At 55.1% G+C, this 55,028-nt stretch carries 65 protein-coding genes and 1 tRNA gene (1 of these 66 running past the window's edge); 51 read left to right on the top strand and 15 right to left on the bottom strand.

The window, feature by feature from the left end; all coding sequences use genetic code 11:
- The 3 genes in view from HEQ34_RS05020 to fliE are tightly spaced (at most 3 nt apart) and all read right to left on the bottom strand, a layout consistent with a single transcriptional unit that may run on beyond the window.
- A protein-coding gene (locus HEQ34_RS05020) for a FliG C-terminal domain-containing protein (RefSeq protein WP_296198239.1) crosses the window boundary here: on the bottom strand, positions 1–237 show its start. It extends 801 nt beyond the left edge of the window; 237 of the gene's 1,038 nt are visible here — the first part of the coding sequence; the start codon lies at positions 235–237; its stop codon lies off the left edge, out of view.
- On the bottom strand, positions 230–1,885 hold the full coding sequence (gene fliF / locus HEQ34_RS05015) for a flagellar basal-body MS-ring/collar protein FliF (protein WP_296198237.1): 1,656 nt from the start codon (positions 1,883–1,885) through the stop codon (positions 230–232). The genes HEQ34_RS05020 and fliF overlap by 8 nt, the downstream gene beginning before the upstream one ends.
- 3 nt (positions 1,886–1,888) lie before the next feature.
- The gene (gene fliE, locus HEQ34_RS05010) at positions 1,889–2,224 is read right to left on the bottom strand and encodes a flagellar hook-basal body complex protein FliE (RefSeq protein WP_296198234.1); all 336 of its coding nucleotides are present in this window, start codon (positions 2,222–2,224) and stop codon (positions 1,889–1,891) included.
- 226 nt (positions 2,225–2,450) lie between these two features.
- Here fliE and HEQ34_RS05005 point away from each other — a divergent pair, with 226 nt between their 5' ends.
- The 4 genes from HEQ34_RS05005 (at position 2,451) to HEQ34_RS04990 (ending at position 6,497) form a co-directional block, all read left to right on the top strand.
- The gene (locus HEQ34_RS05005; protein WP_296198231.1) at positions 2,451–3,263 is read left to right on the top strand and encodes a flagellin; all 813 of its coding nucleotides are present in this window, start codon (positions 2,451–2,453) and stop codon (positions 3,261–3,263) included.
- Between the two features lie 152 nt (positions 3,264–3,415).
- Positions 3,416–3,491: transfer RNA gene (locus HEQ34_RS05000), tRNA-Thr, on the top strand.
- Positions 3,492–3,758: 267 nt separating this feature from the next.
- Positions 3,759–5,213: a hypothetical protein gene (locus HEQ34_RS04995; RefSeq protein ID WP_296198229.1), complete on the top strand. Its 1,455-nt coding sequence runs from the start codon at positions 3,759–3,761 to the stop codon at positions 5,211–5,213.
- Between the two features lie 108 nt (positions 5,214–5,321).
- The gene (locus HEQ34_RS04990; RefSeq protein ID WP_296198226.1) at positions 5,322–6,497 is read left to right on the top strand and encodes a hypothetical protein; all 1,176 of its coding nucleotides are present in this window, start codon (positions 5,322–5,324) and stop codon (positions 6,495–6,497) included.
- Positions 6,498–6,511: 14 nt separating this feature from the next.
- On the opposite strand, the gene HEQ34_RS04985 is transcribed toward HEQ34_RS04990, so the two are convergent.
- On the bottom strand, positions 6,512–6,838 hold the full coding sequence (locus HEQ34_RS04985) for a DUF6481 family protein (RefSeq protein WP_296198225.1): 327 nt from the start codon (positions 6,836–6,838) through the stop codon (positions 6,512–6,514).
- Between the two features lie 157 nt (positions 6,839–6,995).
- Positions 6,996–8,303, bottom strand: coding sequence for a nucleoside transporter C-terminal domain-containing protein (locus HEQ34_RS04980; protein ID WP_296198223.1), 1,308 nt, complete (start codon positions 8,301–8,303; stop codon positions 6,996–6,998).
- A 108-nt stretch (positions 8,304–8,411) separates the two neighbouring features.
- Here HEQ34_RS04980 and HEQ34_RS04975 point away from each other — a divergent pair, with 108 nt between their 5' ends.
- The 3 genes from HEQ34_RS04975 to HEQ34_RS04965 are packed head-to-tail and all read left to right on the top strand — an operon-like array spanning position 8,412 to position 10,538.
- Positions 8,412–9,659 carry a pilus assembly protein TadG-related protein gene (locus tag HEQ34_RS04975; RefSeq protein WP_296198220.1) on the top strand — a complete coding sequence of 416 codons (1,248 nt, stop codon included), beginning with the start codon at positions 8,412–8,414 and terminating at the stop codon, positions 9,657–9,659.
- Positions 9,660–9,663: 4 nt separating this feature from the next.
- Positions 9,664–10,137, top strand: a complete 474-nt coding sequence (locus HEQ34_RS04970; protein ID WP_296198217.1) for a TadE/TadG family type IV pilus assembly protein — start codon at positions 9,664–9,666, stop codon at positions 10,135–10,137.
- Positions 10,137–10,538, top strand: a complete 402-nt coding sequence (locus HEQ34_RS04965) for a TadE/TadG family type IV pilus assembly protein (RefSeq protein WP_296198214.1) — start codon at positions 10,137–10,139, stop codon at positions 10,536–10,538. The genes HEQ34_RS04970 and HEQ34_RS04965 overlap by 1 nt, the downstream gene beginning before the upstream one ends.
- Positions 10,539–11,232: 694 nt before the next feature.
- Here HEQ34_RS04965 and HEQ34_RS04960 read toward each other — a convergent pair.
- The 6 genes from HEQ34_RS04960 to gltX are packed head-to-tail and all read right to left on the bottom strand — an operon-like array spanning position 11,233 to position 17,400.
- Positions 11,233–12,222: a HupE/UreJ family protein gene (locus HEQ34_RS04960; RefSeq protein ID WP_296198210.1), complete on the bottom strand. Its 990-nt coding sequence runs from the start codon at positions 12,220–12,222 to the stop codon at positions 11,233–11,235.
- Complete coding sequence (locus HEQ34_RS04955) at positions 12,219–13,031, bottom strand: peptidylprolyl isomerase (RefSeq protein WP_296198207.1); 813 nt, start codon at positions 13,029–13,031, stop codon at positions 12,219–12,221. Before HEQ34_RS04955 ends, HEQ34_RS04960 begins: the two co-directional genes overlap by 4 nt.
- Positions 13,028–14,185, bottom strand: a complete 1,158-nt coding sequence (gene galK / locus HEQ34_RS04950; protein WP_296198205.1) for a galactokinase — start codon at positions 14,183–14,185, stop codon at positions 13,028–13,030. The genes HEQ34_RS04955 and galK overlap by 4 nt, the downstream gene beginning before the upstream one ends.
- On the bottom strand, positions 14,182–15,216 hold the full coding sequence (locus tag HEQ34_RS04945) for a UDP-glucose--hexose-1-phosphate uridylyltransferase (RefSeq protein WP_296198203.1): 1,035 nt from the start codon (positions 15,214–15,216) through the stop codon (positions 14,182–14,184). Before HEQ34_RS04945 ends, galK begins: the two co-directional genes overlap by 4 nt.
- Positions 15,203–15,892, bottom strand: coding sequence for a uracil-DNA glycosylase (gene ung, locus HEQ34_RS04940; protein ID WP_296198200.1), 690 nt, complete (start codon positions 15,890–15,892; stop codon positions 15,203–15,205). The genes HEQ34_RS04945 and ung overlap by 14 nt, the downstream gene beginning before the upstream one ends.
- On the bottom strand, positions 15,889–17,400 hold the full coding sequence (gltX, locus tag HEQ34_RS04935) for a glutamate--tRNA ligase (RefSeq protein ID WP_296198194.1): 1,512 nt from the start codon (positions 17,398–17,400) through the stop codon (positions 15,889–15,891). Before gltX ends, ung begins: the two co-directional genes overlap by 4 nt.
- 145 nt (positions 17,401–17,545) lie before the next feature.
- On the opposite strand from gltX, the gene HEQ34_RS04930 reads away from it, so the two are divergent.
- The 36 genes from HEQ34_RS04930 to rplQ all read left to right on the top strand — a co-directional run bounded on the left by HEQ34_RS04930 (position 17,546) and on the right by rplQ (position 41,281).
- Positions 17,546–18,577: a type III polyketide synthase gene (locus HEQ34_RS04930; protein ID WP_296198191.1), complete on the top strand. Its 1,032-nt coding sequence runs from the start codon at positions 17,546–17,548 to the stop codon at positions 18,575–18,577.
- 16 nt (positions 18,578–18,593) lie between these two features.
- Complete coding sequence (locus HEQ34_RS04925) at positions 18,594–19,115, top strand: isoprenylcysteine carboxylmethyltransferase family protein (RefSeq protein WP_296198187.1); 522 nt, start codon at positions 18,594–18,596, stop codon at positions 19,113–19,115.
- Between the two features lie 182 nt (positions 19,116–19,297).
- Positions 19,298–19,669, top strand: a complete 372-nt coding sequence (gene rpsL / locus HEQ34_RS04920; RefSeq protein ID WP_295442718.1) for a 30S ribosomal protein S12 — start codon at positions 19,298–19,300, stop codon at positions 19,667–19,669.
- Positions 19,670–19,852: 183 nt separating this feature from the next.
- Complete coding sequence (gene rpsG / locus HEQ34_RS04915) at positions 19,853–20,323, top strand: 30S ribosomal protein S7 (RefSeq protein WP_125229576.1); 471 nt, start codon at positions 19,853–19,855, stop codon at positions 20,321–20,323.
- A gap of 228 nt (positions 20,324–20,551) precedes the next feature.
- Complete coding sequence (gene fusA, locus HEQ34_RS04910; protein ID WP_296198184.1) at positions 20,552–22,624, top strand: elongation factor G; 2,073 nt, start codon at positions 20,552–20,554, stop codon at positions 22,622–22,624.
- Between the two features lie 91 nt (positions 22,625–22,715).
- Positions 22,716–23,906, top strand: a complete 1,191-nt coding sequence (gene tuf, locus HEQ34_RS04905) for an elongation factor Tu (protein ID WP_296198181.1) — start codon at positions 22,716–22,718, stop codon at positions 23,904–23,906.
- A 147-nt stretch (positions 23,907–24,053) separates the two neighbouring features.
- The gene (rpsJ, locus tag HEQ34_RS04900; RefSeq protein ID WP_022672862.1) at positions 24,054–24,365 is read left to right on the top strand and encodes a 30S ribosomal protein S10; all 312 of its coding nucleotides are present in this window, start codon (positions 24,054–24,056) and stop codon (positions 24,363–24,365) included.
- 323 nt (positions 24,366–24,688) lie between these two features.
- On the top strand, positions 24,689–25,546 hold the full coding sequence (gene rplC, locus HEQ34_RS04895) for a 50S ribosomal protein L3 (protein WP_296198179.1): 858 nt from the start codon (positions 24,689–24,691) through the stop codon (positions 25,544–25,546).
- A gap of 3 nt (positions 25,547–25,549) precedes the next feature.
- Positions 25,550–26,191, top strand: a complete 642-nt coding sequence (rplD, locus tag HEQ34_RS04890; RefSeq protein WP_296198176.1) for a 50S ribosomal protein L4 — start codon at positions 25,550–25,552, stop codon at positions 26,189–26,191.
- The gene (locus HEQ34_RS04885; protein ID WP_296198173.1) at positions 26,191–26,499 is read left to right on the top strand and encodes a 50S ribosomal protein L23; all 309 of its coding nucleotides are present in this window, start codon (positions 26,191–26,193) and stop codon (positions 26,497–26,499) included. The genes rplD and HEQ34_RS04885 overlap by 1 nt, the downstream gene beginning before the upstream one ends.
- A gap of 10 nt (positions 26,500–26,509) precedes the next feature.
- Positions 26,510–27,346 carry a 50S ribosomal protein L2 gene (gene rplB / locus HEQ34_RS04880; protein WP_296198170.1) on the top strand — a complete coding sequence of 279 codons (837 nt, stop codon included), beginning with the start codon at positions 26,510–26,512 and terminating at the stop codon, positions 27,344–27,346.
- 3 nt (positions 27,347–27,349) lie between these two features.
- Positions 27,350–27,625 carry a 30S ribosomal protein S19 gene (rpsS, locus tag HEQ34_RS04875; RefSeq protein ID WP_295442689.1) on the top strand — a complete coding sequence of 92 codons (276 nt, stop codon included), beginning with the start codon at positions 27,350–27,352 and terminating at the stop codon, positions 27,623–27,625.
- Positions 27,625–28,005: a 50S ribosomal protein L22 gene (gene rplV / locus HEQ34_RS04870; RefSeq protein ID WP_295442686.1), complete on the top strand. Its 381-nt coding sequence runs from the start codon at positions 27,625–27,627 to the stop codon at positions 28,003–28,005. The genes rpsS and rplV overlap by 1 nt, the downstream gene beginning before the upstream one ends.
- 3 nt (positions 28,006–28,008) lie before the next feature.
- Entirely contained in the window at positions 28,009–28,713 is a 705-nt protein-coding gene (gene rpsC / locus HEQ34_RS04865) for a 30S ribosomal protein S3 (RefSeq protein ID WP_125229585.1), read from the top strand.
- A gap of 16 nt (positions 28,714–28,729) precedes the next feature.
- On the top strand, positions 28,730–29,164 hold the full coding sequence (rplP, locus tag HEQ34_RS04860; RefSeq protein WP_158902175.1) for a 50S ribosomal protein L16: 435 nt from the start codon (positions 28,730–28,732) through the stop codon (positions 29,162–29,164).
- A gap of 1 nt (position 29,165) precedes the next feature.
- Positions 29,166–29,375: a 50S ribosomal protein L29 gene (gene rpmC / locus HEQ34_RS04855; RefSeq protein ID WP_296198155.1), complete on the top strand. Its 210-nt coding sequence runs from the start codon at positions 29,166–29,168 to the stop codon at positions 29,373–29,375.
- A gap of 10 nt (positions 29,376–29,385) precedes the next feature.
- Positions 29,386–29,652, top strand: coding sequence for a 30S ribosomal protein S17 (gene rpsQ, locus HEQ34_RS04850; RefSeq protein ID WP_296198152.1), 267 nt, complete (start codon positions 29,386–29,388; stop codon positions 29,650–29,652).
- A gap of 4 nt (positions 29,653–29,656) precedes the next feature.
- Complete coding sequence (gene rplN / locus HEQ34_RS04845) at positions 29,657–30,025, top strand: 50S ribosomal protein L14 (RefSeq protein ID WP_125229589.1); 369 nt, start codon at positions 29,657–29,659, stop codon at positions 30,023–30,025.
- A gap of 2 nt (positions 30,026–30,027) precedes the next feature.
- Complete coding sequence (gene rplX / locus HEQ34_RS04840) at positions 30,028–30,348, top strand: 50S ribosomal protein L24 (RefSeq protein WP_296198147.1); 321 nt, start codon at positions 30,028–30,030, stop codon at positions 30,346–30,348.
- Positions 30,341–30,925 carry a 50S ribosomal protein L5 gene (gene rplE, locus HEQ34_RS04835; RefSeq protein ID WP_296198144.1) on the top strand — a complete coding sequence of 195 codons (585 nt, stop codon included), beginning with the start codon at positions 30,341–30,343 and terminating at the stop codon, positions 30,923–30,925. Before rplX ends, rplE begins: the two co-directional genes overlap by 8 nt.
- Positions 30,925–31,230 (top strand): 30S ribosomal protein S14, encoded by a 306-nt coding sequence (gene rpsN, locus HEQ34_RS04830; RefSeq protein ID WP_183941957.1) that lies wholly within the window; start codon positions 30,925–30,927, stop codon positions 31,228–31,230. Before rplE ends, rpsN begins: the two co-directional genes overlap by 1 nt.
- A gap of 11 nt (positions 31,231–31,241) precedes the next feature.
- Positions 31,242–31,637: a 30S ribosomal protein S8 gene (gene rpsH, locus HEQ34_RS04825; RefSeq protein WP_125229593.1), complete on the top strand. Its 396-nt coding sequence runs from the start codon at positions 31,242–31,244 to the stop codon at positions 31,635–31,637.
- Positions 31,637–32,170: a 50S ribosomal protein L6 gene (gene rplF, locus HEQ34_RS04820; protein WP_296198138.1), complete on the top strand. Its 534-nt coding sequence runs from the start codon at positions 31,637–31,639 to the stop codon at positions 32,168–32,170. The genes rpsH and rplF overlap by 1 nt, the downstream gene beginning before the upstream one ends.
- Entirely contained in the window at positions 32,170–32,523 is a 354-nt protein-coding gene (gene rplR, locus HEQ34_RS04815; RefSeq protein WP_183941954.1) for a 50S ribosomal protein L18, read from the top strand. Before rplF ends, rplR begins: the two co-directional genes overlap by 1 nt.
- A 2-nt stretch (positions 32,524–32,525) precedes the next feature.
- Positions 32,526–33,233: a 30S ribosomal protein S5 gene (rpsE, locus tag HEQ34_RS04810; RefSeq protein ID WP_296198585.1), complete on the top strand. Its 708-nt coding sequence runs from the start codon at positions 32,526–32,528 to the stop codon at positions 33,231–33,233.
- A 5-nt stretch (positions 33,234–33,238) separates the two neighbouring features.
- The gene (rpmD, locus tag HEQ34_RS04805; protein WP_125229596.1) at positions 33,239–33,415 is read left to right on the top strand and encodes a 50S ribosomal protein L30; all 177 of its coding nucleotides are present in this window, start codon (positions 33,239–33,241) and stop codon (positions 33,413–33,415) included.
- Between the two features lie 39 nt (positions 33,416–33,454).
- Positions 33,455–33,991 (top strand): 50S ribosomal protein L15, encoded by a 537-nt coding sequence (rplO, locus tag HEQ34_RS04800; RefSeq protein WP_296198135.1) that lies wholly within the window; start codon positions 33,455–33,457, stop codon positions 33,989–33,991.
- Positions 33,992–34,163: 172 nt separating this feature from the next.
- Positions 34,164–35,540, top strand: a complete 1,377-nt coding sequence (secY, locus tag HEQ34_RS04795) for a preprotein translocase subunit SecY (protein WP_296198132.1) — start codon at positions 34,164–34,166, stop codon at positions 35,538–35,540.
- A 36-nt stretch (positions 35,541–35,576) separates the two neighbouring features.
- Positions 35,577–36,221: an adenylate kinase gene (locus tag HEQ34_RS04790; protein ID WP_296198130.1), complete on the top strand. Its 645-nt coding sequence runs from the start codon at positions 35,577–35,579 to the stop codon at positions 36,219–36,221.
- Positions 36,222–36,341: 120 nt separating this feature from the next.
- On the top strand, positions 36,342–37,040 hold the full coding sequence (locus HEQ34_RS04785; protein WP_296198128.1) for a hypothetical protein: 699 nt from the start codon (positions 36,342–36,344) through the stop codon (positions 37,038–37,040).
- On the top strand, positions 37,041–37,517 hold the full coding sequence (locus HEQ34_RS04780; RefSeq protein WP_296198126.1) for a RimK/LysX family protein: 477 nt from the start codon (positions 37,041–37,043) through the stop codon (positions 37,515–37,517).
- Complete coding sequence (gene rimK, locus HEQ34_RS04775; RefSeq protein WP_296198123.1) at positions 37,514–38,419, top strand: 30S ribosomal protein S6--L-glutamate ligase; 906 nt, start codon at positions 37,514–37,516, stop codon at positions 38,417–38,419. The genes HEQ34_RS04780 and rimK overlap by 4 nt, the downstream gene beginning before the upstream one ends.
- A gap of 176 nt (positions 38,420–38,595) precedes the next feature.
- Positions 38,596–38,964 carry a 30S ribosomal protein S13 gene (rpsM, locus tag HEQ34_RS04770; protein ID WP_125229603.1) on the top strand — a complete coding sequence of 123 codons (369 nt, stop codon included), beginning with the start codon at positions 38,596–38,598 and terminating at the stop codon, positions 38,962–38,964.
- Positions 38,965–39,038: 74 nt separating this feature from the next.
- Entirely contained in the window at positions 39,039–39,428 is a 390-nt protein-coding gene (gene rpsK / locus HEQ34_RS04765; RefSeq protein WP_125229604.1) for a 30S ribosomal protein S11, read from the top strand.
- A 100-nt stretch (positions 39,429–39,528) separates the two neighbouring features.
- On the top strand, positions 39,529–40,590 hold the full coding sequence (locus tag HEQ34_RS04760) for a DNA-directed RNA polymerase subunit alpha (RefSeq protein ID WP_296198116.1): 1,062 nt from the start codon (positions 39,529–39,531) through the stop codon (positions 40,588–40,590).
- Positions 40,591–40,867: 277 nt separating this feature from the next.
- Complete coding sequence (gene rplQ / locus HEQ34_RS04755; RefSeq protein WP_296198113.1) at positions 40,868–41,281, top strand: 50S ribosomal protein L17; 414 nt, start codon at positions 40,868–40,870, stop codon at positions 41,279–41,281.
- A 64-nt stretch (positions 41,282–41,345) separates the two neighbouring features.
- Here rplQ and HEQ34_RS04750 read toward each other — a convergent pair whose 3' ends face one another.
- On the bottom strand, positions 41,346–41,906 hold the full coding sequence (locus tag HEQ34_RS04750; RefSeq protein WP_296198110.1) for a hypothetical protein: 561 nt from the start codon (positions 41,904–41,906) through the stop codon (positions 41,346–41,348).
- Between the two features lie 237 nt (positions 41,907–42,143).
- Here HEQ34_RS04750 and HEQ34_RS04745 point away from each other — a divergent pair, with 237 nt between their 5' ends.
- From HEQ34_RS04745 to rarD, 4 genes are all read left to right on the top strand, one after another.
- Complete coding sequence (locus HEQ34_RS04745; protein ID WP_296198108.1) at positions 42,144–44,267, top strand: prolyl oligopeptidase family serine peptidase; 2,124 nt, start codon at positions 42,144–42,146, stop codon at positions 44,265–44,267.
- 125 nt (positions 44,268–44,392) lie between these two features.
- Positions 44,393–44,962, top strand: a complete 570-nt coding sequence (locus tag HEQ34_RS04740) for a hypothetical protein (protein WP_296198106.1) — start codon at positions 44,393–44,395, stop codon at positions 44,960–44,962.
- A gap of 246 nt (positions 44,963–45,208) precedes the next feature.
- Positions 45,209–45,430, top strand: coding sequence for a hypothetical protein (locus HEQ34_RS04735; protein WP_296198102.1), 222 nt, complete (start codon positions 45,209–45,211; stop codon positions 45,428–45,430).
- Positions 45,431–45,459: 29 nt separating this feature from the next.
- Entirely contained in the window at positions 45,460–46,356 is an 897-nt protein-coding gene (rarD, locus tag HEQ34_RS04730) for an EamA family transporter RarD (protein ID WP_296198099.1), read from the top strand.
- Here the strand turns inward: rarD and pyrC are convergent.
- Complete coding sequence (gene pyrC, locus HEQ34_RS04725; protein ID WP_296198097.1) at positions 46,353–47,396, bottom strand: dihydroorotase; 1,044 nt, start codon at positions 47,394–47,396, stop codon at positions 46,353–46,355. The two genes, rarD and pyrC, sit on opposite strands and share 4 nt — an antisense overlap.
- A gap of 38 nt (positions 47,397–47,434) precedes the next feature.
- On the opposite strand from pyrC, the gene HEQ34_RS04720 reads away from it, so the two are divergent.
- Positions 47,435–48,157 (top strand): folate-binding protein, encoded by a 723-nt coding sequence (locus tag HEQ34_RS04720; protein WP_296198096.1) that lies wholly within the window; start codon positions 47,435–47,437, stop codon positions 48,155–48,157.
- Positions 48,158–48,167: 10 nt separating this feature from the next.
- Here the strand turns inward: HEQ34_RS04720 and HEQ34_RS04715 are convergent, their stop codons facing one another.
- On the bottom strand, positions 48,168–48,533 hold the full coding sequence (locus HEQ34_RS04715; RefSeq protein WP_296198094.1) for a septal ring lytic transglycosylase RlpA family protein: 366 nt from the start codon (positions 48,531–48,533) through the stop codon (positions 48,168–48,170).
- 109 nt (positions 48,534–48,642) lie between these two features.
- Positions 48,643–51,219, bottom strand: coding sequence for a DNA topoisomerase (ATP-hydrolyzing) subunit B (gene gyrB / locus HEQ34_RS04710; protein ID WP_296198092.1), 2,577 nt, complete (start codon positions 51,217–51,219; stop codon positions 48,643–48,645).
- A 193-nt stretch (positions 51,220–51,412) separates the two neighbouring features.
- Here gyrB and HEQ34_RS04705 point away from each other — a divergent pair, with 193 nt between their 5' ends.
- The 3 genes from HEQ34_RS04705 to HEQ34_RS04695 all read left to right on the top strand — a co-directional run bounded on the left by HEQ34_RS04705 (position 51,413) and on the right by HEQ34_RS04695 (position 53,933).
- Positions 51,413–52,969 carry a class I adenylate-forming enzyme family protein gene (locus HEQ34_RS04705; protein ID WP_296198089.1) on the top strand — a complete coding sequence of 519 codons (1,557 nt, stop codon included), beginning with the start codon at positions 51,413–51,415 and terminating at the stop codon, positions 52,967–52,969.
- Positions 52,959–53,450, top strand: a complete 492-nt coding sequence (locus tag HEQ34_RS04700) for a DUF2721 domain-containing protein (protein ID WP_296198086.1) — start codon at positions 52,959–52,961, stop codon at positions 53,448–53,450. The genes HEQ34_RS04705 and HEQ34_RS04700 overlap by 11 nt, the downstream gene beginning before the upstream one ends.
- Before the next feature lie 225 nt (positions 53,451–53,675).
- Entirely contained in the window at positions 53,676–53,933 is a 258-nt protein-coding gene (locus HEQ34_RS04695; RefSeq protein ID WP_296198083.1) for a hypothetical protein, read from the top strand.
- The last annotated feature ends 1,095 nt before the right edge of the window (positions 53,934–55,028 follow it).

Below are 55,028 nucleotides of genomic sequence, written 5' to 3'. Positions count from 1 at the left end.
CAGGTCACGGTTGTTGCTGACAAAAACCTCTAATGCGCTTTCCACATCGGTTTCGGTCGCACATGATGCTTCAAACATTCCCTTGGCCAAGGATTTGACTTCCGCAGGGTCCAAATGCTGCAAGACCGCGGAACTGTCGCCGTCTTCCAGCAACATCAACAATATTGCCGCAGATAGCCCGCCATCAAGCGGTGTTGCTGGCTCTGGCGGCGTCATTTCATCGAGATCTTCATCCATTGGATGGTTTCCCCAACATTTGACGGACGACGAGCGCGGCGCGTTGCGGGTCCTGGCGCACGAAAGCGCGTACAAGCTTTGCGCGCGCTTCATAACTTGGCGCCGATTCAATCATATCGATGGTTACGGTTCCATTGGCGGGCCGTGAGGCCTGCTGCCTGGCCGCCGCCTGCATCAATTTTTGCTCGGTTTCTGCCAGTTCCTTCGACGCTATCATGCGGGCTTTGACCGCTTTCACCAGCGGACGGCCAATGATGAAAAAGGCAAGCAATGCGCCCAGCACCGCGCCGACTTGCTGCACCAATGGGAAGAACCATGGCTCATCCCAGAAATTGACGACGACTTCGGCTTCTTCGACGAAGGGACGCGCGGAAATGGCGACGACATCGCCGCGTTCGGCCTTAAAGCCGACGGCACCCTTTACCAGATTTTCCAGTGCCGCAATCTCTGCAGGCGTGCGCTTCTGCGCACCTTTGCCATCGCGCAGGGCGACCGCGACCGACAGGCGGCGTAACGCGCCTTGCGGGTTATGTGTGACCGCAATCTCCCGGCCAACATCAAAACTACGGTTGTAGGTTTCCTCGCTTTGGCCGGGACTGGTGCCGGCGGCATTGGCTTCTGGAGGTTGATTGACGACCGCATTTGCAGGCGGCGGTTGGTTGGCCATCGCGCCGGGTATACCGCCTGCTTCTTCTGCTGCGCCGCTAACGGACTTATTGCCTTCTTCGCTACGCAACGCACGGTCATTTTCGGGGTAGGTTTCGCGGGTGGACTGGCTTTCGCTGGCATCGACATCGGCATGTACTTCAACCGAGAAATTGCCGGGGCCCGCAATGGGCGTCAGCAACGCGATGACCGCCTCACGATAGCGTTCTTCCATCTGCATTTGCAGTTGGAACATCCGGTCGTCGGCACTGGTCTGATCAGATGAAAGCAACGCACCGCTTTGGTCTATGATCGACACATCCTCGGCGGACATGTTGGGAACGGACGATGCGACTAGATGGCGGATAGCGCGCACTTGTGCCGCCGACAGGCTTCGTCCTTGCTGAAGCGTCAGCATGACCGACGCGGCGGGTTCTTTGCTTTCGCGCACAAATACGCTTGCCTCTGGCGTTGCCAGATGGACGCGGGCGGTTTTTACCGCATCAATCGCTTCGATCGTGCGGGCAAGGTCGGCTTCGCGCGCACCGCGCAACGTCTCACCTTCGACCGCGCGGCTTGACCCCATGGGCAATGAAGCCATCATGGCGTCGCCAGTAGGCTGCGCTTTGGGCAGCCCTTGGCCGGCAAGTAACATTCGCGCCTCGTGCAATTTGCCTGCGTCTACGGATATGGCGCCCGTGCCGGGGTCAAGGCTGTAGCTGATACCCGATGACTGCAACGCATCGGCAACGGCTGCCTTGTCCGCTTCGGCAAGGCCTTGGAACAAGGGCGCTTGTGCAGGCGTGCTCAGCGCGAAATAGGTCAGCGCCGCCAGCCCCAACGCACCTGTCAAGGCCAGCGTAGGAAGTGCCTTGCGCACGGCTGGCTGAAGCGTCATTCCGCGCAGGCCGTCAAACCCGAAATTAGCGCCCGGCGTGACATTGCGCGCCAATTGGCCATTGTTGATGGACGCGTCGGGGGCGAGTATTTGTTGATCGGCCATGCGTTATACCGGCATGTTCATGATGTCGCGATAGGCGGACAGCAGCTTGTTGCGGACCTGAAGCGTTGCTTCAAAACCAATTGAGGCCTTTTGCCGTTCGACCATGACCGAGACGATGTCATTGGTCTCGCCTCGTTCATAGGATGCCGACAACGCACTGGCCTTGCCCTGCTGCGCGTTCACGACTTGCAACGCGTCCGTCATTGTTTGTGCAAAGGGCGTCGTTGATGCCACCGCTTCGGCCGGTACATCACGACCAGCCGCACGCCGCAACGCGTCATTCTGGTTCAAGATGGACGAGCGCATCTGTAAAAGTCGGCTCTGGTCGATGGTCGACATGCATTTGGGTCCGCAGGCGGAATTGCCTTTGCGTAGATGTTTGCAAATGATGTGCCAATTTGCCGAAAGGCGCAGTCTTCTTAGGCATAAGGCCTAGTCTGAAGCTGCTCTCGCCAAATTTCCGACGCCGGTAATTAAATCGATGGGTCGGCACGCCGTTTCTTGATGCCGAGGCTGCTCACCCCTGTCGGGCTGCCCACCACGAGGAATAGCAAAAGGATTTATTATGACAGTCATCAATACCAATGTCAGCGCGCTGCGCGCCCAAAATGCTTCACGTATGGCGAACAATACACTTAGCACCGCGATGGAGCGTCTTTCGTCGGGTAAGCGGATCAATAGCGCTAAAGATGATGCCGCTGGCCTTGCGGTCGCCACCCGTATGGACGCAAAAGTGCGCGGTCTGAACCAAGCTGTCCGTAACGCCAATGACGGCATTTCGCTGGCGCAGACGGCCGAAGGCGCCATGGGCGAAATTTCCAATATTCTAGTCCGCATGCGTGAACTGGCCGTGCAATCTGCGAACGGCACTGCGGTTGAGTCAGACCGCGACGCAATCGTCGCCGAATCCGACGCCCTGATTGCCCAGATCAACGACATTGCAGGCCGGACCGATTTCAACGGAACGGTGTTGCTGGATGACGACGAAACGTTCAGCATCCAGACTGGGGTTGAAACCGGTGAAACTGTCGATATCGAAATCGTGGCGATGGATGACGCTGGCCTTGTTATCGACGGAATCGACCTTTCAACGGACACTGGCGCAAGCACCGCGCTGGACTTGCTCGATACGGCCATTGACCTTGTTGCTGCGCAACGCGCCAACATCGGTGCCGTGCAAAACCGCCTTGAGGCCACCGTCAACAATCTGACATCGACAGCCATGAATTTGACGGAAGCAAAATCGCGCATCGAAGACGCAGACTTCTCGGCAGAATCGACGAAACTCGCGTCGTCACAGATCCTTGCTCAGGCCTCGACCGCGATGCTGGCGCAAGCAAACCAAAGCCAGCAGGGCGTTTTGAACCTGCTGCGTTAAGATGAAGGCGTAACAACGCACGCTCCGAAAGCCCCGCCGGAGCATGCAATACCCCGATGGCCCACAATTTGGCCGTCGGGGTATTCTGCATAAAGGCCACTTGAACTCACCAGCGCTCTTGGCTATGCGAAGCTACGGCCCAAACGCCAGTTGCCGCCTTAGCTCAGTTGGTAGAGCATCGCATTCGTAATGCGGGGGTCGTAGGTTCGAATCCTATAGGCGGCACCATATTTTTCATAAATGACACCGCGAAATTTGGGGCGACCTCGCCCGGCAGATAACGCCCTAATCGGTGTGCCATATTTTCAGACACGCGGCGCGTTATCAAATCTCATCCAACATGCATTCGGGGAAATGTGAACCAGATTTGACAATTGTGCATTTGCCTTACGTTGCGCCGTTGTGCGAGACACAGGCGCATCAGATCTCGCTTGCTGCCGAACGAATGTCGTGGACGCTTTATATATTGAGCACTGATGTTGGTTTTGAAAGGACATGATGGCAACGCGTAACCCAATATGGTCTTTGAACCTCGTGATATTAATGGCTTTGCTTTCCGCAGGCTGCGCCCCGGTGCACATGAAAGGTGCAATGACGGGGATCGGTCGGCCGGTCGAAGCGGACGGCTTTGCTTCCGTTCGCCACAATCCGCTTTCGGCTGCCGCGCATTACGAAGTTGCTATGGGTTTCCTGAGTGGGCCGTCTGTGACGCGGGGTGATCTGGAAATGGCGTTGAGCGGTTTTCAGACAGCCGCGAGATTGGCGCCAGATCTGTGGGAACCGCTCGCGGGGGCATCTGTAACATCCTACCAGCTTGGCAATATCCGAGAGGCCATGGGTCTTATGGCCCAAGCCGTTGAACGGCGCGGTGCAGCGGGGCCAATGGCTGTTCCCTTGGCGCTGCTGGCATATCGCGCGGGCGAACCAGAATTTGCGCGTGTGGCCTTGGCCCAGGCGGACCGAGCGTCGGACTTAGATACCGCAGGGCTCGGATTTCTGGATGCGGCGTTTGCAGGAACAAGCTGGCGCCCTGTACCATCACAAGCTTCGTCCGCTAGCCGCACCGAATTACCGGCCACTGCCCCATCATCAATCAGCACAGCACCCGATGCCGTGGTTGGCGCAGGTGAAGGCGTGGTGATCGAAGCGTATCTGATCCGTGAAAACCGCACATCAACGGGAAATAGGGGCCTTAATCTGCTTGATGGGCTTTCTGTCCAGTTCGGCGGAACTTTGCTCAATTATAATTATGATCTGGCAGGGGCTGATGCGAGCACGCAGACAGGGAACCTGACGGTCACCGCCCCTGCAATCAATTATTCGCTCAACCTCGCGTCGAGCAGCAGTTCACGCGTCACGCTTGAGGCAAGTCCAGTCGTCCTCGCCCGCGAAGGCCGCAAATCCAAATTCTCCGAAGGTGCATCGGTCTTGATCGTTCCCCTCTCGGACAGGAGCCAGCCGATTGAACGCGATGTCGGTGTGACGTTGGAAGTAACGCCGCAGCGGATTGGTCCAACTGACGTAGATCTAGACGTGGTTTTGGAAATGTCGAACATTACCGGACAGTCTGCCGTGAATGTCGGGCGGGGTGCAAGTATACTTGAGACCGACAAAACCCTCGTCGAAGTGTCCGTGAAGCTACCTTATGGTAAGGCGATAGTGGTCGGATCGGGAGATTCCCTGAATCGGCGCAGCACCAACAACCGTTCGGTAACGCCGATGGCTCTTCCGGGGCTTTCACGTCGCGGCACGTCGGTCGATCGTCGCGAAGTTCTGGTCGTGCTCACGGTCCGGCCACCCAATGGTCAGGGCCTTTCAACGCGCAGCCCCGCCGAATGGAGCCAAATGCTTTTTGGAGCAGCTTTGCTTTCGCCTACGCAATATGGACGACGCCCGTCAGAAGCACCCGCGCCGGTTATGAGCCTGTTATTGCCTGCGAAATTAGGATGAATTTAGCATCGGCGCCGCGGCAAAAACCGGCATCATGCAACGCCATAATCAGTCAATTGCGACACCGAATGACAATATTGCGGACAGCCGTTTTAGAGGATTTTTTTGATGAAAATGTATAAAATATGTAAGGCAGCCTCTGTTGCATTGCTGATGGGAACGTCCGGAGTATTGTTTGCGCAGGATATTGACGCGAACGCGAGCGCCTATGCCGATTATGAGCCCGATGTCGACAGCATGAATGCGTCTTATCAAAGCTATTTTGCGGTGAAAGATCCCAAAGGCGCCGATGACACCGTCTACAATATGTCATTTAGCAGCGGCGGAGATGTCTACAAAAACGTGGACTCAATGCCAAACCCGATCACCTATACGGACACGACCGCCGCGCAGAAAATCGGCTATGCAAGCAATCTGTGCGCCACGCAGGTTGCGTATAATACGCTCAAGGCAAAAGGGGTTGCGCTCACTTCTGACCAAGAGGCCAAATATGAGCGGGTCCGCGATAAATTCTGCCTTTTGGTGAGCAGAGCAGCAAAGCTGCAGCAACGGATTGAAAAGTTCAATGACATCAAAGACAATGGGATAACGTTATTTCAACGCTATGCGCGTGCTACGCCCAGCTATGACGGGTATGATCGAACCATACAAATGGGAATGCAGTTGCAGTTTTTTCCCTTCATATCGAACATCTGTGGATCGCCCGATGGCGATCAGACGACAACGATAACGACAGAGCTGGATTATTGTAAATCGAACATGAAGTCCGTTGCCTCGGGGCTTTCCTCCAAAGGGCTCGATAAAAGCAAGCTTGAAGAGCGCTTTGTATATGCGTCCTGGCTGCAATGGTCCGATGATGGCCGCCAACCGCTCAACGTCGTCAAACGTCTCCGGGAAATGAAGGGCTCCGACACCGGGTCCTGCGGAAAAATTATTCCCATCAAAATCATCTATGGCGGACATGTGACGGCGACGCTCTACCTTGGTGTTGACAGTATCGACGGGGATACGATCAACCTTAAAGCCTGCGCGGTTTTCCATTACAGCGGTGACGACAAAACGGTTGGCCTAGGGACCGTTTCGTTCACAGCGCCCTTCGGTTATCTTGGACAGCTTGAGGCCATGCGCGACAAAGCCAAGGATAATGTCTCTGCCAAGGTAGTGAGCAAGATCGACGCACGCGTTAGCAATCTTCTGGGCGACAAAAGCAAAATGCAGAGCATGCTCTATACCATCGACAAAATGAAAACATTGATGGAGACGATCAAGCAGCAAGCCGCATGATTTTATAGCGCCCGCTATTTCTTGCCTTTGCGGCCTTTTCTCGCTGCATATTTGGCATCGCGTTCAAGCTTGCGTTCTTCGTCGGTTTTTGTCGGGGCGGCGGGCTCTACCGACATTTGCGCACGTTCCAGCTTCTCGGCCTTTTCCAATTCGCGGGCCGCTATTTTCTCTGCACGTGCTTTTGCTTGCGCCTGTTCGCGCGCTTCGGCGGCGGCGCGGCGTGCGGCAAGCGTCGCTTCGTCGAGCTTTGGCTTTGCGCGCAGCTTATTAACCGCGTCCAGCTTTGCCTTGTTGGCTAAGGCTGCACGTTCTTGAAACGACGGCTCTTTATATGAAGACATATTCTTATATTATCCATTGGGTGTGATGGTAAAGCGGCGGACGCCAGCGATGACCTTGGATAACGCCTTAAAGGCAAAGACGCCCGACAGCAAATTGCAATCCGATTAAAATTATATGCACGACCGCCAACCAAGCGCCATGAGTTTATGATACGCATCAGGCCAAGGTGACAAGGCCAATGACTGCGCCCGTCATCGCAGAGGCCATATTGCCGGCGACCCAGCTTTTCATACCCAGAGCGGAGACCTCTGCGCGCCGTGTGGGGGCGAGCGTGGCGATGGTCGATACCAACAGGCCGACGCTGGCAAGGTTTGCAACCCCGCATAAGGCATAAGTGATGATCAGCTTGCTGCGCGCGTCAAAACTGTCGGCGGGCAAGGCGGCGAGATCAAGATAGGCAACATATTCGTTGAGGATGGTCTTGGTGCCCATCAATGCCCCTGCCGCTGGTGCTTGGTCCCAAGGGATGCCAATGCTCCACATCAACGGCGCGAACAGCCAGCCAAAAATACGTTTGAGGGTGAGCGGCTGTGCATCCACTTGGGGCAGCAAGGCCAGCAACTGGTCGGTCAAATTGACCAAGGCAAATACGACGATGATGATGGCGATGACGGCCAGCACCAATTGGATGCCCTCCATCGTACCTTTGATGACCGCGTCCATGCTGCTTTCATATTTCAGGTCAGCGTCGGCATCTTCTGCGCTCATGCTGCCATCGCCAGGGACCATCAGCCGCGCGATGAGGACAGCGGCGGGTAAGGAAATGAGCGAGGCGACAATCATATGGCCAACGGCGTCCGGCACGGTTTTGGACAAGGTGGTGGCATATAGGACAAGGATAGCGCCGGAGATGGTGGCCATGATCAACACCATGATCATGAACAATTCGGCCCGGCTCATCCGTTCAAACCACGCCCGCAGGACAAGGGGGGATTCGACAACGCCCAGAAACATTGTCGCGCCGCCGCCCAGCCCGACGACGCCGCTGACGCCCAGGGTCTTGCGCAATGCCCAGGACAGGCCACGGACCGCAGCGCGCAAGATGCCCCAATGCCATAACAAGGCCGAGAGCGCGGAAAAGACGATGATGAGCGGCAATATCTGAAATGCGACGATTATGGGCTGTTCCACGCCGGGCTTGAGCACAAACGGGATTGGCGCGCCGCCGGTATAGCCGAACATGTAACTTGATCCGACCAATGTCGCCTTTTCCACTGCCGCGACCGCATTGTTGGCATAGCCGACCAGGGTCCAGATAAACGGCACCCGTGTCACCGCCAGCGCGAGCGCAATTTGCAAGACAAGCGCGCCGAAAATCCAGCGCCAAGACGGCCGTGCGGCGCGATCTTCGGAGCATGCCCATGCGAGCGTCAGGATCAAAAAGATGCCGATCAATCCCTGTCCCTGCTGCAAAATCACCATGTCCGCCCTTATGCTGCCCGTCAGTCGCTTCGCTTTACGCAATGCGCCCTTAAGCTTTTGCTTACCGAATTCTCACAGCAGTTGTTAACTAAATTACGCGATAAAGACTGGCGTAAATGCAGGGATTTTTCGACATCATGGGACATGAACATGCGTAAGTTAGACGGCTTCATGCGCAATCTACGCACCAATGAACGGGGTAATGTATTGATCCTTATGGGTCTTTCCATGCCGTTGCTTGTCGGTCTCGCAGGCCTTGGAACCGACACCATCCAATGGACTTTAATGAAGCTGCAATTGCAGCGAAGTGCCGATTCGGCTGCGTTGAACGGCGCTTATGCCAAGGCACAGGCCAAGAGCGTAAGCGATAATGCCAATAATGATCTGGCCAAAACGCTTGATGCATTTACCGGGGTTGGTGTTACAGTTGAGAACGCGCCGACAGCAGGAAAATTTGCCGGAGACCCTCGCGCGGTCAAGGTTGTTTTGACCTATAGTAAAGCGCTTCCCTTTTCGAGTTTGTTTTTGTCAGATCCGCCATTGATTAAAGTGGAGGCAATTGCTGCGGTGCTGAACAATGGCGACTATTGCGTCATTTCACTTGAGGATACGAACGCAAATGGCGTGACATTTTCGGGCAACTCGACCGTCGATTTGGGTTGCGGTGTCGCGAGTAATTCCACAGGCAGTAGCGCCGTAACCGCAGAAGGTTCGACTTTTGTGCGGGCGTCGCCGGTTGCTGCGGTGGGGAATGTGCCCGCCAGTGCGAACTACGCCAATGGGACGCAGCTTGTCCCTTATTCCATCCCGCAACGAAACCCGTTTGCTGCGCTTGGAGATCCAACGGCAGAGGCGCCGGCCGTGTGTAGCGGCAATTCGCTGACCGTAGGCAACAAACAAAATATAACGATCAACCCCGGCTGTTTCACTGGTATCAACGTGCGCGGCAAGCTGACCATGAATCCGGGCACCTATTATATCAAAAGTGGGGATTTTGAAACCAATGCCCAATCCGAAATCACCGCCATCGGCGTCACAATCATTTTGACCGGAACCGGGACAGACATTGGACAGGTTAAAATGAACGGTGGCGCGGATATTGAAATGGCGGCTCCGGCAAGCGGCAAATATAAGGGCGTCCTCTTTTTCAAAGATCCCAGCGCGCCTGCATCCTATAATGACGTGTTCAACGGCGGGGCATCGGGGTCGTTTCTAGGCGCAATTTACATGCCCTCACAAACCGTGACATTGAACGGAAACTCCACATTTGCGACCGATTGCCTGCAGATCGTATCGCGTAAAGTGGTCATGACAGGCAATACCAAGATTACCAACGACTGTCCCGTCGGGACGGCGGCGGATACCTTTGAAGGCACGCAGGTAAGGTTGGTCGGGTGATTTGATGGCGCATATCATCAAAGTTTTGAACGCCGCCCGGCAGGATAGCCGCGGGACAAGCACTATTGAGCTGGCGCTGATTTTTCCGGTTGGCTTGCTGCTTTTATTGGGTGCGATCGATTCTGCGATGGGATTCGCCGAAAAGCTGCGGGTAGAGGCTGCCGCCGCCAGAGCCGTGGAGCAGATCACCGCTTTTTCCCGCGTGAAGACAGACTATACCGCAAGTCGTGCCGAGGCTGCGGCGGCCGCAAATGTTGCCGTGTCCGACGTGACCGTGACCTATTGGCTTGAGTGCAACAATGCCGTCCAAAGCACGTTTACGGCAACCTGCACAACGGCTGGCTCTCAGATCGCCCGATTTGTCAAAGTACGCATTCGCGGCAAATTTTCGCCCGCTGTGAATTATGGCAATTTTCTCACCACGGACGCCAATGGCTTTGTTCGGGTTGAGGGCGATGCTTCTGTAAGGATTCAGTGATGCTGTTGTCCAAATATCGCAAAAATGACTCCGGCGCATCTGCAACCGAATTTGCCTTGGCGGTGCCGCTTGTTGTGTTGTTGTTTTATGGAATGGCGCAATTCGGGCTCATCTTGCTGGCCAATGCCGGGCTTCGGCACGCCATCGACACAGGCGCGCGCGCGACAACGGTCTATATCGGCGCAACACCGATGACCGATGCGCAAATCCGGACGATTGTTTCCAGCAGCCTATACGGCATAACAAATGGCACAGTTTCAACGCCGGCGGTGAGCAGGGGGACCAGTAACGGCGTCAGCTATGTCGACATAAGCATTTCTTACGCCGTGCCGATTGATCTTATTTTTTACCAATACGGACCGATCATGCTTCAAGAGAGGCGGCGGGCCTATCTCCCATAAGCAAAAGCATCTTTTGACCCCGATATCCATAATGGCCATTGATCCCGGTTCGAAAACCAAACAAAAAACCGCAGCGGCGGCCATGGTCCCTAACGAAAGCACCATCCCGACGTTGACCCACAATTTTCTGGCATAGGATAGGCCCTCGGTCGATGCATCATGGCCCATTATGCCGCCTTTTGCCGTGTCGGTGACAGCATCCACTGCCACAGAATTGGTCAGCGTAAAGCGCGCGCCGAGTAGCTCCGCGCTGATGGCTGCTTGCGTGCGTTCTCGCGTGAATTTGCAGCCATAGATTTGCCCACCGGCCCACATGATTTCCGCTTCCATCACGCCGACATTGGGAAGGTTGACCTCTATGATTTCGCCCACGCCTAATTCGGATTTGGTTTCGATAAGCAAGCCTGTATCCAAGATGTCGTGGACCAAAACTGCATCTGACGCGGTGCCGTGTTCCCCGCCTTCAACTTCGAGAAAAAGTTTGTGGCGTTGCCGCTTTCGATTGTCGTTGGATGTTTCGATTTTTGCTTTTCTCGGCGGCAAAGGCATATTGTAATTCCCTGCGCCTTTGAGGGGTCGCAAGCGCGTTGACAATTTTCCGCAGTGCCAAATATCTATCAGGCACAGAATATGGTAAAAACACTGTGGTTTGAAAATTCCTTCATGGTCCTAACCCAATGTATTTTTTGGGCGCTCAAGCCGGTAGGACGCGTTGCAGCAACCACATAAAGGCGATGGAGCCAATGGCATAAGCGCTTATCATCTGGGCGCGGGCGGCGTAAAGCGCATGCACGCGGCGCAGTCCCCATAAGACCAATAACGCCACGGCGACGATGACAAGCTGACCCGCCTCAACGCCCAGATTGAACGTCAGCAATGCCATGGGCACTTCGCCCTGCGGCAATCCGATTTCGGCCAATGCCCCTGCAAAGCCAAAGCCATGGAGCAAGCCAAACAGAAAGGCGACGACCCATGGAAAACGCTCTGACAAGCGCAGTTCACCGGGTTTGCGCTTCAGTATTTCCACGGCGAGGAAAACAATAGACAACGCAATGGCGGCCTCAACTGGCGGGCCGGGGACGCTGATAAGTTCAAGTGTAGTTGCCACTAAGGTCAGCGAATGCGCTATCGTGAAAGCCGTCACCGTTGCCGCCACGCGCCATGCACCGTTGAGCAAAAGCACAAGGCACAGCACAAACAATAAATGGTCATATCCCATCAATATATGTTCGACACCTGTTACAAAATAGGTGCGCGCAACCTGCCATCGGTCTGCCTTTTGCAGGATTACAGCGGATGGGTTGCCGGGCGTCAGCCGCGCGGCCTGCGTGATCCCATAAGCGGATTGATAGCGCAGCAAGGCGTCGGCTGGGGTGTTCTCCATACCGCTTAAGCGGACAGAGCGGCCAGCCAAACTTGCGCTGCAATCAATGTCCCAGCGCGCCAGCAAAGCAGCGGCATCAACGCTGCGAACAGGTTCGGTCGCTACGCAATCGCGCGGGAATATCGGCACGACGCGCGCGGCAAGGCCGGGCCGGATGGGCGCTTTCCATGTAATTTTATATTGGTGGCTAACGGCTTCACGCTCACGGATTTCCAGATAGCCCGGTTGCAAGTCATCGGCGCGGGCAACCGACGTGAAGCCAGACGCGAGCAAGAGCAAAAGGAAAAAGCGGACGATCACGGCTTGGCGATGCGAATGTCATATCCGTCGAGCAGCGCCTGATAGGCAGCAGCTTCGCGCTTGGCCTGCGTTTCGGCCCGCCAGTCGTTGGACACGCGCTGGCGAATGTCGGATAAAGGCGGTGTCCCCGCCGCAACAACGCCGCGGACGCGCACGGCATGCCAGCCGAAACCGGACTGGACTGGCCCGCTCCAACGCCCTTGCGGTAAATTACGCAGGCTGTCGGCAAAGCCATCGCCAAATTCACGCGCGATGTTTTCTGACGCGGCCTTGTCCATGCTGGCAGATACGCTCAGCGGTTGCGCCTGCACTTGCTTTCCGGCGTTTAGGGCAAAGATTGATGCTTTGGCGCTGTCTTCATCCTCGCCCAAAAACTGCTGATCGAAACTGAAGGCCGGCTTTTCGGCATAACGGATTTTGTTCGCCGCATAAAAGCTTTCCAACGCGGCTTCGGTTGGTTCCATATTCTGGATTTCTGCGTTTGCCAGAAACTCCATTTTGGCGCGCAGACGGCGGCGGATGACGGGGTCATCGACGTCAAGGCCAATGCGCATGGCCTCCCGGAAATAGATTTCTTCCTTGATATAATCGCGGATCAGGCTGTCGAGTATTTGGGGGCTAGGCGGGCTGCGCCATGTCTGTTCCCATTGCGACGCGAGCCGCGCAACTTCTGCCGCATTGATCGTGATGCTGCGGTCAAGGCTGTCTTCCCCGCCAAACTGCCCCATGAGCAGAAACAAGGCCGATCCTGCGCCAAGGAAATGCACTAACGGCTCGCGCAGGGCCTGCTTCATCCAAGCATATTTCATAAAATGGCGACACCAGGGCCGGGACGTTCAATCATGATCAGCGGCGCATGGCCATCGGGCGTTACGTATTGCGCCTGAATTGCGGCCTGCACATCCGCCACATGGGCAATCGGCATGATCGCCACAGCCGCGCCGCCAAATCCTCCACCTGTCATCCGTGCGCCCCCTTGATTGCCGATCGCATTTTGCAAGAGCGCTACCAAATCATCCATCGCCGGAACAGTGATTTCGAAGTCATCGCGCATCGATGCATGGCTTTGCGCCATCAACATACCAAGCGCGGCGAGGTCGCTTTTGGCCAGCGCGTCGGCTGCGGCCAATGTCCGCTGGTTTTCGGTAATGACATGGCGTGCGCGTGCGGTTGTGACCGCGTCGAGAACTGCTGCGGCTAGCATGTCCAGATCCGCGTCGCGCAACGCTTTTACCCCCATGGCTGCGGCCGCCGCCTCACATTGCCGCCGCCGTGCGTTGTAATGCCCGTCAACCAAGCCACGCGTGACGCCCGAATGCACGATCATGATCGCGACATCGCAGGATATGGGCGCTTCGGTCAGTTTCAGGCTGCGGCAATCGATCAACAACGCATGGCCAGCCTTGCCCTGCGCCGAAATCAATTGGTCCATGATGCCGCATTGGGTGCCGACAAAATCGCATTCCGCTTTTTGCGCGATTTGCGCGAGGCGACTGTTGTCGATGTCGGTTCCGTTGAGCGCCAAATTGGCCTTGCCCACCGCTACCGCAAGCGAGGCCGATGACGACAGACCGGCCCCTTTGGGCAGATTGCCCGCAATGGCGATTTTAGCCCCGCTGAGGGCGTATCCTGCATTTTGGATGGCGAAGATCATCCCACGCACATAATCAGCCCAGGGCTGGCTTAAATTGCGTTCTGGGGGTGGTGTCAGCGCGAACATGTCGCGCGCATTGTCGAAGTCAGCAGCGACCACGTCGACCTTGTCATCATCGCGCTTGCTAATCGCCACCATCGTCGCTGGGCCAATCGCGCAGGGCAGGACAAAGCCGTCATTATAGTCGGTATGTTCGCCGATCAGGTTCACCCGCCCCGGCGCGCGCACGACAAGGTCGGGGGCGTGGCCAAACTGCACCGCAAAACTGGTGGTCACGCGATCAAACAGCGCTTGGTCCTGCACGTTCATGGCTTGCTCCGGTAATGGATTTTGGCCGTGGCGCGCAAATGTTCGGCGGCAGTCTCCGGCGTCAGGTCGCGTTGTGCCTCGGCCAGCATTTCATAGCCGACCATGAACTTACGCACACTGGCCGAGCGCAGCAAGGGTGGATAAAAATGCGCATGCAACTGCCAATGCGGGGCATCGGGTGTTGCGCTTGGCGCTCCATGCCAGCCCATCGAATAAGGGAAGCTGGTCTGGAACAGATTGTCATAGGCCGTTGTCACGGCCTTCATGATGTCCGCCAGATCATCACGTTGCTCTGGCGTGAGGGCGTTCAATCGCTGAACGGCAAAGCGCGGCAGCAGCAGGATTTCATAAGGCCAGCTTGCCCAATAGGGCACGACCGCGATCCAGTGGTCATTGTGTGCCACCGTTCGCGCGCCGTCTTTGGCCTCTTGTTCGGCATAGCTTAGCAGCATTGCCGATTGATGTTGTTCAAACCAGGCCGCTTGCGTTGCATCCTCACGGGCGGGCTCGGCAGGTATATAATCGGTCGCCCAAATCTGACCATGCGGATGCGGGCTGGAGCAGCCCATCATCGCGCCCTTATTTTCGAAAATTTGGACATAAGCATGGACGGCGGAAAGTTCTGCTTCTTGCGCGGCCCAAGCGTCGACCACATTGCGGATGTCGCCCACGGACATTTCGGGCAGGGTTTTGCCATGGTCCGGCGAAAAGCAAATGACTCTACAGGCTCCGTTGGCGAGAGCCGCACGAAACAGGGGTTTGTCTTTTTCTACTCTGCACCCTGCGCCGGGCAATAATGCGGCAAAGTCATTGTCGAAAACGAAGACATTTTTGTAGTCAGGATTGCGCAATCCGCCAGCGCGTTCATTGCCCGCGCATAAATAACAATCCGGATCATGCATCGGCCGGACGGCGGTGTCGGGTGTATCCTGTTGCCCCTGCCACGGCCTTTTGGCGCGATGCGGAGATACCAAAATCCATTCATCTTTCAATGGGTTGAAACGACGGTGGGGCTGCTCATGGAACGACATTGGGCAGTATCCAATCAATCGGCGGGAGACCGTTGCTAACCAAAAAGGCGTTGCATTGCGAGAAATGTTTGCAGCCCAAAAAACCGTTGTGCGCCGACAAGGGCGATGGATGCGCGGCCTTGAGCAGCAGGTGACGGCTGGCATCCACATTCGCCGCCTTTTTGTGGGCATAAGCGCCCCACAGCATGAAAACGACTGGCTCTGCCTTGTCGTTCACTTGCGCAATAATCGCATCCGTCAATGGCTCCCACCCCTTTTTGCTGTGCGAAGCGGCCTTGGCCATTTCGACCGTAAGGACGCTGTTGAGCAGCAACACGCCTTGCCGCGCCCAATGCTCCAAAAAGCCATGAGGCGGCCGCGGGAGGCCCAAGTTGCTTCCTAACTCTTTGTAAATATTGGAAAGACTTGGCGGCGGACGCACACCCGGCGGCACGCTGAAACACAGGCCATGCGCTTGCCCCGGCCCATGATACGGGTCTTGCCCCAAAATGACGACGCGCACTTTGTCCAGCGGCGTTAACTCAAGCGCGCGGAACCATGCGTCCTGCGGCGGGAAAATCGTCTTGCCTGCGGCGAGTTCGGCGTCGAGAAAGCCTTGGAGCGCCAACGTTTCTGGTGTGGTCAGCGCCGCCTGCAGTGCCGTCTGCCAATCCTGCGGTAAGGAAAATGCGGTCATTCGGCCTTTGGCGGCGCGGTCAGCAAATCGGTCCAGGCCTTCATTTCTTTTGATGAGGCAGGGCCAAGCAATTCCATCGCATGGCGCAACCGCTCGCGGATGATGTCGCGGCCCAAATGCGTGATCGCGTCGAACAAGGGCACGCCCTGCGCGCTGCCGGTGATGGCGATGTAAAAAGGCCGGATAACGTCCTTCAACTTCGCGTCCAAGACCTCAGCAGTTCGGCGCAACGTGGCTTCAACGCCTTCCCGGTTCCAGTCGATCATGCCGTCAAACTGTTGCAAACCAAGGGTGTAGGCCGCGCGTTGCATATCCTGTTCCAGCTTCACACCATCGCGCAGCCGCTCTGCGCTCATGCCGTCAATCCGGTTCATGAAGAACATCGCGGTCAGTCCGCCAAGGTCCGACATTTTGGTGATCCGCGCCTGCGCCATTTCAGCGATGGGCGTAAGGTAACTGTCATTCAGCGCCCATGCCTTTATCGCATCCAGAAATTCCGAAACGCTGAGTTCCTCGCGCAAATAACGGCCATTGAGCCAATCCAGCTTGGACGTGTCGAACACCGGCCCGCCAAGCGAGATATTGTGGACGTCAAATTCGTCGATCAGCCTCTGTAGTGAGGTTTTTTCATCTTCCTCGCTGGCCGATTTGATGAACAGGCCAAGGAAGTTCTGCATCGCCTGCGGCAAGTAACCCGCGCGTTGATAATATAAGATGCTGGTCGGGTTTTTACGCTTGGACAGCTTCGATTTGTCGGCATTGCGGAGCAACGGCAAATGCGTGAGTACGGGCGGTTCCCAACCGAAATATTGGTAGAGCAACAAATGCTTTGGCGCGGATGAAATCCACTCCTCACCGCGCATGACGTGGGTGATACCCATGAGGTGATCGTCGACAACATTGGCGAGATGGTAGGTCGGCAGGCCGTCCGATTTCATCAGCACTTGCATGTCAACGACCGCATATTCGAATTCGATTTCGCCGCGCAACGTATCTTGAACAATGCACTTGCCCGTTGTTGGAATTTTCATCCGGACAACGTGCGAAACGCCGTCGCTATCGCGCTTTGCGATATCGTCAGAGGTGAGGGCTAAACAGGTGCCATCATATTTTGGCGGCTGCTTCGCCGCTATCTGAGCGGCGCGTGAGGCCGCGAGCTTTTCTGGCGTACAATAGCATTTGAACGCATGGCCGTCGGCCAACAACTGGTCGCAATGCGCGGTGTAAATCGCGCTGCGTTCGGACTGGCGGTAGGGACCATGCGGGCCGCCAACATCGGGGCCCTCATCCCAGCTAAGGCCCAACCAGCGCAGCGATTCTAATATCATCTTTTCCGATTGCGGCGTGGACCGTGCCTGATCGGTATCCTCGATACGCAACAGAAACTCGCCACCGTGCTTCTTCGCAAAGCAATAGTTGATGAGCGCAATATACGCTGTGCCGACATGTGGGTCGCCGGTGGGGGATGGTGCGACCCTGGTGCGGACAGGACGGGAGATGGCATTCATGATGGTGACTTCTTTCAATGTCGGTTCGGCGGCCCTCTAACAAGCTGCTCACCGCTTGTCATCTGTACGGTGTGTTGCAGGAAATTCGTTTAGGGGTAAAGTCTGGCTGGCGGAAACTTTTGAACGGGCGTAGCCGTTACCGTTAATGCCACAGATTCTTCCCCAACTCATTTCGCTTGGCACCGCCGTGCCGCCGCACCGCATTACGCAAGATGATGTCCTGTCGATTTTGGCTGTGGCCAAAGGGCAGGCCCTGCCTCCGCGCATGGCCGAAATATTGGGCAACACGGGTATCTCGCAGCGCCATATAGCCATGCCGCCCGAATATTATTCTGACTCCAGAAGCTGGGCAAAGCGCGCCGGCGTTTATGAAACTGTCGCCGCCCAGATTTTTGAAGCGGCGGCCATGCAGGCTTTGGCGCGCGCGCATTTGCAGGCCTCTGACATAGGGCAGATTGTTTTCGTATCGACCACGGGGACGATGACGCCCAGCCTGCCAAGCCGGATGATATCGAAAATGGGTTTCGCGCCCGATACACGCTGCGTACCCTTATTTGGCTATGGTTGTGCTGGCGGGGTCATCGGCCTTGGCGTTGCGGCTGATCTGTATCGTGCGTGCCCGGACAAACCGGTCCTGCTGGTCAGCCTTGAACTGTGTAGCCTCGCCTACGACCATGCGCGCATGGATAAAAAAGATATGGTTGCACTTGCGTTGTTTGCCGATGGCTGTGCCGCTGCGGTCATCGGCGCTGGGTCAGGGCCGCAATTGGGTGCATTTGCGAGCCATGTCTGGCCCGATACGCTCGATATGATGGGCTGGGAGATTGGCGATACAGGTTTTGATCTGGTGCTAGCGCGCGATATTCCTGTTTTCGTGAACAGCCATTTTGCGCCCGTGTGCGACGATTTTATCGCAAAACATGGCCTGACCAAAGCGGACATGGCGGAACCCGCCTGTCACCCGGGCGGTGGTCGCGTGGTCGATGCGTTGGCCGATTATGTGGGTCATGACTTGGCCGCGACGCGCAAGGTCTTGCGCGACCATGGTAATATGAGTTCGCCGACGGTGTTGTTTGTGTTGGAGGCTCTGCTTGCTGCCGGACCAATTGAGAAACCAACATTGTTAACGGCACTTGGACCGGGATTTGTTGGCGCGATGGGACTTCTCAAGCCATGATGAAAGGGAATCAGTCATGACAGTGTTCGATTGGCCCGTTTGGGCGCTCATTGTCTTTGCTTATGTCATCCTGCAGCGGCTGGCTGAACTGGCTTATGCCAGCGCGAACACCCGCCGTTTGCTGGCTGAAGGTGGCCGTGAGCATGGGGCGAAGCATTATCCTTTGTTTATCGTGCTCCACAGCGGTTGGCTAATCGCCATCCTATTGTTCGCAAAGCCCGAACCGGCACCTAACCTGCTTTTGCTCAACGCATTTATCGCAAGCCAAACCTTCCGCTTCTGGACGTTGGCGAGTATTGGCAGATGGTGGACTACGCGGATCATCAGCGCGCCACATTTCCCGCGCGTGCGGCGCGGCCCATATCGTTTCATCAAGCACCCCAATTATGCCTTGGTCGTTGTGGAGATTGCTGTGTTGCCACTTCTTTTGGGTGCGCCCGCGATGGCATTCACATTCTCGATACTGAACGCTGCGCTTTTATGGTGGCGGATCAGGATCGAAAATGACGTGCTGACGGAGCGGGTCGGCACTACTTGACCCGATAGCCAGCGGGCGCTAATGGCGCGCATTCTCGGAGCTGAAGGGATGATTCTCTTTGGCCCATGGGAACTACTCAAAATAGCAGCACATTATGTGTCAGGTCGGGTGGATCAAAGGCTGAGCCTCCACCGCAAAAAACGCCTTGCCACCTAAAGTAACCGCTTAACAAAGGTGAAGATATGCCAACGATTAACCAGCTGGTTCGCAAGGGCCGGACCCCGCAGAAGGTCAAGTCCAAGGTCCCTGCGATGGACCAAAATCCACAGAAGCGCGGCGTTTGCACCCGCGTTTACACAACGACCCCGAAAAAGCCGAACTCGGCTTTGCGTAAGGTTGCGAAGATTCGCCTGACAAACCAGCGCGAAGTTATTTCCTATATCCCAGGTGAGGGCCACAACCTTCAAGAGCATAGCGTTGTGCTTATCCGTGGCGGCCGCGTACGCGACCTTCCCGGTGTGCGTTACCACGTGCTTCGCGGCGTACTCGATACGCAGGGTGTAAAGGACCGCAAGCAATCGCGTTCCAAATATGGTGCAAAGCGTCCGAAGTGACCCGTCCGGGGGACGGGGCATCCTGAAAAAATCGCTTCAGGCGATTTTGTTCAGGATCTCAAGCGTCCCGAAACGAGGTTAATTGGCCATTTGACGGCACGCCAACCTTCCCGATGGACCCTGACAAGTTCAGGATGACCAAAAAGGGAAAGGCAGTGCCGAGCGAGATAAAGGAAATAAATTATGTCACGTCGTCGTCGTCCCGAAAAGCGCATCATCCTTCCCGATCCCAAATTCGGTGATATCGTGCTTTCGAAGTTTATGAACAACCTGATGCTGGACGGTAAGAAGTCAGCAGCAGAGCGTATCGTCTATGGTGCTTTGGAAACTGTTGAAGCCCGTGCCAAGAAAGATCCTATCCAGACCTTCCATGAAGCGTTGGATAACGTGAAGCCAGGTATCGAAGTGCGCAGCCGCCGTGTGGGTGGTGCGACTTATCAGGTTCCTTGCGAAGTGCGTCCAGAGCGCGCGCAGGCACTTGCGATTCGTTGGTTGATCGGCGCTGCCCGTAACCGCAGCGAAACCACCATGGCCGCCCGTTTGTCCGGTGAGCTGATGGATGCCGCGTCGAACCGCGGAAATGCTGTCAAAAAACGTGAAGATACGCACCGTATGGCAGAAGCCAACCGAGCGTTCGCACACTATCGCTGGTAAGTATAATCCTCTTCCGCAGGCGGGAGAGGCAGCGAGACTTTACGCCGAAGGCGGTTAGTCGCAGCGGAGAGGGCAGGAGCCCTCACCAACGCCGACTAGGCAGCAAGCTGCCAAGTCTTTGTATCCTCTCCCGCCTGCGGGAGAGGGAGTTAAATCGGGGGCTGGCATAAACCAGCCCCTTTCCCTATAGGGCAGCGCGAACCGCAGCCCCGCACTGGAGTAACGAATATGGCACGCAGCCATCCACTCAATATGTATCGCAACATCGGTATCATGGCGCATATCGACGCCGGTAAAACCACTACCACCGAGCGTATCCTTTTCTACACTGGTAAGTCGTACAAAATCGGCGAAGTGCATGATGGCGCCGCCACCATGGATTGGATGGAGCAAGAGCAAGAGCGTGGCATCACGATTACGTCGGCTGCTACCACCTGCTTCTGGAATGACCACCGCATCAACATTATTGATACGCCAGGCCACGTTGACTTCACGATTGAAGTTGAGCGTTCACTGCGCGTTCTCGATGGCGCAGTAGCATGTTTCGACGGCGTTGCAGGCGTTGAGCCTCAGTCGGAAACCGTATGGCGTCAGGCCGACAAATATGGCGTTCCACGCATGTGCTTCATCAACAAGCTCGACCGTACCGGCGCAAACTTCAAATATTGCGTGCAATCGATCATTGATCGTCTGGGTGCACGTCCAGCGGTGCTTTACATTCCAATCGGCCTTGAAGCGGATTTGAAGGGTCTTGTTGACCTTGTGCACAACCGCGCGATCATCTGGAAAGATGAATCTCTTGGTGCCGATTTCTTCTACGAAGATATCCCGGCTGACTTGGCCGCTGAAGCAGCGAAATATCGTAGCGACCTAATCGAACTTGCCGTTGAGCAAGACGATGTTGCGATGGAAGCATATCTCGAAGGCAATGAGCCTGACGTGGCCACGCTGAAGGCGCTGATCCGCAAGGGCACGCTGAACCAGTCGTTCGTTCCTGTCTGCTGTGGCTCGGCGTTTAAGAACAAGGGCGTTCAGCCTTTGCTCGACGCCGTTGTCGATTATCTGCCTTCGCCGCTCGACATTGAAGACGTGCAGGGTGTCCATATGGACACGCTTGAGCCAGACAGCCGCCCTCCTACGGACGATGCGCCGTTTTCGGCACTGGCGTTCAAGGTCATGAACGATCCGTTCGTTGGCTCGCTGACCTTCATCCGCATCTATTCGGGTAGCCTGTTAAAGGGCACGTATCTGAACTCGGTGAAGGATAAGAAGGAAAAGGTTGGGCGTATGCTCGAAATGCACGCCAACGAACGTAAGGACGTTGACGAAGCATTTGCAGGCGACATCATCGCGCTTGCCGGCATGAAGGAAACGACCACTGGCGACACGTTGTGTGCCGAACGTTTCCCGATCATATTGGAGCGTATGGAGTTTCCTGAGCCAGTTATCGAACTGTCGGTGGAACCAAAGACCAAGGCTGACCAAGAAAAGATGGGCATCGCGCTCAATCGTCTGTCCGCCGAAGATCCTTCGTTCCGCGTATCGACTGACCATGAATCGGGCCAAACGATCATTAAGGGCATGGGCGAGCTTCACCTCGACATCATCGTTGATCGTATGCGTCGTGAATTCAAGGTTGAAGCCAATGTCGGCGCGCCGCAGGTTGCGTATCGCGAATATCTGGCACGCGAAGTTGACGTTGATTACACCCATAAAAAGCAGTCGGGTGGATCGGGTCAGTTTGGCCGTATCAAGTTCACGGTAAAGCCGGGCGAGCGTGGCACGGGCGTTGTGTTTAAGGATGAAGTCAAGGGCGGTAACATTCCAAAGGAATATATCCCCTCGGTTGAAAAGGGCATGCGCGAAACAGCACTATCGGGCTCGTTAATTGGCTTCCCAATCATCGATTTCGAAATCACGCTGTATGACGGCGCGTATCATGATGTCGATTCGTCGGCTTTGGCATTCGAAATCGCTGGTCGTGCTGGTATGCGTGAAGCTGCGCAAAAGGCAGGGATCAAGCTGCTTGAACCAATTATGAAGGTCGAAGTTGTATCTCCCGAAGAATATCTGGGCGATGTGATCGGCGACATGAACTCACGTCGTGGTCAAATTCAGGGCACTGACAGCCGCGGTAATGCACAGGTTGTCGAGTCCATGGTGCCTTTGGCCAACATGTTCGGCTATGTGAATCAGCTCCGCTCGTTCACGCAAGGACGTGCAAACTATTCGATGTTCTTCAATCATTATGATGAAGTGCCGTCGAACGTTGCAGCCGAAATCAAGGAGAAGCTTGCCTGATAGGCAAAAGCCGACTAATGGCGGCGCCTGATTCAGACGGCGTCGTCCCACCTGATCAAAATATTACCTAATCGAAAGAAGGTTTGAGAAAATGGCAAAAGCTAAATTTGAGCGGACGAAACCGCATTGCAACATCGGTACCATTGGTCACGTTGACCATGGTAAGACCACGCTGACCGCAGCGATAACGAAGGTGATGGCCGAAGCCCATGGCGGGACCGCCGTTGATTTCGCAAACATCGATAAAGCGCCAGAAGAGCGCGAGCGCGGCATCACGATTTCGACCGCACACGTCGAATATGAAACCGCTGCGCGTCACTACGCCCACGTCGACTGCCCAGGCCACGCTGACTATGTTAAGAACATGATCACCGGTGCGGCGCAGATGGACGGCGCTATCCTCGTTGTGAACGCTGCTGACGGCCCGATGCCACAGACTCGCGAGCACATCTTGCTTGCACGTCAGGTTGGCGTTCCTGCCCTCGTTGTTTACATGAACAAGGTTGACCAGGTTGACGACGAAGAAATTCTCGAACTGGTCGAAATGGAAATCCGTGAGCTTCTTTCGAAGTATGATTTCCCAGGTGACGATATTCCCATCGTTCGTGGTTCGGCGCTTGCTGCGCTTGAAGGCCGTGACGACAACATCGGTAAGGAATCGGTCCTTGCATTGATGGCTGCCGTTGATGCAGCTATTCCTCAGCCAGAGCGTCCAATCGACAAGCCATTCCTGATGCCAGTCGAAGACGTGTTCTCGATCTCGGGTCGTGGTACCGTTGTAACGGGCCGCGTTGAAACCGGTATCGTCAAGGTCGGCGAAGAAGTTGAAATCGTTGGTATCAAGGACACTAAGAAGACGACCGTTACTGGCGTTGAAATGTTCCGCAAGCTGCTCGACGAAGGCCGTGCAGGCGACAACATCGGTGCGCTTGTTCGTGGCGTAGGTCGTGAAGAAGTTGAGCGTGGACAGGTTCTCTGCAAGCCAGGTTCGGTTACGCCGCACACTGAGTTCTCGGCAGAAATCTATGTTCTTTCAAAGGATGAAGGCGGCCGTCACACGCCATTCTTCGCAAACTATCGTCCACAGTTCTACTTCCGTACGACTGACGTAACCGGCGAAGTGATCCTTCCAGAAGGCACAGAAATGGTTATGCCAGGCGACAACGTAACGATCGCTGTTAAGTTGATTGCACCAATCGCTATGGACCCAGGTCTTCGCTTCGCAATTCGCGAAGGCGGACGTACTGTCGGTTCTGGGGTTGTCAGCACCATCACGAAGTAATATAGGCCTCGCATCCCGCCTGAATCCTTGATTCGGGCGGGGCGGTTTTAAAAAATTTAAAACAGTTGCTCCGGCTTCGAAAGCGTAAGTCGGAGTGGCTGTTTTTCGGCTCTTTGATATTGATAGAATTTGGAAATTGGTGAGACCATGGAAACGCAAAATATTCGCATCCGTCTGAAAGCATTTGACCATCGCGTCCTCGATCAGGCGACTGGCGATATTGCCGACACAGCTCGCCGCACAGGCGCACTTATTCGTGGGCCAATTCCACTTCCTACTCGTATCGAAAAGTTCACCGTAAACCGCGGGCCGCACGTCGACAAAAAGTCGCGCGAGCAGTTCGAAGTTCGGACATATAAAAGGTTGCTCGACATTGTGCAGCCCACGCCACAGACCGTAGACGCGCTTATGAAGCTCGATCTTGCTGCTGGTGTGAATGTCGAAATCAAGCTTGCTTAATCCGCAAGGATTAAGCACGCGCAGCCCCGGACTTGATCCGGGGTCTAGATAGGTCAAGCGCTACGCTGCTTGAGGCCCCAGCTACGGTCGGGGTTACGAAATTGGGGCTTCGGCCCTGAGGACAATGGAATACCGCCGGGCGTCACTCTTCGGAGTAATTTGGCCCGGGCTGCGTTCCCCGTCTTACCAGATTGCGCATTAAGGTGTGCCACTGGTGCCTAGCCCGGACGGGGCAATGCTTAGAATTCAGGGCTGGATTTAGGCGTCACGCCCTCCTGGCAATCGTGCCAGCCGGGCCTCTGACATAAGTTGGAGTATGGATCATGCGCACTGGCGTGATCGCGAAAAAGATGGGTATGATGCGCCTCTTCAATGAAGACGGCCGTCACGTTCCTGTCACCGTATTGGCGCTGGAAGGCTGCCAAGTGGTCGGAGCTCGTAACGAGGAACGCGATGGTTATTTTGCCGTCCGCCTTGGTGCAGGAGCCCGTAAAGCGAAAAATGTAAACAAACCGCAACGTGGCGAATTCGCTAAAGCACAAATCGAGCCAAAAGCTCGCGTCGCTGAATTCCGCGTTGATAATGCTGATGGCTTGTTGCCAGTCGGTGCCACCGTTTCTGCGGACCATTTCATTGACGGCCAATTGGTTGACATTACTGGCCACACGCAGGGCAAGGGCTTTGCCGGCGCTATGAAGCGTTGGGGCTTCGGCGGTATGCGTGCATCGCATGGTGTTTCGATTACCCACCGTGCCCATGGTTCGACTGGCCAACGCCAGGATCCGGGCAAGGTGTTCAAGAACAAGAAAATGGCCGGCCACATGGGCGACCGTCAGCGTACACAGCAGAATCTCGAAATCGTCCGCACAGATGTCGCGCGCGGTCTCATTTTCGTGAAGGGCTCTGTCCCTGGTGCGAAGAATGGCTGGTTGCTTGTTCGTGACGCGGTGAAGGTTCCCACCCCTGAGGCTGCTCCATTCCCCGGTGCGTTGAAGAATGACAATGAGGCTCCAATAGCTGAAGACGTCATCATCAACACCGAAGTGGACGTTGCAGACACTCCAGCCGTCGAAGCTGAAGCGCCCTCTATTGAGGTCCCCGCTGAAGCTGCACCCGCTGTCGAAGCCGCTGCTGTTGAAGCACCTGCTGCAGACGCCGGCGAAGAAAAGAAGGAGGGCTAAACCATGAAGCTCAAGGTTCAAACCCTCGACGCCAAAGCAAAGGGCGACATCGACCTGAATGACGACGTATTTGGCATTGAGCCACGCGCCGACATTTTGCACCGTGTTGTCACCTGGCAGCGTGAGAAGGCCCGCGGTACGGCTCGTCCTACCCGTGAGCGTTCGGACGTTGCACGCACCGGCAAGAAATTTGGTAACCAGAAGGGTGGCGGTACTGCCCGTCACGGTGACCGCGCTGCGCCGATCTTCATCGGTGGTGGTAAGGCCCATGGTGCCCGTCTGCGTGACTTTAACCCGTCGTTGAACAAGAAGATCCGTTCATTGGGTCTGAAGATGGCGCTTTCGAGCAAAGCAAAGTCGGGTTCGTTAATCGTTCTTGAAAATCTTGATCTGGCTGCTGCAAAGACTGCGGCGCTTAAGGGTCAAGTTGGCAAGCTCGGTTTCGGCAAGTCGACATTGGTTATCGATGGCGACGCCGTCAGCGACAATTTCCGTCTGGCTTCGGCTAATCTGGTCGGCATCAACGTGATGCCAGCCGTTGGCGCGAATGTTTATGACATCCTGAAGCATGACACTCTGGTTTTGACCCGCGCTGCGGTCGAGAAGTTGGAAGCACGCTTCGCCCTTACGGGAGGTGCCAACTAATGGCTAAGGATAAAGCAATCGACGTGCGTCATTATGACGTCATCGTTGCCCCGCACATCACCGAAAAAGCAACCCTGCTGTCGGAACATAACGCTGTTGTGTTCAAGGTTACGGGAAGCTCGACCAAGCCACAGATCAAGGCAGCCGTAGAGGCCTTGTTCGATGTGAAGGTCACGAACGTGAACACCCTCGTGCAAAAGGGCAAAACCAAGCGTTGGAAGGGCAAGCCCTACAAGCGCTCGGATGTCAAAAAAGCGATCGTAACTTTGGCCGAAGGCCAGAGCATCGACGTGACCACCGGTATTTAAGGGCAGGATAATGGCACTCAAAAGCTACAAACCAACTAGCCCCGCCCGTCGCGGCCTTGTGCTGGTTGACCGGTCAAGCTTGTACAAAGGCGGTCCTGTAAAGGGTCTGACCGAAGGCAAGAGCAAGACCGGCGGCCGTAACAACAAGGGTCATGTGACGTCGCGCGGTATCGGCGGCGGTCACAAGCAGAAATATCGTCTGATCGACTTCAAGCGTCGTAAATGGGATATGCCTGCAACGGTTGAGCGTCTGGAATATGACCCCAACCGTTCTGCCTTCATCGCGCTTGTAAAGTACGAAGACGGTGAATTGGCTTACATCATTGCGCCGCAGCGTCTCGCCGTTGGTGATTCTATTGTCGCTGGCGAAAAGACCGACGTTAAGCCTGGTAACGCAATGTTGCTGAGCCAGATGCCGGTTGGCACCATTTGCCACAACATCGAAATGAAGCCCGGCAAGGGTGGCCAGATCGCCCGTTCGGCGGGCACATATGTGCAACTCGTTGGTCGTGACGGTGGTCGCGTTATCGTTCGCCTGAACTCAGGTGAGCAGCGCTACATTCTCGGCACTTGCATGGGCACAGTTGGTGCGGTTTCGAACCCTGACAACTCGAACACGACACTTGCTAAGGCAGGCCGTAACCGTTGGCGCGGTATTCGCCCGCTGACGCGCGGTGTTGCTAAGAACCCAGTCGATCACCCGCATGGTGGTGGTGAGGGTCGTACTTCAGGTGGCCGCCATCCGGTTACACCTTGGGGTAAGCCAACAAAGGGTGCTCGTACCCGCAGCAACAAGTCGACCGACCGGATGATCATCCGTTCGCGGCATGCTAAGAAGAAGAGGTAACTCATGTCTCGTTCCGTCTGGAAAGGTCCGTTTGTTGACCTCTATCTGTTGAAAAAAGCAGAAACCGCTCAGGAAGCATCGAAGGCTGCACCAATCAAGACTTGGTCGCGTCGCTCGACAATCCTGCCTCAGTTCGTTGGCCTGACGTTCAGCGTCTATAATGGCCATAAGTTCATTCCCGTTTCGGTGAATGAGGACATGGTCGGTCATAAGCTTGGTGAGTTCGCTCCAACGCGCACTTATCATGGCCATGGCGCAGATAAGAAGGGCAAACGCTAATGGGTAAGGCATCCGCACCCCGTCGTGTCGCCGACAACGAAGCACTGGCAGTGGGCACAACCATCCGTGGTTCGGCTCAGAAGCTTGGTCTCGTTGCCGCGCTGATCCGTGGCAAGAAAGCCGAAGACGCGCTCAACATCCTGAAATTCTCCACCAAGGGAATGGCAGATGACGTGCGCAAGGTTCTGGCATCCGCCATCGCCAACGCCGAAAACAACCACAATCTTGATGTCGACAGCCTTGTCGTCGCCGAGGCAAGCGTTGGCAAGGCGCTGACCATGAAGCGTTTCATGGCCCGCGGCCGCGGCAAGTCGAGCCGGATCGTTAAACCATTCAGCCGTCTGCGTATCGTTGTGCGCGAACAGCAAGAAGAGGCATAAGTCATGGGTCAGAAATCAAATCCAATCGGGCTTCGCCTGCAAATCAACCGGACTTGGGATAGCCGTTGGTACGCCGAAGGTGCGGAATATGGCCGCATGCTTCTGGAAGATATCAAAATCCGCAAGTTCATCTTTGAAACACTGCCACAAGCAGCGATTTCAAAGGTCGTTATCGAGCGTCCTGCCAAGAACTGCCGCGTTTCAATCTACGCAGCCCGTCCTGGCGTGATCATCGGCAAGAAGGGTGCAGACATTGAAAAGCTGAAGAAGCTGATCAACAAGTTCACCACCGCTGAAGTGTCGTTGAACATCGTTGAAATCCGCAAGCCGGAAGTTGACGCAAAGCTCGTAGCGCAAGGCATTGCTGACCAGCTTATCCGCCGTATCGCTTTCCGTCGCGCCATGAAGCGCGCGATGCAGTCTGCCATGCGTTTGGGTGCGGAAGGCATCAAGATCACCTGCGGGGGTCGTTTGGGTGGCGCAGAAATTGCCCGCGTTGAATCATACCGCGAAGGCCGCGTGCCTGCACATACCCTTCGTGCCAACATTGACTATGCCGAAGCTGAAGCGCTGACTGCTTATGGCATCATCGGCATTAAATGCTGGATCTTCAAAGGCGAAATCTTGGGTCATGACCCAATGGCAACTGACCGGCTGATGATGGAAGCGCAGACTTCCGGCGTCCGTCCGCAGTCTGACCGCCGCTAAAGGTTAGGAACTAGACATGTTGCAACCAAAGAAAACAAAGTTCCGTAAGCAGTTTAAGGGACGTATCAAGGGCGAAGCCAAGGGCGGGTCTGACCTGAACTTCGGTTCTTACGGCCTGAAGGCGCTTGAGCCAGAGCGGATTACTGCACGTCAGATCGAAGCGGCCCGCCGCGCGATTACGCGTCATATCAAGCGTCAGGGACGTTTGTGGATCCGCATCTTTCCGGACGTGCCAGTCACGAAAAAGCCTGCCGAAGTTCGTCAGGGTAAGGGCAAGGGTTCGGTCGAATATTGGGCAGCCAAGGTTAAACCTGGCCGCATCATGTTTGAACTCGACGGTGTTCCTGGTCCAATCGCAGCTGTCGCATTTCAGCGTGCAGCCATGAAACTGCCAATCAAGACCAAGGTCGTGGCGCGTCTCGGCGACACCTCGCATCTGGGAGCATCATAAGATGAGCAAAACCGAAGATCTCCGCGTCAGGAGCGACGATCAGCTTGCTGTTCAGCTCGGCGAATTGAAGCGCGAAGCGTTTAACCTGCGTTTCCAATCGGCCACTGGCCAGATGGAAAAGCCGGCACGTGTGCGTGAAGTGCGTCGTGACATCGCCCGCATCAAAACCCTGCAGGGTGAGCGCCAGCGCGCCGCCGCAAAGACGGCATAAGGAGCTACCCATGCCAAAACGTATTCTCACCGGGACCGTGGTCTCCGACAAGAATGACAAGACAATTGTCGTTCTGGTCGAGCGCAAAGTGAAGCACCCGCTTTACGGCAAGATCATCCGTCGCACAAAGAAGTATCACGCCCATGACGAAAACAACGTCGTCAAAGAGGGGCAGGTCGTCCGCATCGAAGAGTGTGCGCCGATTTCCAAGAACAAGACCTGGCGCTTGGTGGCTGATGCCGCTGTAGCCCCGGTCGCAGCAACAACGGAGGATTGATCCCATGATTCAGATGCAATCCAACCTCGATGTTGCGGACAACAGCGGCGCAAAGCGCGTTCAGTGCATTAAGGTGCTTGGCGGTTCCAAGCGTCGCGTGGCTGGCGTTGGCGACATCATCGTGGTGTCGATCAAGGAAGCTGCGCCGCGTGGTAAGGTTAAGAAGGGTGACGTGCATAAGGCCGTTATCGTTCGCACCCGCAAAGACATCCGCCGTGCCGATGGCTCGGTCATTCGCTTCGACTCTAACGCTGCTGTGCTTATCGGTAACAATAAGGAGCCGATTGGCACACGTATTTTCGGACCAGTTGTTCGCGAACTGCGTGCCAAGAACCACATGAAAATCATCAGCTTGGCACCGGAGGTGCTATAATAATGGCTCTGGCAAAAATCAAAAAGGGTGACACGGTCGTCGTGCTTGCCGGTAAAGACAAGGGCAAATCTGGCGAAGTAACCGCCGTGATGCCTAAGGACAGCAAAGTCGTCGTTTCTGGCGTCAACATCGCTGTGCGTCACCGGAAAGCTTCGCAGGCTAACCCGCAGGGCGGTCTCGACCGCTTCGAAGCTCCGCTGCACATTTCAAATGTGGCATTGGCGGATCCCAAGACCGGCAAGGCAACACGCGTTCGCGTGGAAACCAAGGACGGCAAGAAGGTCCGTGTGGCCGTGAAGTCCGGGGAGACGATCAGTGGCTGATACTAAATACACGCCTCGCATGAAGAAGCTTTACGACGAAACCGTTGTAAAGGGTCTGACTGAAAAGTTCGGTTATGCTAACCGCTTTGCTGTTCCAAAGATCGAGAAGATCACGCTCAACATGGGTGTGGGCGAAGGGTCGCAGGACAAAAAGAAGGTTACGACCGCTCTGGCCGAAATGGAACTGATTGCTGGTCAAAAGCCGGTCGTCACCAAGGCGAAGAAGTCGATCGCTGGTTTTAAGCTGCGTGAAGGCATGCCAATCGGCGTGAAAGTAACGCTGCGCGGTGCCCAGATGTATGAATTCCTTGACCGTTTGGTTACGATCGCGATGCCACGTATTCGCGATTTCCGCGGTCTGAATCCAAAGAGCTTTGATGGTCGTGGCAACTTCGCCATGGGTCTTAAGGAACAGATCATTTTCCCAGAAATCAGCTATGACGCCATCGACGTGGTGCGCGGAATGGATGTGATCGTAACGACTTCGGCAAACTCGGATGACGAGGCGCGCGAACTGCTTAAGCTGTTCGGCTTCCCGTTCCCAGTAGAAGAAGCTGATGAAAAGGCGGCTGCATAATGGCTAAACTGAGCTCCATAAACAAGAACGAGCGTCGTAAGAAGCTGGCTAAGAAATATGCCGGTCGCTACGCGAAGCTTAAGGCGATGGCGAAAGACCAGTCGCTTGATGATAGCGAGCGTTTGATCGCTCGCCTGAAAATGGCTGAAATTCCTCGTAATGGTAACCCGCACCGCGTGCGCAACCGTTGCGAAACCACCGGGCGTCCTCGCGGCGTATACCGTAAATTCAAGCTGAACCGTATCGAACTGCGTAATCTTGCCAATAAGGGCATGATCCCGGGCGTTACGAAGTCGAGCTGGTAAGGATAAGATAGATGGCAATGACCGATCCTTTGGGTGATATGCTCACCCGTATCCGCAACGGCCAGCGGGCGAAGAAAGACTCTGTAGTCTCGCCAGCGTCCAGCCTGCGGACCCGCGTCCTCGATGTGTTGCAGCGTGAAGGCTATATTCGTGGTTACAGCGAAGAAGCCTTGGGTGCACATAAGGGCATCCGCATTGAGCTGAAATATTTCGAAGGCGCGCCTGCAATTCAGCATGTCGCCCGTGTTTCAAAGCCAGGTCGCCGCGTATATTCAGGAAGCCAAGAGCTTCCGGTTATCCGTAACGGCCTTGGTATCACCATCGTTTCGACGCCCAAGGGCGTTCTGTCGGACGCCGAAGCGCGTGCACAGAATGTCGGCGGCGAAATCCTGGCGGAGGTATTCTAATGAGCCGCATTGGTAAGAAACCTGTCCCCATTCCTGCGGGCGTTACTGCCAGCATGGAAGCGGGCACGCTGTCGGTCAAAGGGCCGAAGGGCGAACTGAAAATGCCGATGAGCGACCTGATCTCCTACGAGATGCAGGATGATGGTCTCTTGGTGAAGCCTGCGAATGGCAGCAAAGCGGCACGCGCCTTTTGGGGCATGCAGCGGACGCTGGTGCAGAATTTGGTCACCGGTGTGACTGAGGGCTTTACCAAGGTGCTTGAAATCACCGGCGTTGGTTATCGTGCCAACAGCCAGGGCAAGATGTTGAAGTTGCAACTTGGCTACAGCCATGATGTTGACTTCGCGATCCCGGACGGCATCGAAATCAAGACGCCTGATAACACCACGGTGGAAATTTCAGGTATCGACAAGCAGAAGGTTGGGCAGGTTGCTGCCGAAATTCGCCGCTGGAGGAAGCCAGAGCCTTATAAGGGCAAGGGCATCAAGTACCGCGGCGAATATATCTTCCGCAAGGAAGGGAAGAAGAAATAATGGCAAAACTGTCTCTCTTTGCACGTCGCCGTCAGCGCGTTCGCTCCAAGTTGCGGGCGCAGGTTGCTGGACGTCCGCGTCTTTCCGTGCACCGCACTGGCCGTCACATCTACGCGCAAGTCATTGACGATTCGAAGGGTGCGACCATTGCGTCCGCTTCGACCCTCGACAAGGACGTGAAGGCGAAGAACGGCTCGACAACCGAAGCTGCTGCAGACGTTGGCAAGCGGGTAGCCGAAGCTGCCAAGAAGGCTGGCATTTCCAGCGTGGTATTTGATCGTGGCGGGTTCCTGTTTCACGGTCGCGTCAAAGCGCTTGCAGATGCAGCGCGCGAAGGCGGATTGGAGTTCTAATGATGGCTGAAAACACTGAAAGCACTGCACCCGTCACTGATGGTGCAGCACCTGAATCAGCCGCTCCTGAAGGCCAGCGTCGCGGTCGCGGCGGTCGTGGCGGCGGTGACAATCGTGGTGGCGGTAGCGGCGGTGGCCGTGGTCGTAACAACAACGATCGTCGTCCAGCTCAGGAAGAAGATGATGGCACGATCGAGAAGCTCGTCCACATCAACCGCGTTTCGAAAACAGTTAAGGGCGGTAAGCGCTTTGGTTTTGCTGCACTGGTAGTTGTGGGCGATGGCCAGGGTCGCGTAGGCTTTGGACATGGCAAGGCGCGCGAAGTGCCAGAAGCCATTAACAAGGCAACCGCTGCTGCGAAGAAATCGATGATCCGCGTTGCATTGAAAGATGGCCGCACCTTGCACCATGACGGCAAGGGTCATTTCGGCGCGGGCAAGGTGACATTGCGTTCGGCACCTGCGGGTACCGGCATCATCGCAGGTGGCCCAATGCGTGCCGTCTTCGAAAGCCTTGGTGTTGCGGACGTTGTGACCAAGTCGGTCGGCACGTCGAACCCATATAACATGATCCGTGCTACTTTTGCGGCTTTGTCTGAACAGACGAGCCCCAAGTCGGTAGCGCAGCGTCGCGGTAAGAAAATCGCCGACCTTCTTGGTCGCGGTGGCAGCAAAACTGCTGAAGCCGACGCAGAAGCTATTGCGGAGTAATCGATATGGCGAAGATTAAGATTAAGCAGACCGGTTCGCCGATCCGTCGTCCCGCTTCGCAGCGCGCAACTTTGAAAGGCCTTGGCCTTGACAAGATGAACCGCGTTGTCGAAATCGAAGACACTGCCGAAGTGCGCGGAATGATCCGCACAGTTCGTCATATGGTCCAAATTCAGGACTGATAACATTAGCGCGAATTAAAGCGAAAGCGAGTGCACGACATGAAATTGAATGACATTAAAGATAACGAAGGCGCACGCCATCGTCGGATGCGCGTTGGCCGTGGTATCGGTTCAGGCAAGGGCAAAACCTCAGGCCGCGGCCAAAAGGGTCAGACCAGCCGTTCGGGTGTTTCAATCAACGGATTTGAAGGCGGTCAGATGCCACTTCACATGCGTATTCCAAAGCGCGGCTTTAACAATATCTTCGCCAAGGACCATGCCGAAGTAAATCTGGGTATGATTCAGAAGTTCATCGACGCCAAGAAAATCGACATCAAGGCTGTTGTTGACCATGCTGCATTGAAGGCCGCTGGCCTTGCGCGTGGCGGTAAAGATGGCGTTCGTCTGCTCGCAAAGGGTGAACTGACCGCCAAGGTAAACTTCTCGGTAGCTGGCGCGTCAAAGGCAGCGATTGAAGCTGTTGAAAAGGCAGGCGGCAAGGTTGATGTTCTGACCAAGGTTTCGGCTGCGGAAAAGGCGGCTGCAAAGAAATCTTCCGTCAAGAACGCCGCTAAAGAAGCTGCGGCTAAGAAATAAGACTAAGGCGACGACTTCGCTCTTGTCATGCCAGCCCCGCTTCCCGATATGGGCAGGCGGGGTTTGACATTTCTGGGGGCCGTCCGGATACAGTCAGGCGTAATATTTGGGATTAAGCCGATGCGCACGCAAATTGCGTTCGGCGTCAATCCGGAACCAAGGAACGAATATCATGGCATCTAGGGCCGACCAAATGGCCTCGAACCTCAATCTATCGAAGTTCGGGCAGGCAACAGAGCTGAAGAACCGCATTTGGTTTACCATAGGCGCGCTCATCATATTCCGTTTATTAAGCTTCGTGCCATTGCCTGGCGTCGATCCTGTCGCCCAAGCGGCTTTATATGCCAATAATGCCGCTGGTGGCGTTCTCGACATTTTCAACACCTTCTCAGGCGGTAGCCTTGAGCGGATGAGCCTCATCGCGCTTGGCGTTATGCCTTATATCACCGCTTCGATTGTGGTGCAGCTTGCGGCATCATTGTCGCCGACGCTTGCCGCAATCAAGAAAGAAGGCGAGAGCGGGCGCAAGAAGCTGAACCAATATACGCGTTATGGCACAGTGTTCCTGACCGCGGTGCAGGGCTATTTCCTTGCCGCCGGTCTCGAAAGCCTTGCGGCCGCCAATGGCATTGGCGCCGTGGTCGAACCCGGCCTGATGTTCCGCATTGTCGCAACCATCAGCCTTATCGGCGGCACTATGTTCCTCATGTGGCTGGGTGAACAAATCACGTCGCGGGGTATTGGGAACGGCATTTCGCTCATCATCATGGCGGGTATCGTCGCGCAAATGCCGCGTTTGTTTGCGCAATTGCTGGAAGGCGGCCGTACAGGATCGATCAGCGGGTTCATCATTGTCGGGTTCCTCGCGATGTTCGTAAGCCTGACGCTGTTGATCTGCTTCATGGAGCGTGGCCAACGCCGGGTACTTATTCAATATCCCAAGCGCGCAACGCAGCGCGGTATGATGCAGGCGGACCGCAGCCACCTTCCTTTGAAAATCAATACAGCCGGCGTTATTCCGCCCATCTTCGCTTCGTCGCTGCTGCTCTTGCCGATTACGATCACGCAATTGGGGGGTAACAAGGTTGCGGGCGAAAGCGCCATGGGTGACTTCGTGATTTCGCTGAACCAATATCTGGCCCATGGGCAACCTGTCTATCTGCTGCTATATGGCCTTGGCATCATCTTCTTCTGTTTTTTCTACACTGCGGTGGTGTTCAATCCGGAAGAGACGTCGGAGAATCTTAAAAAGGCCGGTGGCTTCATCCCCGGTATCCGCCCTGGTAAAAACACCGAATCTTATCTGGATTATGTGCTCACGCGTATCACGGTGCTTGGCGCAGCCTATCTGACATTGGTTTGTTTGCTGCCGGATTATGTGATGGCACAGACGGGGCAGCAGCAATTCTTTGCCATTGGCGGAACCAGTCTTCTTATTCTGGTGAATGTCACCATCGACACGATCTCGCAGATACAGAGCCATTTGCTCGCGCATCAATATGGTGACCTGCTGAAAAAGGCGAAGCTGAAGGGTGGACGCGCCCGCTAAACGGTGCGACATCGAAACGAATCGGGGAAACGTTTCATGAATATCATCCTTTTGGGGCCTCCTGGCGCAGGTAAGGGCACACAGGCTGCCTTTCTTGTAGAGAAATATGGCATGGTCCAATTGTCGACGGGCGACATCCTGCGTGCGGCGGTTAAGGCTGGTTCGGATGTCGGCAAAATGGCGGATGAAATTATGAAGGCCGGGAAATTGTTTCCCGACGAGTTGATGGCGGAAATCCTTGGCGAACATATGGACGCCATTCCCGCCGATAAGGGCCTCATCTTCGACGGATATCCGCGCACTGCGCCGCAAGTAGCGTTATTGGATGGTTTGCTTTCGGCGCGCAACCGGACGCTTGACCATGTTGTTGAACTCGTCGTTGACGAAGATGCGTTGGTTGAACGCGTGGTTGGCCGCTACACCTGCGCGAATTGTGGCGATGGCTATCATGACGTTTTCAAGCAACCGGTCGTTGCGGGCACCTGCGACAAATGCGGTGCGCATGAATTCAAGCGCCGTCCAGATGACAATGAGGAAACAGTGCGGACCCGCATGGCGGAATATCGTGCAAAGACCGAACCGATTTTACCTCTGTACGACGCACGTGGCCTGGTCAGTCGGGTTGATGGCATGGCATCGATTGAGGACGTGACCGACGCCATCGACGCTATTATCGACTGACCCCCGTCATCTCTGTGTCAGCAGGGCCCCCGGGCGTTCACGCAGTACAGTCGGAATTGGCAATTATACCCAAAATGAACGAGACTTTTATTTCCATAGAATCGGGGCTAGACCTTTCGCATGAAAAGCGTTCTCTTTCCCGCCGCCCTTCTCGCGGCAATGTCCTCTCCAGCCTTCGCTGACGTTAAAGCTGCGTCAGATACGGGCTTTAACTCGGTTCATATTGCGACCGTGAACGCGACGCCTGCGGAAATCTGGAAACGCCTCCTTTCACCGAAGGACTATTGGAACAAGGCGCATAGCTGGTCGGGGTCAAGTGCGGGTTTTTATATTGATGCACAAGCTAATGGTTGTTTTTGCGAGCTGTTTCAGGAGGCCGACGAAAATGGCAAGTTAAAGACCGTCGGTAGCGTCGAGCATATGCGTGTTATATTTGTGCAGCCGGGCAAAGTATTGCGCATGCAAGGCGCGCTCGGTCCGCTGCAGTCGGAGGCTGTGATTGGTACGCTCACCGTTGCTATGGAGCCTGCTAAGGACAATGCGGCTACGCGCGTTAGCTTTTCCTATGTCGTGGGTGGTTACATGCGCTACAAAGTATCGGAAATCGCACCTGCTGTTGATAAGGTGCTGGGCGAGCAGTTTAAAAACATGCTGTTGCCCTTCGCTCCCGCAGGGACGGAAATACCAAAGGTAGATAGCTTCAAGCTCGATATTGAGACGATTGAGGAGGCAGCCTCTGACGAAGCGTCTGAAGTCAGCACTGCGAAGCCTGACGAAGATGTCTCCGCAAGTGAGTCGCCTCAAACGGGGAAAAGTTAATTGCGGACGGGGGGACGTAGTCCGAAATCCGGCAACAAAATCGAAATAGGCTGGTGCGAGATGGTTGATGTGCCAAGTCTTGGCCTGTCACAAGTGCATGCTAAAATGGACACCGGTGCTGCGACATCTTCGATTCACGCAACGCGGATTAAGCCCATTTTGCGCGACGGCAAACCTTATGTCGAATTCTGGTTCCGGCTGAATGCGGGTGAAAAACCCCAGCGGTATGAAGCCCCCGTTATTGACCGCCGCATGGTGCGGTCATCCAACGGTGAACGACAAGACCGCTATGTCATCTCCGCGCAATTTTGTTTTGGTAAACTGTGCTGGAACGGGCAGCTCACCTTGGCGAACCGACGATCAATGGCCTTTCCCTTGCTAATTGGTCGGCGGGCGTTAAGGCGCGGCTTTCTCGTGAACAGCGGGCGGCGGTGGGTGTTGGGAAAACCCGCCAATGAAGGAAGCATAGGCACATGAAAATCGCAATGCTGGCAAGAAATGCCAATCTGTATTCCCACCAACGTCTTGTTGAAGCGGCGCAAGCGCGCGGCCACGAGATCGACATCTTAAACACCTTACGGGTGACGATGAATATCACCTCACATCGGCCCGAAGCTTATTATCAGGGCGCAAAACTTGGCAAATATGACGCGGTCATCCCGCGTATCGGCGCGTCCATTACCTTTTATGGACTTGCCGTTTTGCGCCAGTTCGAAATGATGAATGTGTGGTCGCTGAATGAAAGTGTTGCCATTGGCCGTTCGCGGGACAAATTGCGGTCATTACAGATTTTGGCGCGCAAGGGGCTTGGCCTGCCTGTGACCGCCTTTGCCCATGACCCGCGCCAGACCGACGAAGTGATCCAGATGGTGGGCGGTGCGCCCGTCGTCATAAAATTGCTTGAAGGCACGCAAGGCATTGGCGTGGTCTTGGGCGAAACCGAGAAATCGGCGCGGTCGGTTATCGAGGCGTTTCGCGGTGCAAATGTTAACATCCTGGTTCAGGAATTTATCAAAGAGGCCAATGCCACCGACATCCGTTGCTTTGTGATTGGCAACAAGGTCGTCGCTTCCATGCAGCGTCAGGGCGCCGAGGGCGATTTTCGGTCAAACCTGCATCGCGGCGGTACCGCTTCATCAATCAAGATTACGCCTGAGGAGCGGTCAACCGCCGTCCGCGCCGCGCGGGCAATGGGCCTGAATGTCGCAGGCGTCGATATGCTCCGATCCAATCACGGCCCGGTTATCATGGAAGTAAACAGCTCGCCGGGACTCGAGGGCATTGAAAAGGCCAGTGGTAAGGATATTGCAGGCAAGATCATCGAGTTCATCGAAGAAAATGCCAGCGATGGCAAAACCAAGACCAAAGGCAAGGGATAGCGCGCCTCTGGCCTTGACAGTCGGCGCGACTCACCGTAAGGCGCGGCTAATTCCGAACCTCTGGTACAGCCAGCAGCGCATTTATGCGTCGGCTGGTTTTGTGCGTTTCGGGATATCATCAGCGTTGAGATAGGGTTTGTCCTTTCGGGGGCACCTGTGGAGCAGGAGTAAATAAATTGGCACGTATTGCCGGAGTTAACATTCCAACCAACAAGCGCGTGATCATTGCGCTTACCTACATTCACGGTATCGGCCGCACCAAAGCCGTCGAAATCGCGACTAAGCTGGGAATTGATCATAGCCGTCGTGTGCAGGATCTTTCGGATGCCGAAGTTCTGCAAATCCGCGAAACTATCGATGCGGGCTACACCGTAGAAGGCGATCTTCGCCGTAACACATCGATGAACATCAAGCGTTTGATGGATCTCGCCTGCTACCGTGGCCTTCGCCATCGTAAGGGCCTTCCCGTCCGTGGTCAGCGCACGCATACCAATGCGCGCACCCGTAAGGGCAAGTCCAAGGCAATCGCGGGCAAGAAGAAATAAAAACAGTCCGGGGGACTGAATTTTATTTCTCCGCCGGAGGCACACAACGGTTTTTGTAAGATTAGGATTTCAATATGGCACGCGAACCACAGCGCATTAAAAAGCGGGAGCGCAAAAATATCTCGGCAGGCGTCGCGCACGTCAATGCCAGCTTTAACAACACGATGATCACGATCACCGATGCCCAAGGCAACGCGATCAGCTGGTCTTCGGCAGGGACCATGGGTTTCAAGGGCAGCCGCAAGTCGACCCCTTACGCAGCGCAGGTTGCCGCAGAAGATGCCGGCAAGAAAGCTGCTGAACATGGCGTTCGCACGTTGGAAGTCGAAGTGAAGGGGCCGGGTTCGGGTCGTGAATCCGCGCTGCGCGCTTTGCAGGCGGTGGGTTTCACCATCACCTCGATTCGCGACGTGACATCGATCCCGCACAATGGCGTTCGTCCTTCCAAGCGTCGGCGCGTCTAAGTATTCGTTTCAGGGGCGGCTGTTCAGTCGTTCCTTCTTTTACCCGCGACCCGGCACGGTGCACCAAACTGCCGGTTTTGCAAAACCCAAGGGGAAATCCATGTCCGTCAATATCAAGAACTGGCAGGAACTGAAAAAGCCCAACGCACTTGAACTCAAGTCAGGTAGCGATGCGAAGCGTAAGGCCGTATTTGTTGCTGAGCCGCTTGAGCGTGGCTTTGGCTTGACGCTCGGCAACGCGCTGCGTCGCGTATTGCTTTCATCGTTGCAGGGCGCAGCGATCACGTCGATCAAGATCGAGAATGTTTTGCACGAATTCTCGTCGCTTGCTGGCGTGCGCGAAGATGTCACGGACATTGTTTTGAATATCAAACAGGTCGCGTTGAAGATGGAAGGCGAAGGCCCCAAGCGTCTTCAGCTTTCGGCCACTGGCCCTGGCGCTGTAACCGCTGGCGATATTGCGGTATCGGGCGACATCCAAGTGATGAACCCTGACCTCATCATCTGCCATTTGGATGATGGCGCCACGTTGAACATGGAAATCACTGCCGACAGCGGCAAGGGCTATGTTCCTGCAGTCGCCAACCGTCCCGCAGATGCACCAATCGGATTGATCCCGGTTGACAGCCTGTATTCACCGGTGCGTCAGGTTGCGTATAAGGTCGACAACGCCCGCATCGGGCAAGAATTGGACTATGACAAGCTTTCGCTGACCATTGAAACCGATGGTACCGTAACGCCAGAAGACGCTGTGGCTTATGCCGCCCGCATCCTTCAGGATCAGTTGCAAGTGTTCGTACACTTCGAAGATTCGATGGCCGCGTCGTCGCCGATGATCGGCATGGCTGCACCTTCGGCTTCTTCCGAAGAATCCGATGCTAACCAGCTTAACCGTTACCTTCTCAAGAAGGTCGATGAGTTGGAACTGTCCGTGCGCAGCGCAAACTGCCTCAAGAACGACAATATCATCTACATTGGCGACCTTGTTCAGAAAAGCGAAGCCGAAATGTTGCGCACACCTAATTTCGGCCGCAAGTCGCTGAACGAGATTAAGGAAGTATTGTCATCGATGGGCCTACGCCTTGGCATGGACATTCCCGGATGGCCGCCAGAAAATATCGAAGAAATGGCCAAGAAGCTCGAACAAGAGCTTTTGGGCTAAATCCTACTCAAGCCCCTTCCTTTTAGGGGAGGGGTTGGGGTGGGGCTTGTCGGCGTATTGCTGCGCTCCAACGCCCCACACCGCTGCGACTAGCGCTACACGCGCAAGTCTCGCTGCCTGTCCCCTAAAGGGGCGAGGCAATAAAGGGCAAAGGCTTCCCCCTCAAGCGGGCCAGGATCGGGGTACCTGATACGGCCCCCCTACGAACGACCGATCCCTTCAAGGAAAGTGGGAACCGGTTTCCTGCCCGGAAGGGTCGGCAAGAAAGGAATGAAATATGCGCCATAAAGTTGGCCACCGTAAGCTGCAGCGTACCACGTCGCACCGTACCGCGATGCTTCGCAACATGGCAGCGTCGCTGATCAAGCACGAACAAATCAAGACGACTTTGCCAAAGGCGAAGGAACTGCGTCCCTATATCGAAAAGCTGATCACGCTTGCGAAAAAGGGTGGCCTGTCCAACCGTCGCCTCGCGATGAGCCGTTTGATGGACGACACGCAGTTGGTGAAATTGTTTGACGAGCTGGCAACACGCTACGCCGACCGTAGCGGTGGTTACAGCCGCGTGATCAAGGCTGGCTTCCGTGGTTCGGACGCGGCACCAATGGGCGTTATTGAGCTTGTTGACCGCAATGTCGATGCCAAGGGCCAAGACAGCGGTCCGGTTGAAGTGATGGACGACAGCGAGTAAGCTCGCGTCACCGTAGAAATTTGAAAGGGCGGTATCCGAGAGGGTGCCGCCCTTTTTCTTTGGTTTAAGCTTTGGCGTTCCGGCTTTGACGCGCGCACCAGAATAACAAGCTTGCGATGAACCATGTCACCGAGAGGATGATCGTAAATCTCCCGCCGCGCATATCAGTCCCCAATATCCCGGCAAAGGTGCCAATGGCGATTTGTAATGTGCCGGCAAGGAACATGGCTGGGGCCAAGATGCTGGCGCGAAAATGGGAGGCGATGCTGCCCACAATGGCAATAAACAGAACAGCGCCGAACCATAGATTCACGGGGTTGTCTTCATTGCCAATCATGCCAACGGCTAAATTGGCCCAAACGACCATTAACCCGGCGAGCACTGCGAACATCGCCCCGATACGGAAATACCAATTGGATGATAAGCGCACGGCAAGTTCGATGAGGCCGCCGACGATTCCAAAGATGATCGTTGCGACAATGAAGTCGGTTTCGTCCCAATCGACTTCGTTGGTGAACTGCATCGCGACCAACGGCGCAAGGATCAGCGCAATGGCGCCGCCCCAGCCAATGACGCGCCAGGGATTCAGACGTCGACGCTGAGGTTGTTCGCTGGTAATATTCATAACATGTCCCTTTCGGCGGTCGTATGGGGGATGCTGTTTGTGGCGCGCTTGACCATCGCGATTGTATCGACAGAACGTCAACTAACCGAATGATTTCGACGAAGACGCAATTTAAGCTGGTGGACGACACGTGAAATGGTTGGCGTTCATCGCCCGACGCTATAGTTCTAACAAACGATATCCGAGAGTTGGGGAAATGAAATTATGCGAAGTGTATTTTTGCTTGGGGCTGCGGTCATGATGACGCCAATTTCTTCAGTGGCTATAGCCAAGGGCGCGGCAACCGCCGACGTCACTGCCGAGTTGACCTATCCGAAGACCAAGACCGTCAACGTCGTTGATGAACAGTTCGGCGTAAAGGTGGCAGACCCCTATCGCTGGCTTGAGGATGATGTTCGCGTCAATGCCGAAGTCGCCAATTGGGTAAAATCACAAAATGCCGTCACCGACGCTTATCTGGAGACTTTACCGGGCAAGAAAATTCTTGCCGACCGGATGAAGAAGCTGTTCGATTATGAACGCTTTGGCCTGCCTGAAAAGGCGGGTGGCTATTATTTCTTTAACAAAAATGACGGGTTGCAAAACCAGTCGGTTTTATATGTGCGCAAAGGCCTCAGGGGTGCTGACCGCGTGTTGCTTGACCCGAATGGCTGGGCAAAGGATGGCGCGACGGCGCTGGATGACTGGGTGCCCTCGAAAAATGGCAAGCTGCTCGCTTATGCCATTCAGGACGGCGGTTCCGACTGGCGCACAATCAAGGTGCTGGATACCGCGACTGGCAAAGTTCTGGCCGACGAAATCAAATGGGCCAAATTCACGAATATCAGCTGGGTTGGTAATGAAGGATTTCTCTATTCGCGTTTCGCAGAACCACAAGAAGGCGCGGCGTTTCAGCAGTTGAATTACAATCAGACGGTTTATTTTCACAAAATTGGCACCCCACAGTCGGAAGACAAAGCGATTTACGCAACGCCCGAAAAGCCCGAATATGGGCACAGCGCGCAGGTGACGCATGACGGCAAATGGGTGGTAATTACCACCTCGTCGGGCACGGATGAGAAATATGAGCTGCACGTGATGCCGCTTGGGAAAAACCCCACTTGGAAGGCGCAGCCTTTGGTCAAGGGACTCGATCATGACTGGGGCCTTATCGAAGGCATGGGCAACATATTGTGGTTCACCACCAACAAGGATGCGCCAAAGCTTAAGGTTGTGCGCGTCGACCTTGGAGCGAACACGCCCGTATTTACCGACGTTATTCCGGAGCGCGCAGAAACGCTATCGCGGGTGCAAATCGTTGGCAATCGTATGATCTTGTCGTACATCAAGGACGCCAAATCGATGGCACTGATGACGGACCTTACAGGGCAGCCTGTTCAGGAAATCGAACTGAACGCGATTGGTACGGCTAGCGGCTTTTCCGGCACACCAGGCGACGCGGAAACATTTTATGGCTTCTCCAGCTTTAATCAGCCGGGCGCCGTCTACCGATTTGACAGCAACAGCGGGACATCGGCACCATTTGCGCAACCGAAGTTGAGCTTCAACCCGCAAGATTTCTCCGTTTCCCAAATATTTTACCCATCAAAGGACGGCACGAAGATTCCGATGTTCATCGTGCATAAGAAGGACCTTGACCTGTCCCAAGGCGCGCCGACATTGTTATATTCTTATGGCGGGTTCAACATTTCGCAGACACCGACATATTCGGCAACGCGGATGGCATGGCTCCAGTCTGGCGGCGTATTTGCACTCGCAAACATTCGTGGCGGCGGGGAATATGGCAAGCCCTGGCATGATGCAGGCCGCCTGATGAACAAGCAAAATGTCTTTGACGATTTTGCAGCAGCGGCGGAATATCTGATCGCCAGCGGCATTTCGGCCAAGGGCAAGATTGCAATCGAAGGCCGCTCCAATGGTGGCTTGCTGGTCGGTGCATCGCTGAACCAGCGGCCCGATCTATTTGCGGCGGGACATGCCGCCGTGGGTGTCATGGACATGGTTCGCTTTGACCGGTTTACCGCCGGTCGTTACTGGGTCGACGATTATGGCTATCCCAGCAAGGAAGCCGATTTCAAAATGCAGATGACTTATTCGCCCTATCACAACATCAAATCGGGCGTCGAATATCCCGCTGTCATCGTCTCGACCGCCGACACCGATGATCGCGTCGTGCCGGGGCACAGCTTCAAATATATCTCTGCGCTGCAAGCCGCAGAGACCGGAAGCAAGCCAAAGATCATCCGTATCGAAAGCCGTGCGGGCCACGGGTCGGGCAAGCCAACAGACAAGGTGATCGACGAATATTCGGACATTTATGCATTCCTCGCAAAATGGACGGGTCTGAAGCTGACCGCATAATTGTTCATAAAAATGTTGATTTTGATGAACGGATGCTGACAAGTCAATTCAGCATCCGGTCAAACCGAATCGGCTACTTCGTCTCCATCGGCCAGAAATGACTGCGCCCGACCAGGAGAATGAAGATGAAATACATAACCAAAAGCTTGCTTGGAGCCGGAGCTGCTGCGGCAGTTTTGGTTAGCGTGGGTGCCCCCGCTCAAGCGCAGGATCGCTATGACCGTCATCGTGACGGAATCAGCGCTGGAGAGATTATTGCCGGAGCAGTTGTGCTCGGTGGTTTGGCCGCTTTGCTCTCCGCTGGCAATAACGACCGTTATAATGATGGTGGCAATTATGACTATAATCGTGCTGGCTATCCCAATGCCTATCGCGGCAATGCCTATCGCAGCGGAAATAGCCGTAATGCGGTCAACCAATGCGTTAATAATGTTGAACGCTGGGCAAATGGCTATAGCCGTTCGGAAGTCACGCAAATCCGTGACATTCAGCGCACACGTTATGGCTATCGCGTGAAAGGCAATGTTGTCGTCCAAGATGGCGGTCGCGGCTACAATGCCTATGGCAACGACCGCTATAACCGCTACGACGCCAATGCGTATGGGCGCGGATATAACAAGGGACGGTTCACATGCACGGTCGAGCAGGGCCGTGTTGTGGATATCGACTATAGAGGCCTCGACCAATGGCGCTAACGCCTGGGGTTAGGACCACTTAAATCCACCTTCGCGGTTTGAGGCCATTTTCCTTCGATATCTTTGCCATTTTGACGCCGCGAAGGTGGATTTAAGTGGTCCTGACCCTAGAAACGCATGAAGGCAAAGAGGCTTGGCTTGTAATCAGGCTGAGCCTCTTGTCACCTTCATATTTTGCTGTCGCGATTAAGTATGTGGCGACGGCCTTTGCTTGCCACGCATCCCAAAACGCGCCACAGTCGGCACATGGCAAACATCATCGCGATCCTGCTGGGGCTCATTGCCCTTATTCTGGCTTTCATCGGGTTCATCCCGTTGCTGGGATGGCTGAACTGGTTCATCATCTTGATCGCCGGCGTTGGGGTGGTGTTCGGTCTTATCTCGGAGAAAAATGGCGGCCGTAATTTTTGTCTGCTGGTCATGGCGATTTGCGCCCTTCGCCTCTGGATTGGCGGCGGGATCATCTGACCCTCAATTGAGGGCGGGGATTTTAAAACATGGCGGATGATAAAAAAACCGAGCAGCCCAGCGGCCTGCCTTATGCGATATCGGCCTATCTGATCTGGGGCTTCGTGCCTGTATATTTTAAGCTTTTGAGCCATGTGCCGCCAATAGCCATCGTGGCGCAGCGGATCTTATGGTCGATCCCCTTGCTGCTGGTCATCATGGCGTTTCGCAATCAGTTGCACGAATATGGCGCTATTTTCCGGCACAAGGCGCACTTACGCAACCTGCTCGCCTCGGCGACGCTGATTGCGATCAATTGGCTCATATATATTTGGGCTGTTTCCACCGACCACATATTGGCCGCCAGCCTGGGTTATTATCTTAATCCCTTGGTGAACGTGCTTCTCGGGCGACTGTTTCTGGGTGAGCGGCTTCGTCCGCTGCAAATGGTCGCTGTTGCGGTCGCCGCCATTGGCGTTGCCATCCTCATCGGCGATGCGCTCGACACATTATGGGTCTCGGTATCCTTGGCCTTCAGCTTTGGCCTGTACGGCCTTATCCGTAAAATAACGCCCGTTGGCTCTGTACCTGGTCTCGCCATTGAAACGACGTTGCTCGCGCCCTTATCGCTTGGCGCGGTGTTCTGGTATGCGCAGGCTGGCACTGGCGGGTTCGGCGATGATTTTACCACATCCGGGCTGTTGATCCTGGCAGGCGCAGTCACGGCAATCCCGCTGTTGATGTTTGCAACGGCGGCGCGGCGGATGAGTTATGCCAGCCTTGGCTTCGTCCAGTATATCGCGCCGTCAATTGCGTTTTTATTGGGTGTCTATGCCTATGGCGAGCCGTTGAGCACGACCAAGCTGGCATGCTTCATATTGATCTGGATCAGTATCGCGATATTTTGCGCGGATGCGATCAAAACCTATCGGGCGGCGAAAATTTAAGCTGTAAATCGCCAGCGCAAAGTTTCTCCCGCGTGAAAGGGCACAACCGAAACGCCATCCAACGCAAGCAAACTGGGGACTGGTGTGTCAACACGCTCCAAAGTCACGCGATCTTCATTCGGCGGCATGCGGTAGAAACGCGGGCCGTTTTCAGAAGCGAAGGCTTCAAGCCTGTCCAGCGCGCCCTCTTCTTCAAAAACTGCGGCATAGCTTTCCATTGCGAATGGCGCGTTGAATATTCCGGCGCAGCCGCAGGCGCTTTCCTTGGCGGATTTGTCATGCGGCGCGCTGTCGGTGCCAAGGAAATATTTGGCGCTGCCTGATGTCGCGGCCTTGCGCAGGGCAAGCCTGTGCACTTCGCGCTTCGCCACTGGCAGGCAATACGCATGCGGGCGGATGCCACCTTCGAACATGGCGTTGCGATTGATGTGCAAATGCTGCGGCGTGATCGTGGCGGCGATGTTATCGCTGGCATCATCGACAAAGGCGACCGCATCTGCCGTGGTGATATGTTCAAAAACGACGCGCAGCTCTGGCAAGTCGCGCACGAGCTTTGACAGGGTTCGTTCGATGAACACCGCCTCCCGGTCGAATATGTCGACATGTGAATCGGTGACTTCGCCATGAATCAGTAATGGCATGCCAATGCGCGCCATATGTTCAAGCGCGGGCATGATGTTGGCGACGTTGGTTACGCCATGCGCGCTTCCGGTCGTTGCATGGGCGGGGTATAATTTCGCGGCGGTAAACACGCCTTCGGTAAAGCCACGCGCCAGTTCTTCGCCGTCCGACGCGTCGGTCAGATAGGCCGTTATCAAAGGCGTAAAGCTGACCCCTTGGGGCACAGCGGCCAAAATGCGTTCGCGATAGGCTGCGCCCGCTTCCACCGTCGTTACCGGCGGAGACAGATTGGGCATGACAATAGCGCGCGCAAATTGCGCTGCGGTATAAGGCACCACGCTACGCATCACGGCATTATCGCGCAAATGGACGTGCCAGTCATCGGGGCGGCGGATGGATAGAATCATTTGGTCGGTCATCACTTCCCTTTAAGCGTTCGTCCCCCTATCTGTCACCTATGCGAAACACCCGTCTATATGACCGTCATGTCGTCCGTTTGTCCCCCACCGAAGCTGGTGAAGATGTGCGGCAATTCCTGCAAGGGCTTGTGACGCAGGATACCGCAGCTATGATGCCCTTATGGGCAGGACTGTTGAGCCCCCAAGGCAAGGCGTTGTTCGATTTTCTGTTATGGGCGGATGGCAAGGATGTGCTCATCGATTGTGAGAGCACGCAGGCAGAAGCGCTTGTTCGGCGGCTTTCGATCTACCGGTTACGGCGCAAGATTGCGATTGCAATTGATCCGGCCTGCGCGGTCTTTTGGAATGCAGATGGCATCGGTGACCCGCGTCATCCCAATATGGGCGAACGGTGGATTGGCACACCCGCAGCAGATGATGTGGACGTCAGCGCCGAATATCGCGCGCATCGGCTGGCATTGGGCATTACTGAAGGGGTAGCAGAGCTTGGAAGCGAGCAAAGCTTATGGCTTGAGGTCAACGCCGCAGAGCTTAATGGCGTATCGTTTAACAAAGGATGCTATGTCGGGCAGGAAAACACTGCGCGCATGAACTGGCGGCAAAAGGTTAATCGGCGGCTGGTGGTCGTGCCGTTGGAACAGGCCGATATCAGCCGTCAACGCTGCGCCTATCCGGAACTTGGCCTGTCGGTGGAGTTACGCCGTGTGGACGATATGAAAACGCTGAAACTACCCGAATGGCAGCGCGCTGCGATTGTTTAGGGTCCAGACCTTAATCCAGCAGTTCAAGCTTCACTTTAGCAGTGCCGGTGCGGTGCATGCCAAGTTGCTTGGCTGCAGCGTAGGACACGTCCACGATGCGTGACTTACCCCAGGGGCCGCGGTCGTTGATACGGACAACGACTTCCTGACCATTGGCCAAGTTTGTAACGGCAACGCGGCTGCCGAACGACAAGGTGCGATGGGCAGCGGTCATGGCGGCAGGGTCAAAACGCTCGCCGCTCGCCGTGCGGCTTCCGCCCAGTTCGGCGCCATAATAGCTGGCCATGCCAGTGCCGATTTCGACCCGACTATCGCCAGCCTGCGCCAACACGGGCAATGCCAGACATGCCATCATGAAAAAACCGCGTCTGTGCATAATGCCTCCCCAATAAGGGAAAGCATATATACAAAGCTTTTCATCACGCCAACGACCGAGCGATATGTTGCCCAAAAGCTGCGATTATCCGAAAACCCAGGTCCTGACCCTAAACGTCCAGATTGGCGACATTGAGCGCGTTTTCGACAATGAAATCACGCCGTGGTTCCACCACTTCACCCATCAGTTTCGTGAAAATGTCGTCGGCAAGGTCGGCCTGATCAATCTCCACGCGCAGCAATGAGCGATGATCGGGGTCAAGCGTGGTTTCCCACAATTGTTCGGCATTCATTTCGCCAAGACCCTTATACCGCGAAATCGATAGTCCTTTGCGGCCGGCAATCAATATCGCCTCCAGCAATTCTGACGGACGCGTAATTGCGCCCTTGTTACCGACGCTCACCGCAGTGGTTGCGCGCTTCGCTTGATCGCCAACTGCGTCGCCAGCCTCTTCATCGCTCTCGACCTCGTCTATCGCCTCGGCAGCAGCGGCGGAGACTTTAACGAGCCGCGCTGGGGTTTCATAGCTGGCGGTCTCTTCGCTTGCCAATTTGTGCAGCTTGCGGGCTTCGGCAGACATCAGGAATGCGGCCTCAATGATGTGATGATCAGTCACCCCGCGCCAGAGGCGTTCGAAATGATAGCCGCCATCTTCTGACACGCGGCCCGACCATTTACCCTCCACATCTTGCGCAGCCATCCAAGCAGCCGCCTTTGCAACGGCGGCGGTGCGATCGGTGGCTTCGGGGTCCAGCGCGCCCGTGAGCGCCATGGCCTCGACAATTGTAGGGTCATAACGGCGCGGGACAAAGGCCATCAGGCTGCGCATACGGCGTGCGTGGTCGACCAATGCGCCGAGATCAGCGCCGGCGCGTTGCCCGCCTGCGCCTTCTAACACAACGCCGTTCAGGCCAAGTTCGGCCAGATGGTCATCCAGTGCCTTGTCGTCCTTCACATATATTTCGCTGCGGCCCTTTGCGACCTTGTATAAAGGCGGCTGCGCAATGAAAAGATGCCCGTTTTCAATGATTTCTGGCATCTGGCGGTAGAAAAATGTGAGCAACAATGTGCGAATATGCGAACCGTCAACGTCAGCGTCGGTCATGATAACGATCTTGTGATAACGCAATTTCTCAATGTTGAAATCTTCGCGTCCAATGCCTGTGCCCATGGCTTGAATCAGCGTGCCAACTTCCTTTGAGGACAGCATCCGGTCAAAGCGGGCGCGTTCCACGTTCAGGATCTTACCCTTCAGCGGCAAAATCGCTTGGTAATGGCGATCGCGGCCTTGCTTGGCTGATCCGCCTGCCGAGTCACCCTCGACCAGGAACAGTTCGGACTTGGCAGGATCCTTCTCCTGACAATCGGCAAGCTTGCCGGGCAGGGATGCAACGCTCATCACCGATTTACGGCTTGCTTCACGTGCTTTGCGCGCAGCCTCGCGGGCGGCTGCGGCGTCGATTACTTTTTGAATGACGGTGCGCGCATGGCCGGGATTTTCTTCCAGCCACTCACTCATCCGGTCTGCCATCAGGCTTTCCATCGGCTGGCGCACTTCGGAGGAGACCAGCTTGTCCTTTGTTTGTGATGAGAATTTGGGATCAGGCAGCTTAACCGAGACAATGGCCGTTAGCCCTTCACGCATGTCATCGCCGGTCAGCGTGACTTTCTCTTTCTTTAACACACCCGATTTCTCGGCATAGTTGTTCAAGGTGCGCGTGAGCGCAGAACGGAACGCCGCCAAATGGGTGCCGCCGTCACGCTGCGGAATGTTATTGGTGAAGCACAATACGTTTTCGTAATAGCTGTCGTTCCACTCTAACGCGACGTCAATACCAATGCCGTCGCGGTTTGACGTGATCGTGATGGGGTCGGCCAGCAATGCCGCCTTGTTGCGATCCAGATATTTTACGAACGCACCAATGCCACCTTCATAATAAAGATCATGTTCTTTGACATCGGAATGCCGGTTGTCGCGCAGCAATATGCGCACGCCGGAGTTCAAGAACGCCAGTTCGCGGTAGCGATGCTCAAGCTTATCAAAGTCAAATTCCAGCACGTTTTTGAACGTGTTGGTGGACGCCATGAAGGTCACGCGCGTGCCCTTTTTGGGCTTACCATTTACCATAGGCGCGTCCCCGCGTACAACCAAGGGACCAACGGCATCGCCATGCTCAAAACGCATCCAATGCTCTTTGCCTTCGCGCCAGATGATGAGTTCCAAAAACTCGGACAGTGCGTTCACCACCGACACACCAACGCCATGCAATCCGCCCGACACCTTATAAGCATTGTCATCGGACGTGTTCTCAAATTTTCCGCCAGCGTGCAGCTGGGTCATGATGACTTCAGCCGCCGAAACGCCTTCTTCCTTGTGCATGCCGGTTGGAATGCCGCGGCCATTATCTTCGACAGAAACCGAACCATCAGGGTTCAGTTCGATCAGCACAAGGTCGCAATGTCCCGCCAGCGCCTCGTCAATCGCATTGTCGGAAACTTCGAACACCATGTGGTGCAGGCCGCTGCCGTCATCCGTGTCGCCAATATACATGCCGGGGCGCTTACGAACCGCGTCGAGGCCCTTCAGAACCTTGATGCTGTCTGCACCATATTCATTCTGATTGGGGTTGGCTGCGCTGTCCGCAGAGGGGTTAAATTGCGGGGTTTCCGTTGTTTCTTCAGTCATCGGAGCACTGTAGGCCCAAAGCCCAAGAAACCCAAGGAAAAGCGCCCTAAAATCGAGGTTTTTCCACAGTCTTTTGTGGTTGGCGATACCAGAAATCTTAACCCCGGCGTTGCTTTCGAAAATTAGGCAATGCAACTTTTGTATATCGCGCTAAGTCTGCAGATCAACCGGCGAACGGGAGACGGGATTTTACATGTTTATAGATGGCGAACTGGAAAAATCATTTGGTGATTTCGGCGCGCTCATTGGCGCTTGGGGCGAAGAAAAGCCTGATGCGCGCGCGCTTGCCGATAGCAGTTCCGAACTGACGTGGCGCGAAGTTGCGCAAGCAACAGCGCGGATAGCCGAACAGCTACAGCGCGACGGGCTACAGCGGGGTCAGGCGGTTGCCATATTGGGCACCAGCAATATTCCCTATGCGTTGGTGTATCTTGCCGTTGTGCGCGCAGGGGGCTGCGCTGCACCATTGACCACATCGGCAACGCCCGCGCAGTTGGCCGCGATGTTCAAAGATTCCGGCGCGATGCATTTGTTCGTCGATGCTGCGAAACTGGCTGATCTTGAAGGGGTCGCGCTGGGCAATGTCAAAATTGTCATGCTTGAAAATGCCGTTGGCGACCATCCGGCACTGGCCGACTGGATGGCAGAGGAAGGCGCGCGTTTTGACGCGTCGCCGCCCGCCGCGACTGATCCGTTCAACATCATTTATTCGAGTGGCACCACGGGAACGCCCAAGGGCATTATCCATTCGCACGGCATGCGCTGGCACCAAATGGCAGGTGGATTCAAGTCAATCTATAACCGCGACACGCGGTCGTTGGTCTCGACGCCATTATATTCGAACACGACATTGGCGGTATTTCTGCCAACGATCTGCCATGGCGGTTTTGCCCGGATCATGGAGAAATTTGATGCTCTGGCCTATCTTGACCATGCGCAGACCGATCAGACTACGCACACTATGCTCGTGCCAGTGCAATATGCGCGGCTGATGACGCATGCGGAATTTGATCGTTACGATCTCAGCAGCTTCATCGTAAAATTCTGCACCAGCGCGCCTTTTGCTGCGGAGTTGAAGGCGGATGTGCTTCAGCGTTGGCCGGGCGGCCTTGTCGAGATTTACGGTATGACCGAAGGGGGTGTTGTGTGCATGTTGCAGGCCCATCACCATCCCAACAAACTGCATACCGTGGGGCAGCCAGTCACGGGCCATGAATTGATCGTCTTGGACGAGGATGACAATCGCCTGCCCGCCGGTTCCAAAGGCGTGCTTACCGGCCGGTCGCCTACCATGATGTCCGGTTACAAAAACCAACCAGAAAAAACACGCGAGATGGAGTGGCGTGACGAGGATGGCAATATTTGGCTGAAAACCGGAGATATTGGCATTGTTGACGCGGATGGCTTCGTCTCGATTGTCGGCCGTGCCAAGGACATGATCATTTCCGGTGGCTTCAACATTTACCCGAAAGACCTTGAGGAATTGTTGGAGGCGCAGCCCGAAGTGACCGAGGCTGCTGTGGTTGGCATGCCTTCGGAAACATGGGGCGAAACGCCCGTTGGCTTTGTGCGGTTGACGGACGCGGCGGCATCGCCTGACGCCATTCTTGCGCGTGTGAACGGGCAGCTTGGCAAGACGCAGCGGATTTCGGTGCTTTACACCATTGACGAAATGCCGCGCAGTCATATTGGCAAATTGCTGAAAACCGACTTGCGCGTTTTGGCGGCAGAGAAGCAAAATGGAAGGTGAATTCGGCCCTGATCTTGCCGCTGTCATTTCTGTTCTGCAGACGGCACTGACGCCAGCGTTCCTGCTGGTCGCGGTAGGCAGTCTGCTCAATGTTCTGACTGGCCGACTGGCGCGCATTGTAGACCGCTCACGCGATTTGCAACGCCAATACCCCAACACCGAAGGAATAGCGCACGAGCGCATCGTGCGAGAGTTGCGGATCATTGAAAGGCGCATGCGCGTCGTGGGTTCGTCGATATTGTTTGCGGTCCTGTCGGCCATTTCGGTATGCGTCATGATTGTCGCGCTGTTTGTGTTAGGGCTCACCAACACGCCCGCTGCTTGGGTCGCCGTGGCGTTGTTCATGCTGGCCCTCGCGTTACTATCGGCTTGCCTGTTCCAGTTTGTCGGTGAAATCCGGCTGGCGACCTATGCCATTTATGTGCCGGAGGAATATCTCGAACTACCACCGCCCCCAAAACCTAAGGTCAGGACCATTTAAATCCACCTTCGCGGCGTCAAAATGGCAAAGATATCGGAATTAAGTGCAATGTCACGGTTACTCCAACCTGTCAGTACCAAGTTATGTTGGCCAGGCGCTCGCAACTCCGTTCAAAAAGCCATTATCGACGTATAATAATGGAGTTCATAAATCTATGGATCATGAATCATTTGCAGATCAATATCGGTTTAATCTTACATCTGAATATGAGAAAGCAGGTCGTCCATGCGGAAAAATATTCTAAATTATATGTCAGTTATATCATTAATTTTTTTATCTTCATGCGATCAAGCTTCTTATGAAGGTAAGGACGGACACGAATTGCTTAGTATGGCAGATAAAATGACGTTATCGGATTCTTATAAATTTTATGTGAAGGTATACAAAAATACAAGTCCACCTATGCTAAACCCGGCGGAAACATTTCGGCGTTTTGGACAGAATGGAACAAATTATATTTTTAATAAAGCAAAAGTTACGTAAGACGGAGAAGAATTTGAGGCCGCAACTGTTGCGTTACTGATTTTGAGTTTTAAATGTGATGTACAACAATTAAAAATACTAACTCAGAAAGCAGATATGTTGGATGTGGATCAATCAAATGTTCGATATGCATGTGGAATTACGGAATTACGGAATTACGGTGACAGTGCACTAAATTGTTGCACGCTCGGAGTTACGGTGCGAATTCCGGTGACAATTGCGTCATCCCCCGAAATAATCTTGCTGCGTTGCATATTGCGAAATTAAGCCCCTCCCCTTTAGGCGTGGAGGGGCCAGTCCCCCTCCACGGGGTTGGGGTGGGGTATAAAGGGTTACGCAACGCCGACCGACCCCACCCAGCGCGGCTTTTGGCTCTGTCCGGGGGACAGAGCTGCTGCGCTCCCCTCCCCTGAAGGGGAGGGGTGATTTAGGGAATTCCGGTGGCAGGTGCGTCATCCGCCGAATAACCCATTCAGCAAAAAACACCGTCGCACCAGCGTAGGCTGGTGCCTATCACGTGTGTCTGGCGAGATCGACAGGCGCGATAGGCCCCAGCCTGCGCTGGGGCGACGGGTGGTGGTTGCAAATCCTCCCCAGAATAAGGGAGCCGTAGGCGTTGCGGAGCAACAGCGGGACCATGCGAAGCATGGGGGAGGGGCACGCTCTGGCTATCCTGACCTTCTGGCGTAGTGATACCCTGAACGTGCCCCTCCACCGTCTGCGACGGTCCCCCTCCCCCGGTGGGGGAGGAATTAGAATTACCGTGACAATTGCGTCATCCCCGAAATAGCTTTCGCTTGCAATGTAGGATTTGTTTTGGGATTCTGTGCGTTAGTCCCACAATTGTTGCGGGACCGGCTCTTTGAATATGTTGAACCTCACCCCGGCTTTCGGACCGGGTAAGCCAACGTCGCAACGTTGCGGTAAGTTTACAGAAATACCGCGTTTTGCGTATATGTTTGTAAACTTAGAACCCCGATGACATCTGCGTCATCCCCGAAATAGCTTTATACTATGGCCGGTCGGGCCAAAACCTTCTTCGTATCTTCGCGTCTTTGTGCGAGATTATATTGGCGCAGGGTTTCGACCGGGCAT

This window comes from Sphingorhabdus sp., assembly GCF_023910635.1.
Classification (GTDB): Bacteria; Pseudomonadota; Alphaproteobacteria; order Sphingomonadales; family Sphingomonadaceae; genus Sphingorhabdus_B.
Note: the sequence above shows the minus strand (reverse complement) of the source record. Positions and strands in the feature narration are given on the sequence as shown.

Coding starts and splice junctions, on each gene's coding strand:
- fliF (WP_296198237.1), bottom strand. CDS start 1,885: ATGGCCGATCAACAAATACTCGCCCCCGACGCGTCCATCAACAATGGC.
- fliE (WP_296198234.1), bottom strand. CDS start 2,224: ATGTCGACCATCGACCAGAGCCGACTTTTACAGATGCGCTCGTCCATC.
- HEQ34_RS05005 (WP_296198231.1), top strand. CDS start 2,451: ATGACAGTCATCAATACCAATGTCAGCGCGCTGCGCGCCCAAAATGCT.
- HEQ34_RS04995 (WP_296198229.1), top strand. CDS start 3,759: ATGATGGCAACGCGTAACCCAATATGGTCTTTGAACCTCGTGATATTA.
- HEQ34_RS04990 (WP_296198226.1), top strand. CDS start 5,322: ATGAAAATGTATAAAATATGTAAGGCAGCCTCTGTTGCATTGCTGATG.
- HEQ34_RS04985 (WP_296198225.1), bottom strand. CDS start 6,838: ATGTCTTCATATAAAGAGCCGTCGTTTCAAGAACGTGCAGCCTTAGCC.
- HEQ34_RS04975 (WP_296198220.1), top strand. CDS start 8,412: ATGCGTAAGTTAGACGGCTTCATGCGCAATCTACGCACCAATGAACGG.
- HEQ34_RS04970 (WP_296198217.1), top strand. CDS start 9,664: ATGGCGCATATCATCAAAGTTTTGAACGCCGCCCGGCAGGATAGCCGC.
- HEQ34_RS04965 (WP_296198214.1), top strand. CDS start 10,137: ATGCTGTTGTCCAAATATCGCAAAAATGACTCCGGCGCATCTGCAACC.
- HEQ34_RS04955 (WP_296198207.1), bottom strand. CDS start 13,031: ATGAAATATGCTTGGATGAAGCAGGCCCTGCGCGAGCCGTTAGTGCAT.
- galK (WP_296198205.1), bottom strand. CDS start 14,185: ATGAACGTGCAGGACCAAGCGCTGTTTGATCGCGTGACCACCAGTTTT.
- HEQ34_RS04945 (WP_296198203.1), bottom strand. CDS start 15,216: ATGTCGTTCCATGAGCAGCCCCACCGTCGTTTCAACCCATTGAAAGAT.
- ung (WP_296198200.1), bottom strand. CDS start 15,892: ATGACCGCATTTTCCTTACCGCAGGATTGGCAGACGGCACTGCAGGCG.
- gltX (WP_296198194.1), bottom strand. CDS start 17,400: ATGAATGCCATCTCCCGTCCTGTCCGCACCAGGGTCGCACCATCCCCC.
- HEQ34_RS04930 (WP_296198191.1), top strand. CDS start 17,546: ATGCCACAGATTCTTCCCCAACTCATTTCGCTTGGCACCGCCGTGCCG.
- HEQ34_RS04925 (WP_296198187.1), top strand. CDS start 18,594: ATGACAGTGTTCGATTGGCCCGTTTGGGCGCTCATTGTCTTTGCTTAT.
- rpsL (WP_295442718.1), top strand. CDS start 19,298: ATGCCAACGATTAACCAGCTGGTTCGCAAGGGCCGGACCCCGCAGAAG.
- rpsG (WP_125229576.1), top strand. CDS start 19,853: ATGTCACGTCGTCGTCGTCCCGAAAAGCGCATCATCCTTCCCGATCCC.
- fusA (WP_296198184.1), top strand. CDS start 20,552: ATGGCACGCAGCCATCCACTCAATATGTATCGCAACATCGGTATCATG.
- tuf (WP_296198181.1), top strand. CDS start 22,716: ATGGCAAAAGCTAAATTTGAGCGGACGAAACCGCATTGCAACATCGGT.
- rpsJ (WP_022672862.1), top strand. CDS start 24,054: ATGGAAACGCAAAATATTCGCATCCGTCTGAAAGCATTTGACCATCGC.
- rplC (WP_296198179.1), top strand. CDS start 24,689: ATGCGCACTGGCGTGATCGCGAAAAAGATGGGTATGATGCGCCTCTTC.
- rplD (WP_296198176.1), top strand. CDS start 25,550: ATGAAGCTCAAGGTTCAAACCCTCGACGCCAAAGCAAAGGGCGACATC.
- HEQ34_RS04885 (WP_296198173.1), top strand. CDS start 26,191: ATGGCTAAGGATAAAGCAATCGACGTGCGTCATTATGACGTCATCGTT.
- rplB (WP_296198170.1), top strand. CDS start 26,510: ATGGCACTCAAAAGCTACAAACCAACTAGCCCCGCCCGTCGCGGCCTT.
- rpsS (WP_295442689.1), top strand. CDS start 27,350: ATGTCTCGTTCCGTCTGGAAAGGTCCGTTTGTTGACCTCTATCTGTTG.
- rplV (WP_295442686.1), top strand. CDS start 27,625: ATGGGTAAGGCATCCGCACCCCGTCGTGTCGCCGACAACGAAGCACTG.
- rpsC (WP_125229585.1), top strand. CDS start 28,009: ATGGGTCAGAAATCAAATCCAATCGGGCTTCGCCTGCAAATCAACCGG.
- rplP (WP_158902175.1), top strand. CDS start 28,730: ATGTTGCAACCAAAGAAAACAAAGTTCCGTAAGCAGTTTAAGGGACGT.
- rpmC (WP_296198155.1), top strand. CDS start 29,166: ATGAGCAAAACCGAAGATCTCCGCGTCAGGAGCGACGATCAGCTTGCT.
- rpsQ (WP_296198152.1), top strand. CDS start 29,386: ATGCCAAAACGTATTCTCACCGGGACCGTGGTCTCCGACAAGAATGAC.
- rplN (WP_125229589.1), top strand. CDS start 29,657: ATGATTCAGATGCAATCCAACCTCGATGTTGCGGACAACAGCGGCGCA.
- rplX (WP_296198147.1), top strand. CDS start 30,028: ATGGCTCTGGCAAAAATCAAAAAGGGTGACACGGTCGTCGTGCTTGCC.
- rpsN (WP_183941957.1), top strand. CDS start 30,925: ATGGCTAAACTGAGCTCCATAAACAAGAACGAGCGTCGTAAGAAGCTG.
- rpsH (WP_125229593.1), top strand. CDS start 31,242: ATGGCAATGACCGATCCTTTGGGTGATATGCTCACCCGTATCCGCAAC.
- rplF (WP_296198138.1), top strand. CDS start 31,637: ATGAGCCGCATTGGTAAGAAACCTGTCCCCATTCCTGCGGGCGTTACT.
- rplR (WP_183941954.1), top strand. CDS start 32,170: ATGGCAAAACTGTCTCTCTTTGCACGTCGCCGTCAGCGCGTTCGCTCC.
- rpsE (WP_296198585.1), top strand. CDS start 32,526: ATGGCTGAAAACACTGAAAGCACTGCACCCGTCACTGATGGTGCAGCA.
- rpmD (WP_125229596.1), top strand. CDS start 33,239: ATGGCGAAGATTAAGATTAAGCAGACCGGTTCGCCGATCCGTCGTCCC.
- rplO (WP_296198135.1), top strand. CDS start 33,455: ATGAAATTGAATGACATTAAAGATAACGAAGGCGCACGCCATCGTCGG.
- secY (WP_296198132.1), top strand. CDS start 34,164: ATGGCATCTAGGGCCGACCAAATGGCCTCGAACCTCAATCTATCGAAG.
- HEQ34_RS04790 (WP_296198130.1), top strand. CDS start 35,577: ATGAATATCATCCTTTTGGGGCCTCCTGGCGCAGGTAAGGGCACACAG.
- HEQ34_RS04785 (WP_296198128.1), top strand. CDS start 36,342: ATGAAAAGCGTTCTCTTTCCCGCCGCCCTTCTCGCGGCAATGTCCTCT.
- rimK (WP_296198123.1), top strand. CDS start 37,514: ATGAAAATCGCAATGCTGGCAAGAAATGCCAATCTGTATTCCCACCAA.
- rpsK (WP_125229604.1), top strand. CDS start 39,039: ATGGCACGCGAACCACAGCGCATTAAAAAGCGGGAGCGCAAAAATATC.
- HEQ34_RS04760 (WP_296198116.1), top strand. CDS start 39,529: ATGTCCGTCAATATCAAGAACTGGCAGGAACTGAAAAAGCCCAACGCA.
- rplQ (WP_296198113.1), top strand. CDS start 40,868: ATGCGCCATAAAGTTGGCCACCGTAAGCTGCAGCGTACCACGTCGCAC.
- HEQ34_RS04750 (WP_296198110.1), bottom strand. CDS start 41,906: ATGAATATTACCAGCGAACAACCTCAGCGTCGACGTCTGAATCCCTGG.
- HEQ34_RS04745 (WP_296198108.1), top strand. CDS start 42,144: ATGATGACGCCAATTTCTTCAGTGGCTATAGCCAAGGGCGCGGCAACC.
- HEQ34_RS04740 (WP_296198106.1), top strand. CDS start 44,393: ATGAAATACATAACCAAAAGCTTGCTTGGAGCCGGAGCTGCTGCGGCA.
- HEQ34_RS04735 (WP_296198102.1), top strand. CDS start 45,209: ATGGCAAACATCATCGCGATCCTGCTGGGGCTCATTGCCCTTATTCTG.
- rarD (WP_296198099.1), top strand. CDS start 45,460: ATGGCGGATGATAAAAAAACCGAGCAGCCCAGCGGCCTGCCTTATGCG.
- pyrC (WP_296198097.1), bottom strand. CDS start 47,396: ATGACCGACCAAATGATTCTATCCATCCGCCGCCCCGATGACTGGCAC.
- HEQ34_RS04720 (WP_296198096.1), top strand. CDS start 47,435: ATGCGAAACACCCGTCTATATGACCGTCATGTCGTCCGTTTGTCCCCC.
- HEQ34_RS04715 (WP_296198094.1), bottom strand. CDS start 48,533: ATGCACAGACGCGGTTTTTTCATGATGGCATGTCTGGCATTGCCCGTG.
- gyrB (WP_296198092.1), bottom strand. CDS start 51,219: ATGACTGAAGAAACAACGGAAACCCCGCAATTTAACCCCTCTGCGGAC.
- HEQ34_RS04705 (WP_296198089.1), top strand. CDS start 51,413: ATGTTTATAGATGGCGAACTGGAAAAATCATTTGGTGATTTCGGCGCG.
- HEQ34_RS04700 (WP_296198086.1), top strand. CDS start 52,959: ATGGAAGGTGAATTCGGCCCTGATCTTGCCGCTGTCATTTCTGTTCTG.
- HEQ34_RS04695 (WP_296198083.1), top strand. CDS start 53,676: ATGCGGAAAAATATTCTAAATTATATGTCAGTTATATCATTAATTTTT.